Genomic DNA, 42,040 nt, shown 5'->3' on the forward strand with positions numbered 1-42,040 from the left:
ACAGGACGTGGCGCTTTGCCCGATGGACGGATACTCTTCAGAGCGATGCTTGTAGAGGAAGAGGCACTGCCCTACGCTCGTGACCATAGGCGCTTACGCTTTTCTTAAAAGGTAAGAAAGTATAAGTTTTTGCACCTTCGGGCAAGTTGTCTAGCTCCAGCGCCTACTCGCTACGGGGCACTTCGGAAATGACAACCGAAGTCAAAGATCGGACTTCTGTTGTCATTCCTCCACTGCCCTACGTTCGTGATCATAGGCGCTTGCGCTTTTCTTATTAGTTAGCGAAAGTCAATTCACCAATTGCTGATGCAATGGTTTCTAACGTACTAACATCAGTAACATCGAAAGCAATCGCTTCACGGGTGCGAACAATCATAATTCCTAAACTTTCATTATCGGATGATGTAATAGGAAATTTAAGTTCTCCGTTAGATTCCCACTGCAAATCATCTTCTTCATTGGAAGCGGCCATGAGACGAACTTCTGATTCGTTCTCGTAAAAGTAAATGCCGACCCAGTCAATATACGGCACTTGTTCCACTAGACTATGTACCGTTTTCTCAAGGATTTGGTGCAAGTTTTTCTTCTTAAATACTTCAGCCATAATTTGCAATGAAGCTACATCTGTTGGTATAGACAAATTAATCTCTCCCTTTAAACAGTTTCGCAAGTATATTCTAACAGAGGATTGGGCATTATGGTGCTGCCAACTTAAGGAAGCACGGCATTTGTGATAACATTTGAGGCAAGAAAGGTGGTGTACGTATGGTTGAACAAGTAGTGATTCAAGGTCCATATAATTTTTTCCAAGCGTTAAAACGTCTTACCATCGATCCTCTGAATGATATAGATTTGAAAAAACAAAGTGTCAAGATTCCTATCCAAATCGGGGAGACAATGGCTGCTGTGGAGGTTAAACAAACAGGATCTTTTGAATTCCCATGTTTTCAAGTGTCTGTTTCAGAGGGGAGACTGGATTGGGATTTACTTTTAGAGAGGTTGACGGATATTTTTCACTGGGATACTCCATTGCAGAAGATTAATGACCATTTTAAAGGAACTGAACTTGAACCTCTTTTTGACAATTACCGAGGAACTCCTTTTGTATGTGACTTTAATTTATACGGCTCCTTAATGAAGACGATTATTCATCAGCAATTAAATCTGACCTTTGCTTACCGCCTGACAGAACGTTTTGTAAAGAAGTTTGGTATGGAAAAAGATGGCGCATGGTTTTACCCGGAACCTGATGTAATCAGTAACTTAAAGGTAGAGGACCTTCGTGAACTTCAATTCAGTCAAAGGAAGAGTGAATATGTAATTGACACTTCCAGGTTAATCAAAGATGGATTATTGGATTTGCACAGTTTAAAGGATGTGGCTAATGAGGATGTTGTAAAACAACTGACAGCTATTCGTGGTGTAGGACGCTGGACGGCAGAGTGTTTCCTCATGTTCGGCTTAGGACGTCTCGACCTTTTTCCAGTCCAGGATATAGGAATCCAAAACGGCTTAAAGCATTTTTTTCAGATGGACCGTAAACCTACGCTAGAGGAGATGCATCATTGGTCAGAGATGTGGAAGCCCTATCGTACATACGCTTCCCTTTACTTGTGGGAGTCTTTAGAGACGGATTAATGTGGAAAAAGAAATTATTACTAATGGATAATTAATTTCCAGTTAGCTCACTCTAATAAAAAACGGTGAACTGAGTGAGATGGATGGTTAGAGAAGATACTGCAAATAAGAATATACGTTACAAGAAGGGGATTGTATCCTCTACAAATACGAGTATTGCTCAGCTTCGACATCCAACAGTGGTCATGTGGTGGGCAGCTGCTATTCCAGGCTATGGACATGTGATGTTATCCAAGTACGTAAAAGGCTTCCTACTAATTTTTTGGGAATTCGTTGTAAATGTAAATTCCAAGTTAAATACTGCAATCATGTATACATTCACTGGTCGTATTGAAGAAGCAGTGGAAGTACTGAATATTCACTGGATCCTCCTTTATGTTCCTGTTTATCTTTATAGTATATGGGATAGTAGAAGAACGACAATAGATATTAATAAATATGCCATTTTAGCTGATAAGAATTGGACGTCCTCAGAGATTAATCCCATTTCATTCTCAGCTTTGGAAAATAATTTTCTAGATAAGCGGAAAAATTGGTTGGCCATATTCTGGTCACTAATTACACCAGGGTTAGGCCACTTATATGTAAACAGGCTCCCATCAGGTTTCTATATATTAGTTTGGTTTATGGTAGTTCTTATTTTTTCAAATACATTACCGGCTATTCATTATACGTTTTTGGGGAATTTTGACAAGGCTTTGGAAGTGGTGAATGTGCAGTGGATAATATTTTTACCATCCATGTATTGCTTTGCCCCATATGATGCTTACTTGCAGTGTGATAGTTATAACAAACTTATGGCAAAACAACAAAGCTACTTTTTGATGAAAGAGTACCAAGATATGGGATTTAAACAAATTTGTCCTATTCTTACAGAAAGAGATGATAAGATGAACGTTGTGGCATCATTTGATCATACGGTGTATTTGGAATTGGCAATCAAGGAATTGGAAAATCATGGTCTTCCTAAAGAAGACATATTTGCCGTTCCCCTTACGGAAAAAAAGAAACCAAAGAAAAATAGTGAAATTATTCGCGGTTCTGGATTTTCCCTCATGGATGTGACGTTTGCCTTTGGAACAGTTTTTTCCCTCTTTGGTGTTATCTATGGATTTGTCCTCCCAGGTGGACCGGTTACCTGGGGGTTAATAGGTGTTTTTTTTGGTTGGGGATTAGGCTTTTTAATCGACCTTCTTGTTCGGAAAAAGGCATTTAAGTGGAAACGAAAAAAAGGGGAAGGCGGAGAAGTTATGCTGATGATCCATTGTAAAAAGGATCAGATTACGTTAGTAAAGGAAATACTCTTTGATCATTTTACACTGGGATTACAAGTGATTGAAGAAGATAGTAAGAACGGAGTATATTAAAATAACAATGGATTGAGGATGGGCTTCCACTGATGGAGCCCGTTTATTCTTAAAAGGTAAGAATTTATAAGTACCTTCGGGCATTGTCTAGCTCCAGCGCCTACTCGCTGCGGGGCACTTCGGAAGTGACAACTGAAGTCAAAGAGCGGACTTCTGTTGTCATTCCTCCACTGCCCTACGCTCGTGATCCTAGGCGCTTTTGCTTTTCTAATTATATTTGAATGGGATTGTAAGACAAATAAAGGAGCATAGCAGGTTGATGTCTTAATTTGCTGAAGTTGTATGGATCATCTACAATAAAGGCAATACAGACAGATACACACGGAAGGAATTCATATAGTTTGAGGTGGGAAATGTGAAACAACAAAGGGAAAAGGGGAAAAAACAAGGAAACGAAGGTGAACCTCCTAAAAGGACGGCATCAGTAAAGAAGGCTTCGGAGAAGAGAAAGAATGGGAAAGACACTTCATATGGTGCGAAAACGGAACTGAAAATAAAGGAGGGTCAACGGTTCCCGTTAACCATTAAACGAATGGGAATAGACGGAGAAGGAGTTGGTTTTTTTAAGCGGCAGGTTGTTTTTGTCCCAGGTGCTATTCCAGGAGAAGAGATTGTATGTGAAGTAACGAAGGTGAGAGGGAAATTTGCCGAGGGTCGTATCGTCAAACTGCGACAAAAGTCTCCAGATAGGGTTGCCCCGCCATGCCCGATTTATGAAGAATGCGGCGGCTGTCAGTTGCAGCATATGACCTATGGTGCACAGCTTCGGGAGAAAAAGGATATTGTAAGGCAGGCATTCGAACGCTATACGAAAATAAATTTGGAAAAACTGGACTTTAAAGATACTATTGGCATGGAGGAACCGTGGAAATACCGAAATAAAAGCCAAATGCAAGTGGGGCATCATCAAGGGAAAACCATTGCTGGGCTATATAGTTCAAACAGTCATAGGCTCATCGATTTAAAGGATTGTATTGTACAACACCCCCAAACAAATAAAGTAACAGGGGTGGTAAAACAACTTGCAGATGATTTGAAGATCCCAGCTTTTAATGAACGAAAAAGAACGGGAGTACTACGAACAATTGTCACTAGAGTGGGCTTTGAAACGGGAGAATATCAGCTAGTTCTCGTAACTGCGAAAAAGGAAATTCCAAGAGTGGAATTATTGATTGAGGAGATTCGCCGTCGACTACCGGATGTTACATCCATTGTTCAGAATGTTAATCCGAAAAAAACATCGTTGATTTTTGGGGATGAGACCTACACCTTATTTGGGAAAGAAAAAATCGAAGAGACGATGAGTTCCTTCAGATTTAATTTATCTCCACGGGCTTTCTTTCAGTTGAATCCCGTGCAGACGAAAAAATTGTACGATGAAGCAAAAGATGCCGCTAGTCTTACTGGAAAGGAAAAAGTGGTGGATGCATACTGTGGTGTTGGAACTATCGGCCTTTGGCTCGCGGACGGAGCTGCTGAACTTCGAGGTATGGATGTTATCGAAGAGTCTATCCAAGATGCAAAGAGAAATGCAGAGGCACATGGTGTGAAGAACGCATTATATGTTACCGGGAAAGCCGAGACATGGCTCCCTAAGTGGGAAAAAGAAGGCTGGCATCCCGATGTGGTTGTGGTCGATCCACCAAGAACAGGCTTAGACCAATCGTTTATAGAAACATTGTTGCGAGTGAAGCCAAATAGGATCGTTTACGTATCGTGCAATCCATCTACTTTAGCTAAGAATGTAAATGACTTAACAAACGGTGGCTACAGATTGAAATCCCTGCAGCCAGTGGACATGTTTCCACAGACAGCACAGGTTGAGTGTGTGGTGAGGATAGAGAAGAAATAGGCTGATATCAAAAGCTTTAATGGTTTTTAAGTGAATATCGAATTGTGTTTTATGTTCCCTCAGACTTGGTGTTTGAGGGGATTTTGATTTAGGTAGTCTAACTTTTACACCGAACTAGTGTCATGCGTTGGTGTATAGGTTTTGTGACATACGCCGTTTTTTGAAGAGAAATAGAGGCATGTATGAATAGATTATTGAGTAAATAGTCATATTATGATATGTTCTGACTATGAAGAAGTAACAGAAAGAGGTGATACTATGGGATCAGCAATCAGACCATCAGCAGATTTAAGAAATAATTATAATGAAATCTCTAAGCAGTGCAAAGAGTCAAGAGATGCAGTTATTATTACCGTGAATGGACGAGGTGATACAGCAGTTCTTGGATTGCAGGATTACTATCAGATGAAATCAGAGCTGGAACTACTTCGAACACTTGCAGAAGCTGAGGACGATGTGAAAAATGGGCGAGTCGCACCTATGCAGAATTCAATTGATGATCTTCGTGCATCTTTACTCGAAAGGAATAAGGGATGAGGTATAAAATATTACGAACGGATAAGGCAGAGGAACAACTCCGTGACATCATATTTTATATTGCAGATGATTCCAGTGATGTTAATATTGCACTTGGGTATCTGGAAAGAATAGAAACTGCAATTAATAGTCTTCAGGAGTTTCCTGAGTCAGGATGTATACCCAGATATTCGATTTTAAAAAAGCAGGGATATAGAGTAGTAATTGTTGAAAGGCATCTTGTCTTTTATAAGATAAATGAGTCAGATAAGACTGTTATTATATATGCTATCGTTGATGGTAGAAGAGAGTATCACAACTTAATATAATTCATCAAATGAAAGTAAGGACACTAGTAATCCGAATTATAACGGAGAGAAATCTAGCTACCTATTATAAAGAAAAGATAATATTCAATGTCCCACGATCAATAGTGCGATAAGAGAAGTAATAAGTGGTAGGATTAAGGGTTGCCCCACGGGGACTAGTATCACTAAAAGATTCTAATCTAAATATACTTTTTTTAATAGTATCATAGTTATATGGTGAACGAACGTTGAGTGTGTGGCGTTGATAGAGTTGAAATAGCTTGGTGGCAGTATGTAGCTTTGGTCACTTTAAATAAATATTTTCCCTCGGACTAATGGTTCGGGGGATTATTTTAGTTATGTGAATCTAATCTTTGCGCAATATGAAATGTTACATGTTATTTCTGGATAATGGTTGAAAAGATGACAGAGCCTTTCACTTTATGTCGTTATATGCAGCCTTTGAAAAAATTTATATTCCTTTTTTAAATCCTTTTGAAATTAATTTCGTTAATATTAGTAGAGGTGGTGAGAAACATGCAATCAGATGAATCATTAATAGAAGAAATAAAGAGCGGAAGTCAGGCAGCAATGGAAGTGCTAGTTAAAAAACACTATAAAAATATATTTGGCTTTACATATCGAAAGGTTGGGGATTATCACTTAGCTTATGATATGACCCAAGAAATATTTATCAAAATGATGAAGTCTATTGCAAGCTACAATGGACAAGGTAAATTTCAGAATTGGCTTCTAAAATTGCGGTGAACCACTGCCGTGATTATTACAGGAGCAGTGCTTATAGACGAAAGGATGAATTGAACGAGTTAGATCACCAGTTAAAGGATGAACGAGTGAATGTAGAGGATCTGCTGAGTAAAAAGCTAGAAAGCGTCAAAGTAAAGGTAGCGGTGGACCAGTTGCCAGACTTTCAACGTGAAGCAATTATACTAAAGTTTTACCAAGGCCTAAAGATAAGGCAGATTGCAGAGCTGACGGAAGCGAAGGAATCTACCGTGAAATCGAGGCTCAAGCAAGGTATCGATAAATTAAAACTTTTATTAAGAGGGGGGATGAGGTTGAACAAAGTCAACAGAGCCAACAAAACAAACAAAACAAACAAAACAAACAAAACCGACTTCGATGAGTTGGACGATATTATTGATGAAAAAGAATATGAAGTTCTTGAAGAAGAATTATCACATTATCTTGTGAAATTCCCAGATGAACATAAAATAGATGACTCGATAGAGACACTACGTCAATATGTTCCGGATCGCAAAATACAATCTCCCAACAAAGAGTAGAAAAATGGAGATTATCTTGAACTAACGGGAGCGAGAGTGAAACACGGAGTTGTCAAAGTGGCAGCTCCGTTTATTAATGGACTGATTAAATCACTTAACTTTAATGCGTAGTCGGTTACATTATTTCGAAATTCCACATTAGTTCATAGAGGTTTTTATAATTCTTGGAGGTTTTAAGCTAGGGCTACAACTTTTTTTGGAAAATTATACATATAAAGTTTCGACAGAAAATAGTTATCCGCAGTTGAGAACATAGTTTTATTCGGTACAAGACACCTGAAAACAGTTGCCTAAAGCAACTGTTTTCAGGTATAATTTGGATACAACATATAAATTAAGGGGTTATCCAAATGTTAAAACCAATTTCTACACATATTGAAGAGGTTAGAAGTTTCAATCGTTTCTATACAAATATACTTGGTTTATTAAATAACGCGGTTTTTGAAAGTCCATTTTCATTATCGGAAGTAAGGGTAATGTTTGAGATATATAGTCGAAACTATTGTACAGCTAGGTTATTGCAAGAAGAATTGAATCTTGATCGAGGGTATATCAGCAGAATAATTAACAAGTTAGAAAAACAAAAACTAATCTACAGGGAAAGGTGTAAGGAGGATAGCCGTAATCAATTGCTTCACCTCTCAGATGCTGGAATACAAACTTATCAAGAATTAGAAGCTAAATCTAATGAACAAATCAAATTACTTTTAGAAAGTTTAGATGAAGATAATCAAAAAACACTTGTGTACTCAATGAATACTATTAAATCGGTTTTATCAAATTCAGAGATAAAAAAGAGCCAAGATATTATTATTCGAGAAGACTACTCTCTAAGAGATATCGAGCTTATGAAGAAAAAGCAAGAAGACTATTACACGAAACAAGTTGGATTTGATGCATCTTTTATTAATTACCTACATCAAACATTTGATGGTGAAATTGAAAAAGTTTGGACAGCAGAAATGAACGGGGAATTTGCAGGTTGTATTGGTTTAGTCAAGGTTGATAGAAAAAAGACTCAGCTACGGTGGTTTTTTGTTGAATCGACTATACAAGGGAAGGGTGTCGGTTATAAGCTGTTACAATTGCTTATCGATTATTGTATTAGACAAAAGTATGAACAAATCGTTCTTATTACAGTCAATGAACAAATAGCAGCAAGAAACTTATACACAAAATTCGGTTTTCATATTATTGAGGAAAAAGAGGAACAAGTATTGTGGGGGAAAAGAGTAGTAGAAGAACATTGGGCATTGGATATATTAAGCGATTACAAACATGAAAACTAAGGGATGTATGGAGCAAATAGCCAAAATGATGCATGAACAAGGTGAAAGATTAAAAAAGTGCGCAAATGCGGCATTTTTAAAAGGTAAGAAAGCATAAGTTTTTGCACCTTCGGACATTGTCTAGCTCCATCGCCTACGGGCTCGGATCACTTCAGGCAGGCTACTACTTGAGCTACATCCTTGCTGCCTTGCGACGAGTAATCGCAGGAGCATAGGAAGCCAAAAAGCCGATTCTGTCAAAGTCCTTCCAGGTTCAGGTCTAACTTTTACGCAGAACTAGTGATATGCGTTGGAGTATAGGTTTTTGTGGCAGACCACGAACTGTCCCCGTTTTCCCAGTCTTGATACTGAGCAATTTCATAATACTGTGCAACAAGGAATTTCTTTTAAGATGACATTGTGAAAAAGTTAACGAGGAAGATTATTCTTCAACAAGAGTAGCACTTACATAAATTTGCCATAACTTACGCAACCTAAAAATAATTATTTTAGGGAGGGTTAATTGTGCCAGAAAAACCATCAATTACATCATCAGAATTAGGAACGTTATGGCTTACATATCAAGAAAAAACTATGATTTTACGAATGTTAGAGTATTTTATAGCGAAAGCAGATGATGAAAAGGCTAAGGATATTATGTCTAATTTGTATGAAGAACTTGAAATGTATGTTGGTAAAATAGTTCAGATATATGAAGAGGAGGGTGCTGTTATACCAGTTGGATATACAGCACAAGATGTAAATAAGGATGTCCCAAAGCTATATGATAATGGCTTTGACATTATGTTTGTACGCCTTTTAAAAGAAATCAGTATGGGATTACATTCATTAAATTTAACAATGACGTTTCGAGAAGATATAAATATGCTTTTTGAAGACCTCACTGCTCTGACACAAAAGTATTTCAGGATTTGCTCTCAATATTTGCTTGAAAAGGGGTTACTTGTTAGAACACCTTACGTTTCGATGCCAAAATCAGTTGAATTTGTTAAAGATAACAGTTATTTACGTGGAGTAGCTCTCAATCCATTTAGCCAAAAAAGAACATTGAATACAGTAGAGGTCTCTCACGTTCATAAAGCTATTGAATCCAACCTTACAGGTTTACAATTGATTTTAGGATTTGGTCAATGTGCAAATGATGGTGAGGTAAAAAAATACTTTAATGAGGGTGCAGAGCTTGCCAAAGGCATTATAAAAGAATTGAGTGAAGTTATGATTCAATCAAACCTTTCAATTCCTCAAACTCCAGGAGGGAATCCAACTCGTTCAACAGCAGCACCATTTTCCGATAAGTTAATGATGTATTGCACAAGTCTTTTTTGTAGTTTTTCTATGGGAAGCAATTCTCTCGGAACTGCTTTTAGTTTACGAAATGACTTGCCCGCAAAAAATACAATTTTTATTAAAGATATTTTTGAATATGCTCATAAGGGTGGGAAAATCATGATTAAAAATGGTTGGATGGAAGAGCCACCTCAAATGGAGGACCGTAAACAAAAGATGAATTGAGTGATATTGGGTGAACAGTTATAAGAAACCTAAAAAACATGAGGCTTTACTATGGAGCATAGCATTACCTGGTTTCGGTCAGTTCCTAAATAGAAGGTTATTTAAAGGGAGTATATTCATTTTTTTTAGAATTTCTTGTGAATGTACTAAGTAACTTCAACTTAACGATTATATATTCATTTACAGGAGAAATACAACAAGCCATTGATGTTACAAATTTTCAATGGCTTATGTTCTATCCTTGTTTGTATATGTTTGCCATGTGGGATGCATATAGGGATGCAGAAGGAGAAATCAATCCATATACGTATCTCCCCTTTGTATTTGGTGCATTTTTTAAAAGGAAAGTATAAGTTTTTGCACCTTCGGGCTTGTCTAGCTCCACCGCCTACTCGCATGGGAACTGAAAAAGTGGTGCTTTTCCACTTTTACAGTCCCTAAGCAATGAGCGTAGCCGTCGCAATCTTTAAAAGCCTGATAGGAGTGGTTTTCGCCTATCAGGCGAGCGACGAGCGCAGCCATTGCCATACAGATAAAAGGAACTGAAAAAGTGGTTTTAAACTTTTTCAGTTTCAACATATACGCTGCGGGGCACTTCGGAAGTGACAACTGAAGTCAAAGAGCGGACTTCAGGTTGTCATTCCTCCACTGCCCTACGCTCGTGACCATAGGCGCTTGCGCTTTTGTTATAACAATTGGGTTGATTTTTTCAACAAATCTAAAAATAATGGGTGTCGTATTTGGTCCAGTATTTCTACCAATGCTCTCTTTAGTTCCCGGTCTTGCGGTAGGTTTTATCATTTATTCTATTTTACTAACAATTAACTATAGAAAACACTAAAATGTTACTTCTGTTTTTCAACTAAGAGAGCTTTAGTTGAAGAAGGAATGATTTTAAGATGCTTCCTTTGCTTCGCAGTACAACGGATACTATTCTACAGGAGAAGGTAAACACCACTACACCTTTCTGTCTACGACCTCTTTTCAACGCAGGTGAATACAGAAAACACCAAAAAGTATAGCCAATTAAGGATTAAAATTATTGACCTGATAGGTAAATGTAAGTATGATGATATTGACCTAGTAGGTAAATATTTCGTCAGATCTTCAAGGGAGTATTGAATATGCCTATAAAATTATGGGATTTAGAACCTTTAAGGCGAAACGCTATCCTAAATGCCGCCTTAAAAGAATTTGCATTAAAAGGTTTTGACAAGGCATCCACGAATATAATTGCAAAAGAAGCTGGGATTTCTAAAGCTCTGATGTTTCATTATGTAAATAATAAACAGGATCTTTTTCTGTATATATATGACTACTTCAGCAAAATTCTTAATAAAGAATATTTTATGAAAATGGATTTTACTGAAAAAGATATTTTTGATAGGCTACGTCAATCGTATCTTCTTCAAATTGAATTGATAAAGCAACACCCGTGGATTTTTGAGTTTAACAAGCTATCTTTCGTAACAAACTCCGGTGAGTTAAACAAAGAACTTGAGGAAAGAGATAGCAATAAGCAATTTTCATGTGGTACTGAAATGTTTGACATGATAGATGAGTCTAAATTTAGAGCAGGATTGGATATTGAAAAGTGCAAACAAATTATCTTTTGGGCGAATGTAGGTTTTACTAATGAAATATTAGATGATATTAGAAATTCGGAAGCTTCAAATATGGATTATGAACGTATCGTTTTAACACTTGATGAATACTTTGACGAACTAAGGAAAATTTTCTATACGTCAAGCAATGAATAAGGGATTTGGGAATGTGAGTTTCAATGTGGAATGGTGTGTCTGCGCGTATTAGTGTCGTAATAGCACTTGTCTTTATAGCACTTGTTATGTTGAATAATGTAGGTAAAGAATCGATGGATGGGAGTATTGAGATGATTGAAGCGCGCGAGTCAATAATAGTAGAGTTTCCTTTGAGGGGAGAATGGCTCTCTCCTAACACACCAGGGACAAAAATTCCAAGCCACGGAACAGACCGGTTTGGAACAAGATATGCTTATGACTTTATACAGGTGGATTGGGAAAGAACGGGTTGGCCAGCCTATCGAGTTAGTTTGCCGAAATATCTTCTTTTCGGGGTTTCCTTAAGTGATTATTACTGTTGGGGGCAAGATGTATATGCACCTTGCGACGGGGTCGTTGTCCAAGCAAAGGATGGTTATGAAGAACTAGCCCGAACGAATTTACTTACAGATATGTCTAAAGCCTATAAAAATGCCCGTTATTTCGATCCGAAAAAAGACGACGTACAATCAGTTGCTGGCAACTACATCATTATGGAATGTGGCGACAGCGTATATGCTGCCTTAGTCCATCTTCAAACAGGATCTATCCAGGTTTCAGTCGGTCAAGGTGTAAAAAAAGGTGAAGTTATTGGTAAAGTCGGCCATTCAGGTAATTCTTTTGCTCCACATTTGCATTTTCAGCTTATGGATAACAGTGATATATCTATTGCAAACGGATTACCTTGTGCTTTTGAACAATATGAAGTGTTCCAAGATGGTGAGTGGCAAATAGTAGTTAATGGTATTCCCACAGATAAAGATAGGATAAGGTTTGGTTACTAACCTGGATAAATACAGGAGAGATGTTAATTTTATGGATGATACAAGCTGCTTTATATGGATAAAACCATATACCGGCACGAATCAGTATAGTACTTGGATTTCCCTTTGTGGTATTGTTTTTTTTCAGGTTTAGGCACTTATTCCAAAAGCGACGGAACGGTTAGCTTATATCACTATTCAAATCCTGTTGAGGGTGATATTTATAGCAGTGTTAGCATCAGTTGTATTTTAAGATGCTTTTAAAGTGGTGAGAGACGATTGATATAATCGCACGAACTGAATGATTAACTAACTTCAGTCGACATTTTACCACGAACGGACGGTTCTAAAAAAACATCAATTCTGTCCTCTCCAGACAGGTGGAGTGTGTGGTGGAGATAGTAAGGGAATCGAAGGTAGCCAAAGTCGGTAAAAGATTTCCGGTGTCCTATCAGCTTTATTTCTATATCCCTATACAAAGAGATGGATCATTCAGGATTTAGTTTATGAAACTATCATAAACTTTATGGTTCTCTTAAAAAATGGAAGAGAGGTGTTTCTTGTTGACAAACAGTAAAATGAATTCAAAGGATGGAAAGGGATTACATGATTGATTTTTTCATAATGACAGTAATTGGTTTTAGAGTATTTAACAATATAGCATCAACGTTGATTTTGGGATAGGTGTGAGTGGTTTATTTGATTCGTTATTTTTCACTTAAGAATCTAGAGAAGGAGTCTGATTTACGTGAGTAGTTCACGAAATGAAATGAAGCTAATCATTCCAAAAGGATGTGACAATGCTCCGAGGAAACAAATAGTAATTGAGTTTACAGTAGCTATTTTAAATCAGCCGAATGAAATAATTAAGGAATATGTACATGATTCAATCATCTGGTATCAGTTACGAGAAAATATAAAAATAGAAGGTCATTGCTCATTCATTACTAGTTTGCTGAATGAAAGTAAAGATATCGTTGACTGTCTGGAAATTTACCAAGTAATAACTCACGGGAAATTCGCTTCAATAAATGGAGTGATTTCGCTAGAAAATGGATCTAAAATTGATTTTTGCGATGTATATATGTTTAGTACCACTTCAAAGTCTGGAAAGGTAAAGGAAATAAAATCATATAGAGTATAGTCTTTTGAGTTCCAATTTACATAAATAGTTTCGATTCCATAATAGGCTCGTAGAAAGGTCTCATGAGCTAAGTCTTCCGCTTCTTGGTAATCATCGGTCATATACATATGTACTAAAAAACAGAATCACTATATAATTTGTGAATCTCTTCCAACTGATTTTTGCTGTAGCCTGACAAAAGTTCCCCACCTCTTTAGAAAAACTCGATATTCAGACGAAATAGAAAGTAAAAAGGTTACAAAAATAGTGGAGAATAAGAAAAGCGCAAGCGCCTTGGTCACGAGCGTAGGGCAGTGGAGGAATGACAACCTGAAGTCCGCTCTTTGACTTCGGTTGTCACTTCCGAAGTGCCCCGCAGCGAGTAGGCGCTGGAGCTAGACAATAAGAAAAGCGCAAGCGCCTTTGGTCACGAGCGTAGGGCAGTGGAGCTAGACAATGCCCGAAGGTGCAAAAACTTTCATATCTTTAAATAAAAACCGTCGTCAATGAACTGACGGCGGTTTCTCTATGAAACTATTTACCTGCTAATTGTGCTTTCTTAAGATCTTGTTTTTCAAGGTCAAAGCGGTCAGCATTCATTACTTTCACCCAAGCCGCTACAAAATCCCGTACGAACTTTTCTTTATTATCGTCTTGAGCATATACTTCTGCAAGGGCACGGAGTACGGAGTTGGATCCAAAGACGAGGTCCACTCTCGTTGCTGTACGTACTACTTCACCGGTATTACGGTCACGACCTACGTATTCATTTGCTCCCACCGGCTTCCACTCAATACCCATATCAAGCAAGTTAACAAAGAAGTCGTTTGTGAGTGCGCCTACACGATCTGTGAATACACCATGCTGTGTTCCGCTGTGGTTTGTACCAAGTACGCGCATACCACCGATAAGTGCCGTCATTTCCGGAGCTGTTAGACCAAGTAGTTGTGCTTTATCAATGAGAAGCTCTTCCGGACTTACGCTGTACTGTTTCTTTTGATAGTTACGGAATCCATCAGCAATTGGCTCTAGCACATCAAAGCCATCAGCGTCAGTTTGCTCTTCTGTTGCATCTCCACGACCAGGAGCGAAAGGAACCGTTATATCAAATCCTGCATCTTTTGCAGCTTTTTCTATTGCTGCACTACCAGCAAGTACAATTACATCTGCGAGGCTTACTTCCTTTTCGAAGTCATTTTGAATACCTTCAAATATATTTAGGACTTTTGCAAGTTGTTCAGGCTGATTTACTTCCCAGTCTTTTTGTGGAGTTAGACGGATTCGTGCTCCGTTTGCACCACCACGATGATCGGATCCGCGATAAGTACTAGCGGAAGCCCATGCAGTTGTTACGAGCTCGCTTACTGTTAATCCTGAATCTAGAATTTTTCCTTTAAGAGCTGCCACATCCGCATCAGTTAAATCATAATTACCAGCCGGTACAGGATCTTGCCAGATGAAGTCTTCTTCTGGTACTTCTGGGCCTAGATATCTAGCTTTTGGACCCATGTCACGGTGTAGTAGTTTAAACCAAGCGCGGCCGAATGCATCTGCAAACTCCTCTGGGTTCTGATGGAAACGGCGGGCAATTTTTTCATATTCTGGATCATGACGTAATGCCATATCTGCAGTTGTCATCATTGTATTAACTTTAACAGACGGGTCTTCTGCATCTGGTGCTAAGTGCTCTTCTGCAGGATCAACAATTTGCCATTGCCATGCACCTGCTGGGCTCTTCGTAAGCCACCATTCATATCCAAACAATAAATCAAAGTACCCATTATCCCACTGTGTTGGATTAGCCGTCCAAGCTCCTTCAATACCACTCGTAATGGTGTCACGCCCTTTTCCGCTACCGTAAGAGCTATGCCAACCTAAGCCTTGCGCTTCAATTCCAGCAGCCTCTGGCTCTGGTCCAACATGAGCAGCATCTCCAGCACCATGTGCTTTACCAAACGTATGTCCACCAGCGATAAGTGCTACTGTTTCTTCATCGTTCATTCCCATACGGGCAAAAGTTTCACGGATGTCACGGCCGCTTGCAACAGGATCTGGTTTGCCATTCGGTCCTTCTGGGTTTACGTAAATAAGTCCCATCTGAACAGCTGCAAGTGGATTTTCAAGGTCACGATCTCCCGAATAACGGTTATCACCTAGCCATTCCGTTTCTTTTCCCCAATATACGTCTTCTTCAGGATGCCAAACATCGGCGCGTCCTGCACCAAAGCCGATAATTGGTCCTCCCATATCTTCAATGGCAACGTTCCCTGCCATAACAAGTAAGTCTGCCCAAGAGATTTTGTTACCATATTTTTGCTTAATCGGCCAGAGGAGTCGACGTGCTTTATCCAGACTAGCATTGTCAGGCCAGCTGTTGAGTGGAGCGAAACGCTGATTACCTGTTCCACCACCTCCACGACCATCACCAGTACGATATGTACCTGCGGCGTGCCAAGACATACGGATAAAGAATGGTCCATAATGACCGTAGTCAGCAGGCCACCAATCCTGGCTGTCTGTCATTAGGTTACGAAGGTCTTCTTTTAGCGAAGCATAGTCCAGCTTTTTGAATTCTTCTGTGTATTCAAAGTCTTCATCCATCGGGTTTGTTTTACGATCATGCTGATGTAAAATATTCAGGTTTAATGCGTTTGGCCACCAGTCTCGGTTTGAAGTACCACTAGAACTGTGACTAGTAGCGCCGCCATGAAATGGGCAGCCGGCTACGTTATCATTAGTTTTGTTGTCCATTGTCATTCTCCCTTTCTTTGAAAAAGATATTAAATAATTATGAATCTAGTTGTAAGAATCTTACAAACTAGAAAATAATAAATAATTATTATTATGTAATCATTATAATAAACAGTTATTCAAATTGAAAGTAATATAGACTCTTAGACTTAATTTATTTTAGCAAGAGGTCCACTATGCTTGAAACATAGTTTTATATTACCAAAAAAGAGTAACAATAATAGGGCAAAATTAGTAAAGTGTCATAGAATGTTCAATTTTTTAATGCGATTGTATACATAAGAAAGGGGAATGATAGTAGCTATTTTTTTATCGTAAATTGTCGAAATCATTCTCAAGAACATGTGGATAAATGATAATTGTAGAAGTGATTTATCTTTCATTGTTTCTTGCCGTTTTCCTCGAGTCTCGGATTCAATTCAATTCCAAGTAATTTTTACTATAGTAACCTTAGATAATCGCCGAACACATTCAATAATGGAAAGTAATTGCGAAAAAACGCATGACATGACTGTATAAAAACATCGCTCAAACTTGTATATACAAAAAATAAAATAGTTCTTGATTTATTCTCGTGGGCTATGCTACTATTAGAACAGTTAGAAGCTTGTATATACAAGTTAAGTCTACAAGGAGTCTAAACACTCTAAAAAGGATAACTCCACATTTTTTGTGACATAAATGAAAGGGTTTTCTTTTTATGGAGAGGGAAAAGCAAATCTATTATTAGGGGGTAACAAGATGAAAGCAGTAAAACGATTATTAAAAGGAATTGCCTTGTGCTCAATTGTTTTTGCAGTAAGTGCGTGTGGAAGTGAAGAATCACAAAATGGATCAGATGACAGTTCAGACTCTGCCGATAAAATTACTATTTTCCAAGACAAGGTGGAAATATCCGAACAATTTGAAAAATTAGCAGCAGAGTATACAGCAGAGACAGGTGTCGAAGTGGAGGTTTGGGGAACAACGGGATCCGATTATTTTCAGCAACTTCAGGTTCGCCTGAACAGTAATCAAGGGCCAACTATTTTTAGTATTCAGCAATTTACGGAATTGGAAAGAATTCATAGTTATGTATACGATATGAGTAATGAATCCTATATTCAGCATATTGCAGATGGGATGGCACTGGAATATGAAGGTAATGTTTACGGGGTGCCATACGGACTTGAAGGATTTGGTCTCGTTTACAATAAAGATTTGGTTAGTCCAGAGGACATGACAGACTTAGATTCCTTTGTTGCTACACTAGAAAGATTAGATCAAGAAGGTGTTAATCCGATTAGTTTAGCGAGCAATTCATTCTTTATCATCGGACACTTAAGTAACTATCCGTTTTCCCTTCAAGAAAATAATTATGAGTTTGTTCAGCAGTTAAATAATGGTGAAGTGAGCATGGCTGAAACAGAAGAATTCTTGGAGTTTGGTAGGTTTATGGAAGCGATAAGAGAGTTTGCACCAAACCCATTAGAAGTATCTTATGATCAGCAAATTGGTGACTTTGCTACTGGTAGCACAGCAATTATTCATCAGGGAAATTGGGCAGCTCCAATGTTTGATGACTATGACGTAGATTTTGAGATTGGTATGATGCCATTTCCAATCATGAGTAATGATAGTCTTGCTGTTGGTGTAGCCAGCAGTTGGGCAATTAATAATGATAAAGATGATGCGGAAATTCAAGCGGCAAATGACTTTTTAGAATGGATGTTTACGAGTGAAACAGGTCACCGTTATATCGTGGAAGAGTTCGAGTTTATTCCTGCCTTAACTAATATAGAAGCAAATGATTTAGATCCATTGTCACAGGCTGTTCTTGATGCTTCAAACAACGGTAAAGTTATTCCTTGGTCGCACATCTATTATCCCGCTGATTCAGTACGAGGTGTCCTGTTACCTCCAACGGAAGAATTCTTTATGGATGATGATATTACAGGGGATCAATTGATTGAAAAGTTAGATGCAGCATGGCAGTCAAGATAAGTAGGACAACATTTATAGAAAGATCTTAATGGAATCACCTTAATCTCTTTCTCTTTCATGGGGGTTAAGGTGGTTCTTGTAAATTAGGTGAAATAAAGAGAGAGGTGAGTGCAGTGAAAAAGAAGAATAGGGTTGTCTACTCCATCTTCACTGGCCCGCTGGTTACCATATTTAGCATTGTCGTTCTTATTCCCTTTATTGTAGGTATTTACTACTCCTTCTTTGAGTGGGATGGGATTCGAACGAATCCAATGACATTTGTAGGACTGGATAACTATCTAAGATTAATCAGTGATCAACAATTTATCAATTCTGCAATCCTTACAATTAAGTTTACATTTATTGCCGTTATATCTGTAAATTTATTAGGTTTAGGTTTTGCCTTGCTGGTGACATCTAAGTTAAAAATGGTAAATCCCGCACGGACCATGTTTTTTATGCCAAACCTGATTGGCGGATTAATTTTGGGTTATATATGGCAATTTATTTTTTCGGATGCCTTTAGGTTAATAGGCGAAAATACAGGCTTTCAAGCTATCTTTCGTAACTGGCTTCTTGATTCTAGTCTTGCCTTATATGCAATGGTTATTGTTTTTTCCTGGCAAATGGCAGGTTATATGATGGTTATTTATATTGCTGGTATTCAAGGAATACCAGGAGAAACGTTAGAGGCTGCAAAAATCGATGGAGCAAGTGCATGGCAACGTTTGAAAAACATCACTCTACCACTCCTTATGCCATCGTTTACAATCTGTCTCTTTCTAACTCTTTCTTTCGGATTTAAAATTTATGATGTGAACTTGGCGTTGACAGAAGGTGGGCCTGCAGGCTCCACAGAATTGTTTGCACTTCATATTTATAATGAAATATTTGGAAGGTACAACTATGGCTATGGACAGGCGAAAGCGGTTGTCTTCTTCTTAATGGTAGCAGCTGTAACACTTACACAAGTATATATCACTAAGAAGAGGGAGGTAGAAATGTAATGAAAAAAGCAAATAAGCTTTTAAAAGAAATAGTAGTTCTCATATTTGCTCTCTTATTTTTATCTCCTATTTATATCGTATTTGCAAACTCCTTTAAGGACCGTGGTGAATTGTATGAGAGTGTTCTAGCACTTCCAAGCAGTTATAGTTTCCAATATTACCTTCAAGCAATGGAACGTATGAACTTTATTAGTGCATTTGGAAATTCTCTGGTTGTAACAGCGGTATCCATATTTTTCCTTGTTATTCTTTCTTCCATGACGGCGTGGATGTTAGCAAGAACCAATAATAAGCTGAGTAAAATCATTTTTATGAGTTTTATAGCAACAATGCTTATTCCTTTCCAGACAATAATGATGCCACTCATTCAATTTATGGATCAAATTATGCGTTTAACCAATATTCCTATGTTAAACACACATGGTGGTTTAATCTTCATGCATATTGGCTTTAACTCTGCCCTTTCTATTTTTCTATATCATGGATTTATTACAACGATTCCTAAATCATTAGAAGAAGCGGCGACGATTGACGGGTGTTCGAAGTTTATGCTTTTCTGGAAAATCGTATTGCCAATGTTAAAGCCAATTACCGTTACCGTAATTATATTGAACGTCATCCAGATCTGGAATGACTTTCTCTTGCCTTCCTTAGTACTTACAAGCCCGGGATTAAGGACTATCCCGTTGACTACATTTTACTTTTTTGGTCAATTTACCATTCAATGGAATCTTGCTATGGCTGGCTTAACATTAACATTAATTCCTATTGTTATTTTTTATCTTTTTGCCCAAAAGCATATCATAAAAGGGATTGGAGAAGGGGCGATTAAATAGAATGGAAATTAGCTGAAAGTTGGAGAGAATACAAATCCGGCCTTCACAATTCTAATGAAAGGGGGATGTCCATGCATTACTCAGGATTTGTAGGTTTATTTTACACAGGAGCAGAGTGGATCATGCGTTTTGCCATAATGAACCTCTTGTGGGTATTTATTAACAGTCCGCTCATTTTACTTGCATTATTCATTGTATTGGCGCCGGAAGGAAAAACAATGATTGCTTATGCGATCCCCCTATTCATTCTTTCTCCATTTTTGTTATTTCCAAGCACGTCAGCGCTGTTTGCGACTGTCCGAGACTGGATCACCCAAGATTATATAGGCTATCTGGGGAAAGAATATTTCAAGTATTTTAGAACTAACTATAAAAAGAGCGTGATGGCAGGCTTTATATTAGCATTTATTTGGTTTGTCTGGGTATTTGACCTATTTTTTCTCCAAGCCGTCCATGTCTTTCTCGGAGTGTTATTATTATTTTTCGGTACCCTTTTATATGCTTTTACCATCGTCTATTTTTGTCTGAACGCCCACTATCATTTGAATATAAAAAGTACATTGAGAAATGCGTTCCTACTGACACTTGGAAAACCATTCATGCTGTTTTTAATATTGATAATCCATATTAGTATCTATTACATCAGTTTTCGATTTCTATTTGTCTTTTTTCTTTTTTCTTTTTCCATTTCATCTTATTTATCGTTTTATGTGTTCTACCGATTTATCTTAAAAGTAGAAAGTAACATTACAAGGTAAGTAGTAATATATTCCAATCTTTTCCTTCTGAAATTAGTACTTTCACTAGTTTTCTAATAAGCTCGTTTTGTCCACCAGTTTTCCTAAATCGAATCGCTTTGGAAAACTGGATAGTGAAAACCAGTTCTTTTGACTTGGCATAAGCCAAGTTTTTCTAATAAAAAAGGGGGGTTCCACTTGAATAATAAATTCATGACCTTTATTAGTGAAATACAAGTAATTGAAAAGAATTTACTGGAAATGGGAGAATTAGTGCAACAAGAATGGTTGATAGCGGCTACATCTGTTTTTTCTAAAACCGGAAAATTCGTGAATGACATTTATCAATTGGACCAAAAGGTCGATAAAATGGACTCAAATACAGAGCATTCTGTCCTGCAGTTAATCATGATGCAACCACCACTTCCCAACGAACTGGAAGCATTGACCGCTATGCTTAGAATGTCTAGAGAACTGGAAAGGGTAGGGGATTATGCCGTGAATATTTTGGAGCTAGGAGATGGGATAAGTAACAGAGGTTCATTTCAGAAAGAAATGACAGAAATGAGTGACTTTGTCGGTAGAATGATCTGTGATTGTATGGAAGCTTTAGAGAATAAAAATTTAGAGAGTGCCTCAAGGATAGAAAGACTTGATGACACGGTAGATCATTTCTATGAACAACTCCAAAGAAAGATTATTAGGGAAATGCAAAGGAATTCGATAAGTGTAGCCGAATTGGCTAATCTGTATCTTATCAACAGATATATGGAAAGAAGTGCGGATCATGTGGTTAATTTCAGCAGATTAGTGAAGAAAATGATTTATTAAAGGAGTTACCTACATGAATATATTCTTGCACACTGCAATGGGGATGTTAGGTGGTTTGGGGATTTTTCTTTATGGGATGTATATAGCCAGTGAGGGATTAAAAAAGTCCTCATCAAAACATTTAAAAGAGTTCTTAAAAAAAGTAACAACAAATCAATTGTTTGGTGCATTTGCAGGAGTTGTACTTGCTGCAGTCATGCAATCCTCCAGTGCTGCAACGGTTATGGTTGTCGGGTTTGTCAATGCAGGACTTATGACATTGAGGCAGGCAATGGGCGTAATGCTTGGTACCGCAATTGGAACGACTATTACGGTTCAGTTAATTGCATTTAAAATGACGGATTATTCCCTCCTCTTTATTGCCATCGGTTCCTTCCTTTTTATTATCGGAAGTAGTACAAAAGTGAAGTCAATAGCCAGTATATTCTTAGGGTTTGGGTTTGTATTCTTTGGAATGGGGATCATTACGGATGCAATGGCTCCCCTTCAGACGAATCCAGAATTTATGAATGCCTTTGTTTATTTATCCGATCATCTCATTCTGATGGTGCTAGCTTCTTTATTGTTTACAGCAATTATTCAAAATAGTGCTGCAACCATTGCTCTTGCAATGTCTTTGGGGGCGAGTGGAACACTGCAGCTTGAAACAGCCATTGCTATTGTCTATGGAGCAAATGCGGGGACAGTAGTAACAGCATTGATCTCTAGTATAAATACCACAAAGGATGCAAAGAGAACGGCTGTTGCTCATGCTTTTTTTAAGCTAATTGGTGTGCTGATATTCCTTCCACTCACAGAATATTTTGCCGTTTTTATGGAGTCTATCGGAAGTGATATTGAGAGACAGATTGCCAATGCCCATTCCATCTTCAATATTGTCAATCTTCTAATTCTACTACCGTTCTGTAATAAATTTGCTGACTGGATGCTCAAGCTTATTCCCGAAAAAAAGGAAACAATTAAGGAAGTTAAGTATATTGATCCGGAAAGTCTTGAAGTACCTACAGTAGCTTTAATGAAGACTAAAAAAGAGCTGGAGAGAATGGCAAAGATCATAGATGACAATATGTTTATAGGAATAGATCGTTTGCTTAGAAACAAGGATTCAAGCAAGCACGATACAATCATTAAAAACGAAAGTAAAATTGATGTTTTATATAAAAGCATTTATCATTATCTGCAAAAAATTACAAAAAAGGATATCTCTGATGATGAGTCTGTGGAAAGTTTAAAATATCTTTATATAAATAGTGATTTAGAAGAAATAGCAGACTCGTTGCAGCAGATTACGTACACGCTAATGAAGTTAGATGAAAGAAATATTAAACTCAATGATAAGGAATTATCGGGAATAACCAATTTTTACAAGGAGGTTCGAATCAACTATATCGAGGCAATCAAAGGTTTTGAAGGAGAAGATAAGGAGATGGCTATCAAGATGATCCAACAAAGCCCAGGCGTGCTTAGAATTGAAAAAAAACTAAGGTACGAGCATTTTCATAACAGTGACAGTGAAAGCAGCAGATTAAGCTCCACTTATATCAGAATAATCAATGAATTACTAAAAATCAATCAGCGAACCGTCAGTATTTCCCACACCACAATTGGATTGATTTAAAAATTATTATGTGGGTTTGAATGAGGAAATGAGTGATACTTCATGTTAATTACTGGGGTCATTTTATCCTTATTCCCTATATCTGATAAACCCCACCTACTATTGACAAATTTGTATATACAGATTATATTAAAAACACCAAAGTAACTTGTATATACAAATTTATATAATAAAATAGATGGATTAACTTCGCCCTGGTTAGTTACAACAAAGGGTAGTATACATTTACCCTAGAATAAATGTTCGGAGTTGAATTGGAATGAAAAAAGAAGAATGGTGGAGAAAGGCTGTGGTCTACCAAATATATCCCAAGAGTTTTAATGATACAACAGGTACTGGTTCAGGTGACCTTCAGGGGATTATTAATAGGCTTGATTACTTAAAAACACTAGGTATTGATGTGATTTGGTTAACACCAATATATTCCTCGCCGCAAAGGGATAATGGGTATGATATAAGAGATTACTATTCTGTTCATGAAGAATATGGAACAATGGAGGATTTTGACAGACTTCTAGAGGAGTCCCACAAACGTGATATTAAAGTTATCATGGATATTGTAGTAAACCATACTTCCACAGAACATCCGTGGTTCCAAGAGGCCTCAAAGTCTAAGGATAACCCGTATCGTGACTTCTATATTTGGAAGGATCCTGTAGATGGGGAAGAGCCTACAAACTGGATTTCAAAGTTTGGAGGTTCTGCTTGGGAGTTTGATGATAAAACTGGTCAATACTATCTTCATTTATTTGATGTTACGCAAGCAGATTTGAATTGGGAAAAGGAAGAGGTTCGTGAGCGGGTTTATGAAATGATGGAATTTTGGTTTGATAAGGGGGTGGATGGTTTCCGGTTAGATGTCATTAACCTCATATCCAAAGACCAAAACTTTCCTAATGATGATGGAAGGGTTCCTCCTGGAGATGGTCGTAAATTTTATACCGATGGACCAAGAATACATGAATACATGCAGGAGATGAACGAAAAAATTTTTTCCAAATATCATGCCGTGACCGTGGGTGAGATGTCGTCAACAACCATTGATCATTGTATAAAATACACTAATCCTGACCGGAATGAGTTGAGTATGATCTTCACATTTCATCACCTGAAAGTGGATTATCCAAATGGAGAAAAGTGGGCCATAGGGGCGGTTGACTTCCAAGCCTTGAAAGATATCCTTTCTAAATGGCAAGTGGAGATGTATAAAGGTGGCGGATGGAATGCATTATTCTGGTGTAATCATGATCAACCACGTGTTGTTACCCGATACGGAAATGATGGAAAGTATCACCAAGAATCTGCAAAGATGCTAGCAACTCTCATTCATATGATGCAAGGAACTCCTTATATTTATCAAGGAGAAGAATTTGGAATGACGGACCCCAAGTTTGATTCTATTTCCCAGTATCGAGATGTAGAAACCTTTAATTACTATGAGATCATGAAAAAGCAAGGGGTTTCAGAAAAAGATATTATGGATATTATTAAACGAAAGTCCCGTGATAACTCACGAACGCCAGTGCAGTGGGATGATACAATAAACGCAGGGTTCACGACAGGAACACCGTGGATTGATATTTCAGATAACTATCCCACGATCAATGCCAAGTCGGCTTTAAACGATAAAAATTCTGTTTTTTATCATTACCAAAAATTAATAAAGCTTCGTAAAAAATACGATATAATTACTTATGGAGATTTCGAGCTGATTTATTATAATCATAAACAGCTATTTACTTATATTAGAAGGTATAATAATGAAGTTCTACTTGTTGTCAATAATTTTTATGCCGATGAAGTTAGTTTTGAAATTCCAAAAGCGTTTATTAATAAGGAAAGGGAAGTTTTACTTTCTAATTATGATAATCCAAATACTTCAACAACGTCCTTCTTGTTAAGACCATATGAATCGGTTGTCTATTACTTTGTGGAAAGGTAGGTGGGCTTGATGACTAGTAAGTATGAAAAGATATACAATGAAATAGTTCTCCTAATTCAAAATGGAACACTCAGAGCAAATGCGAAATTACCTTCTGAAAACGATCTATCAGAGCAATATCAAGTCACGAGAGAAACGATCCGGAAGGCATTAAAACTCCTGTCGGAACATGGATATATACAAAAGATACAAGGAAAGGGCTCAATCGTTCTTGATGTCAATAAATATGAATTCCCCATTTCAGGGTTAGTTAGCTTTAAAGAATTAGCGGCAAAAATGGGGCAGCGGACAAGGACCGAATTAGTGAAGTTGGGCCTTCAGGTCCCTTCTGATTTCATTAAAAAGCAATTAAAACTTGAACAGTCTGAAAAAGTCTGGGAAGTTATCCGTGTCAGGAAAATAGATGATGAAAAAGTGATTCTAGATAAAGATTACCTAAATGAGAACTTAATTCCAGGTGTAACAGTAAAAGTAGCGCAGAATTCAATTTATGAATTTATTGAATTAGAACTTGGGCTTGTAATTAGTTTTGCTAAAAAGGAAATTACTGTGGAAGAAGCAACAATGGAGGATAGGAATCTCTTGGATTTAGAAGGTTATTCCAGTATTGTTGTGGTCAAAAGTCATGTTTATTTAGAAGATACAAGCTTATTTCAGTATACAGAATCCCGACATCGGCCAGATAAGTTTCGTTTTGTAGATTTTGCTAGAAGACATTGATTGTTCTAGATCATAAGGTTTCAATAGGAGAATCTCTGAATCTCTACACCTTATACTAAAAATAGTGTTGAAGTCCGCTGAACAATAAAGCTTTCGTTTGATTGTATACTATACGACAGGAGAATCTACATTTATCCATGTAGATTCTCCTGGTTCTTTACTGACGGAATTATCTATATTATTATGTTATCTTAGTTTCATTGATTAAATAATTTTATCACATAATCGGATACTCTCTAAATCACATCTCTTTGCCTAAAAATAGATTTTGTACGATAAAATATTTTTTGAGCAATGACCTTTAGGGAGGAAGAATCTTGGAACGCAAAAGTAAATAATTTTTTCGTCTCTACAAAACGTTCATCCGTTGTGGGGCTACCCATAACGACAGATATGAACCTCTTTCCATCTTTCTCTGCGGTACCGGCAAAACAGTAATTTGCTTCATTTGTAAAACCTGTTTTCAGACCGTCCAATCCTTCCACATGAAAGAAGGGGTATGCAGGAGAAAGCATTAAATTGGTGGTATGTACTGGAATGTCATTAAAATCTAACTGTTCAAAAGATGTGCTGCTGAATTCCAGAATTTCAGGGTAATCGTTTACGAGCTGACTTGCCAGCCTTGCAGCATCCATTGGGGACATGGAATTATAACTACCGTTAAATTCCTCTGTTAGGCCGGTTGCATTTACGAATAACGAATAGTCTGATAATCCCATTTGTTTCCCTTTCTTGTTCATAAGCTTCACAAACTCTACTTCACTCCCAGAAAGGTGCTCCGCCAGTGAAACTGTGGCGTTATTCGCGGAGGAAACAGCCATTGCCATAAATAAATCTCGTAGACTTAGTTGGTCGCCACTTTCAATGGGAATCGATACGCCCCCGGTTTGTGCGGCCGTTTTACTAATAGTTACTTTATCCTCCCATGAAAGTCTCCCATAATGTATTTCTTCTAATATAATATACTCCGTCATCATTTTAGACATGCTGGCCACAGGGTATGGGATGTCCTTATTTTTTTCAAATAGGACTTCACCAGTTTCAACATCCATGAGGACAGCTGCGGTCGCCTCTATGTTTGGTTTATTGGAATGGGAAGTCCAACCTAAGAAGACGAAGATAATAGTGATAAATGTGAAAACTAGGAGTAATGTCTTTTTAATCATTTTTTGCATCAGTTCTTTTCTCCAATCCATTTTGTAGTAGTATCATTGTAAACAAATGGATTAAAGACTTTATAAATGTAATCTTAAGAAACATAGTAGAATTTCTTAAGATTCCATAAAATGATAGGAAGAGAAAAAACATACAAACAACATAATTATAGTAAATAAATATTTTAATCTATTAAATATTCTGATAAACTATAAGTTAGTTAATTATTGAGCAAATCAGTCTAGTGTGGCTTCGGATAAACTTTAACTATAGTAAACACTGAAACACTTAATAAAATATCGGGTTGTGAGGATGGTAAAAATGACCAGCAACGAAACGAAAACAGATGTTATCTTAATTGGTGCAGGAATTATGAGTGCAACTTTAGGTACACTTTTGAAGGAGTTAGTACCTGACTGGGAAATATCGGTATTTGAAAAACTCGGGAAACCTGGGGAAGAAAGTTCTAATGAATGGAATAATGCGGGAACAGGTCATGCAGCATTATGTGAATTAAATTACACAAACGAAAAACCGGATGGATCTATCGATATTAGTAAAGCGATAACAATAAATGAGCAATTTCAAATTTCCATGCAGTTTTGGTCTTATTTAGTTAACCACAAGCGGTTGCATCATCCTCAGGAATTTATCAGACAACTGCCCCATATGAGTTTTGTTCAGGGAGATCAAAATGTCTTATTTTTAAAGAAACGGTTTGAAGCGCTATCAAATAATCCCCTATTTCAAGGAATGGAGTTTTCTGATGATCCGAATCGTATAAAGGAATGGATTCCATTAATCATGGAAGGCCGTACATCAAAGGACCCCATAGCTGCAACGAAAATTGACACAGGTACGGATGTGAACTTTGGTGCTTTAACGCGTAGGATGTTTGATTATCTAACCGATACTGGTGTTCATGTTCATTACAATCAAAGTGTTAAAGATATGAAACGTACAAGTGATGGATTGTGGGAAGTGAAAGTGAAGAATCTGGAAAGTGGTGCTATTGAAAGCCATACTGCGAAATTCGTCTTTATCGGTGGTGGAGGAGGCAGCCTACATTTATTGCAAAAAACAGGTATACCTGAATCCAAACATATTGGGGGATTCCCGGTAAGTGGATTATTTATGGTATGTAATAATCCATTTGTTGTGGAGCAGCATCACGCCAAAGTGTATGGAAAAGCAAAGGTGGGTGCTCCGCCAATGTCTGTTCCACATCTTGACACTAGATATATTGATAACAAAAAGTCTCTGTTATTTGGACCGTTCGCCGGATTTACACCTAAGTTTTTAAAAACAGGTTCCATGTTCGATTTAGTGACTTCCATCAAACCGAATAATGTCTTAACCATGTTAGCTGCAGGGGCGAAAGAGATGGCTTTAACCAAATATTTGATTCAGCAAGTGATGTTAAATAAAGATCAGCGGATGGAAGAGTTGCGGGAGTTTATTCCAAAAGCCAAAAGTGAAGATTGGGACTTAGTTGTAGCGGGTCAGCGTGTTCAGGTGATTAAAGATACGGTGGAAGGGGGCAAAGGGACCCTTCAATTTGGTACAGAAGTAATCACGGCTGAAGATGGATCAATAGCAGCATTGCTAGGTGCATCCCCTGGAGCATCCACTGCCGTTCAAGTGATGCTTGAGGTGATTGAAAAATGCTTTCCGCAATATAGAAAAGAGTGGGAATCGAAAATTAAAGAAATGGTCCCATCTCATGGTTCATCCTTAATGCAAAACCGTGAGCTATTGCGTTTTATACACCATACTACTGCGAAGACATTAGGTTTTGAAGATGAAGGACAAGAAAATAAGAAGAGCAAGGATCCTATATTACAAGAGGTATAATTGCCATTCTGGCAATATACTTCCTCTATGTATAAGAAATAACAAAAGAATTATGAAAAGGCTGCCCCCCTTTGGGATCAGCCTTTTCATAAACTTTCTTTTATGCTCGTCCCCCCATTTGCTGTTCTGCCATTTGCACGAGGCGTTTTGTAATTTCTCCTCCAACAGAACCATTTGCACGTGACGTCGTATCAGGACCTAAAGTTACTCCGAATTCTTGAGCGATCTCCTGTTTCATTTGTTGTACTGCCTGTTCAAATCCAGATACTAATAATTGGTTAGAATTGTTTGATCGTGCCATTACAAAAAACTCCTTTCAATTTTGGTATTTAATGTAACTTTGTAACTATAGTTTCTAAAGAAATATCAAAATTATGATAGGGAAATAAATCCAATTTAAAAGTTCACAAATTTTTCACGTCATATCTGTTGCTATTTTAATAAAACAATTTTATAATAAACTTCGAAAGCGGTTTCCGAAAGCGGTACCGGAACAACTTGCTAGAAAATAACAGGAGAGATATCTTTATTCCTCTGTATATTAATCCATTTACAGTAGATCTATTAAAACATAGATAGATTACATAGTTTTAGTTTTCGCAAGGAAAATCGAAAGCGCTTTTGTAGTGGAATTACCATAATATACAAGTAATGAAACTAGTAAATATTCCAAAACTAAACAAGAATAAAAATGAAAGGGGTTTTACTGTGGCGATTATTCAATTTCCGAAAGACATGAAATGGGGAGTTGCAACTGCCTCATATCAAATAGAAGGAGCAGTAAATGAAGGTGGCCGTGGGCCTTCCATTTGGGATACGTTTTCAAAAACTCCAGGTAAAATAGTGAATGGGGATAACGGTGATGTGGCTTGTGACAGTTACCATCGTTATGAAGAAGATATTCAATTAATGAAAGAACTTGGTATTAATTTCTACCGTTTTTCTGTGGCATGGCCAAGAATTTTTCCGGAGGGCACTGGTGAAGTTAATCGAGAGGGGTTAGATTTTTACCACAGATTTGTTGATACGTTAATCGAAAATGGCATTGAACCAATGTGTACTTTATACCACTGGGACTTACCGCAAGCTTTACAAGATAAAGGTGGTTGGGATAACCGGGAGACGATTGACGCATTTGTAAACTATGCAGAAGTAATGTTTAAAGAGTTCAAAGGTAAAATAAAACATTGGATTACATTTAATGAACCTTGGTGTGTATCGTTCTTATCTAATTATGTTGGTGCCCATGCCCCTGGATACCAGGATCTTCAATTGGCCGTTAATGTGTCACACCATCTTTTAGTGGCACATGGAAAGACCGTTATTAAGTTTAGGGAGTTAGGACTGGAAGGTCAGATTGGTTATGCTCCAAATGTGGAGTGGAATGAACCATATAGTGATAATCAAGAAGATATTGATGCATGCCGAAGAGCGGGAGGATTTTTTATTGAATGGTTCTTTGATCCTGTATTTAAGGGATCCTACCCACAATTTATGATCGATATCTTCGAGAAAAATGGAGCAGTATTGAAGATGCAAGATGGGGATCTGGAAGTTATTTCACAGCCAATAGATTTCATTGGTATCAACTATTACACCGGAAGTGTTGGCAGATATGCAGAAGGGAAAAGTATCTTTGATCATGAAAGAGTGGATACAGGATATTTAAAAACAGATATTGGTTGGAATATCTACCCTGAAGGGTTCTACAAAGTCTTAAAATACATTAGTGAACAATACGGCAATATTCCCATATATATCACTGAAAACGGTTCTTGTTATAATGATGAACCAATTAACGGTGTCGTTAAAGATGAAGGTAGAATTAACTATTTACAACAGCATTTAGTCTCTCTTCAGCGCAGTATGGAATCAGGTGTGAACATTAAAGGGTATACTTCATGGTCATTATTAGATAATTTTGAATGGGCAGAAGGGTATACAATGAGATTTGGATTAGTTCATGTTAATTACAGAACGTTAGAAAGAACGAAGAAAGAAAGTTACTATTGGTATAAACAAGTGATTGAAAACCACTTCTTTGAAGTGTGAATCTAATGACGTTCCTTCATTGTGATAGCATTCATTCGGCTCGAAAGCGCTTTTGATGTTATAACTTGAATAATTTGTTGATTTAATTAGCAAAAAATATGTAACACACACATATTTGCATATTTTGTTGGAAGTATATTATATAGAACACTGAAACAATTCTGTAATTATTCCGGATCCCTGCAGAGGACAGGCCTTTATTACTTTTAGGAGGTGAGGAATCGGAAAAACAGATATTATTTTTAAATCATTACAAAACACCTATAAGGGGGATAAAAAAGATGTCAAAATTCATTAAATTAATAGCTATTTCATTTTTAGCAGTTGTGTTCCTAGCTGCATGTGGCGGAGGAACTGATGGTGATACTGATACTGATACTGGTACCGATGGTGACACTACACAAGAACAAATTGGTGAAGGTGATATCGAGCTTGTATTTTGGGAATTTGGTAACACTGGATATGATGTGTTAATTGAAGAATATGTAGCTGAAAATCCACATGTAAGTATTAATCTTCAAAATAGTGATATGAATGACTTGCACGATAACTTGTTTACATCTATTTCTGCAGGTTCTGGTGCTCCTGACATTACGATGATTGAAGAAGCACAAATTGAAAGGTTTAAAACAGCACCACAGGCTTTTGAAAACCTTTATGATTATGGTGCATCTGATGTGGAAGGGGATTTCCTTGATTGGGTTTGGAATAACGGAAGAAGCGCTGAAGGTGATTTCCAATTTGGGTTACCAACAGATATCGGTCCAACAGTAATGTTCTATCGTACAGACGTGTTCGAAGAAGCTGGTTTTGATTCTTCTCCGGAAGCAGTGTCAGATTTAGTTGCAACTTGGGACGATTTTGAGGAAGTTGGTCGACAAATTAAAGATAGCACCGGGAAATTAATGACGGATGCTGGTGAGTTAGTATATAACGCTAGACGTGACCAAGCTACTCAGCAATATTTTAATCCTGATGGAGATCTTATCATGGATGAACATAACCAAATTCGCGATGCATTTGATTATGTGGCAGGATTGTTTGAGCAAGATCTAGTTGGTGATATTCCACTATGGACGCCGGAATGGTTTGGCGGCATGGGAGACGGTACTTATGCAACAATGCTAGCACCAGCTTGGATGCAAGGTGTTATTAAAGACAATGAGCCAGAAGAAGGCGTTTGGTCTATTACAACAATGCCTGAAGGTGCAGGGAACTGGGGAGGATCATACTTAGCGATTCCTTCTGAAACGGAACATGCAGAAGAAGCATATGCATTTATTCAGTGGTTAACAGCTCCAGAGCAACAACTGAAAGCTTTTGAAGGATATGGATTGTTCCCATCCACTCCAGCAGTGTATGACATGCCAGAATTCTTAGAGTATGAAGATGACTATTTTGGTGGTATTGCTACGGCTCAAGTTTTCTCTGAAGCGGCTCAAGCAGTAGAAACAGTCTACAAAGGACGTAACTTCTATCCAGTAGATGACGAAGTGAAAGAGGCTTTAGATAATCTTTCTGCTGGTGCAGATCCAGAATCTGAGTGGGAAGCAGCGCTTGATAGAATTAACAGAATTTTAGAGCGTCAATAACATATATTCGAGGGTATGACCCAAGTTGGTCATACCCTTCTACAAAGCCATTTTAATTATTTGTTGATCTTGTTGGTCTAATAAAGTCATACCTTTTCGAGGATGGCTTATTAAAAAAGTTTTAGAATGAGCCATTCTCGAAAGTCAACAAGATTATATGGGATTGGACATGCCTTAACTAACAACGATACGGGATAAATTTCTGAAGGAGGTCAAAAATGGAGACCACTACAAAGGCAAGGGGATTATCAGAGAAGAAAAAAACAGCGTTATCTGCCTATTTATTTATTTCTCCATTCTTTATTTTATTTGCTATATTTGGCTTATTCCCAATGGTGTTTAGTTTTTATTTATCGTTTTTTCGTTGGGATGGATTGAGTCCAATGACTTATATAGGAGTCAGGAACTTTGAATTAATCTTTACTGATCCTGTATTCTTCTCATCCATATTAAATACTTTCATCATTGGTTTAATGGGGACACTGCCACAAATATTTATTGGAATATTACTGGCTTTTGCTTTAAATTCAACACTTATCCGTTATAGAAACACATTTAGAACATTCGTGTTCTTGCCATATATTACTTCGATTGTAGCAGTGGCAATTATCTTTGGGGTTGTATTTAACAATCAGCCTTTTGGTTTTGCTAACTATATACTATCCACCTTTGACATTGGCCCGATCCGCTGGAACGCAGAGTATTGGCCAGTAAAGTTTGCAATAGCAACAATGGTATTTTGGCGTTGGGTCGGTTATAACACCATTATTTTCTTAGCAGGGATGCAGAGCATTCCAAAAGAACTTTATGAAGCAGCAAAAATAGATGGTGCCACTGTCGGACAGCAAATTCGATTAATTACACTTCCAATGTTAAAACCAATTGTAATGTTCGTTGTATTTACTGCAACGATAGGAAGTTTTCAATTGTTCACTGAGCCATTGATATTCTTAGGGAGAGGTCTCCGTGAAGAGGGGATTACAATGGTTGCATACTTATGGAGAGATGCATTTGTGTACAACTCCTTCGGGACTGCCTCAGCAGCAGCAATTGTCTTGTTTTTCATTATCATTGCCATAACGGCAATTAACTTATTGATCACCAACAGACTCGGTCGTTCGAAGAAAATAGGTTAGGAGGAGATCCCATGGCAAAAGAAAGCAAAGAAGTCGGTAGCAGTAAATTCTCATATCAAAAGTTTTTCGTATATTTATTTTTAATATCGGGATCTTTAATTTCCCTTTTTCCTTTTTATTATATGTTCGTTATGGCCACTAGACTTAATAGAGAAATTAACCAAGTTCCCCCTCCGTTTGCTCCAGGAGCAAATTTAGTGGAGAACTTTCAAAAAGTCTTAAGTAGCATAGATTTCTTCGGTGCGATGTGGAATTCCTTTATTGTAGCCTCATCTGTAACGGTGGGTACTTTATTCTTGTGCTCCTTAGCAGGTTATACTTTTGCAAAATTGGACTTTAAGGGAAAAAATATTTTATTTGCCTTAATCTTAGTAACGATGATGGTTCCACCTCAATTAGGATTGATTCCTCAATACTACATCATTACAGCTTTAGGCTGGTTAAATGATTTTAGGGCAATTATTGTTCCGGGCTTAATTAATGCATTTGGAATATTTTGGATGCGACAATACATTAGTAGTAGTGTTCCCGATGAAATTATTGAAGCAGCCAGGATTGATGGATGTTCCCATTTCAGGATCTATTGGAATATTTCTGTACCAATGATACTTCCGGCCTTCGCAACTCTAGGTATTATTGTATTTATGCATGTGTGGAACGATTTCTTATGGCCACTTGTTGTATTACGTGACCCAACCATGCATACACTTCAAGTTGCTTTACGGGCACTAAATGATGCTAGGCAAATGGATTACGGCATGATCATGTCTGGAACGTTCTGGGCTACAGTACCATTAATCATTGTATTCCTGTTATTCAACCGTTTGTTCATTCAGTCCCTTTCTGAAGGTGCTGTGAAGAGCTAATCCGTTTCAAAATCTAGCTTGGAAAATTATTAGATATGAAAGAAATTCGTTAAACGTTTTTGTTATGAATACGAGACGCCTTGTTAATAATGATGATTGCCAATTGGCTAATCCGTATTAGCAGGGCGTTCCTTACTTTAATAACCAATTTGAGGTGCTTACATTGGGAAAAATTATTATCCAAATCGCTGAAGTGATTTATAAATTTGTGGCACTGAATATTCTTTGGCTCATTTTTTTTCTAGTGGGATTAGGAATTTTCGGATTTATGCCGTCGACTGTTGCCCTGTTCTCTATAGTTAGGGACTGGCTACGGGGAGATTTAGATACTTCTCTATTCTCCAGATATCTGAAGTATTACAAAGGAGAATTTGTGCGATCGAATATACTTGGGGTATTATTTATGATTTTGTTTTATATCATTTATGTCAACTTTTCGTTTGTTTCCTACTATTATGACGAATCTATTCAAATTTATATCTATATTATTATAGCAGGATTTGGTACTATATTATTGATGACATTTGTAAATTTATTTTCTGTCATTGCCCATTTCGAATATAAAATTTTTCAATATATAAAAGTAGCAGCAGGGTTAGTCTTTTTAAAGCCAATTAATACTCTATTTCAGCTTATTTGGCTTGTTGCTTACTTTATCATTGCCATTAATCATCCTACTATTTTTGTCGTTATTGGTGTTAGTGTGTTTGCTTTTGTGTTAATGAGTATAAATTATTCTACATTCAAAAAACTAGGTGCTGTTTAAATAGTTTATCTGTTTTATAGAAAAGGATTTCTTATACGGTGGCATGTGCCCTAACTGAAAAGGGGATATAAGATGACAACAATATATGACATTGCTAAAAAAACGGGTTTTTCCATCACAACTGTGTCAAAAGTTTTAAACAATTATTCAGATGTTGGTGCGAAAACAAGGAAGAAAATATTAGATGCAGTAAATGAAATGGATTATTATCCTAGCTCCAGTGCGAGAAGTTTAACGACGAAAAAGTCCTGGTCAATCGGTGTTGTTTATGTGGAACAGTTAGGTATGGAACACCCTTTTTTTAACGCTGTCATTGAAAGTTTTAAAAATAGTATGGAGAAAAGTGGTTATGATTTGCTCTTTGCTTCAAATAAAATAGGAAATGATATGAAAACCTATTTAGATCATTTCCAATATCGAGGTGTCGATGGGGTTGTCATTGTTTGTTCCGCATTGAAGGACAGCCATGTGGAGAGATTAATTCGTTCTACTATCCCTTCAGTAGTGATTGATTTTGACAGTAGGGAAACATGTGTCGTATATAGTGATAATGAATACGGGTGTGAACTTGCCGTTAATCATTTGTATTCATTGGGTCATCGTAAAATTGCTCATATATCAGGTGACCAAGAACTTTTCCCAGGTGTCACAAGGTTGGAAGGTTTTATTCGTGCAATGCAAAAACATAAACTGTCGATTTCTGATGGTTTTATTGCTGACGGTGGATACTTCTCCTATGAAGGTGGAAGGGCTGCGATGAGGAAACTTCTGTTACAAGATGAAAAACCTACAGCTGTTTTTGTTGCAGGTGATTTAATGGCATTAGGGGCAATTGCTGAAATTCGAGATCATGGTCTAAATGTACCGGACGACATCTCCGTTATTGGTTTCGATGATATTAAAATGATCCAATACACCGAACCTGCATTGACTACCATCCGTCAGGAAACTTCTATTTTAGGAAAAACAGCTGCAAACCTATTATTGGACCAAATAAATGATAAAGAGAAACAGTCTTTGGCTGTTAAAATACCTGTGAAGTTAATAGAGCGAAAATCCTGCAGACCAATATAGTATTGGTCTTTATTTTTGGAAAAGATAAGAGAAGGTAGAGTATAAATATTTATTGTTTAAAGTTCAGCATATTAGTTTTCTTACCTTTGTCTAGCTCCATCACCTACTGGCTCGGATTACTTCAGGCAGTTAATACTAACTGTGTAGCATCCTTGAAGCCTTGTACAAGTAATATAGGATTAAGTTTAGGAGGGAAAATCTATGTACACATTGAAACAGGATCAGAAATTTGAAATTGAAAATTATCAAAACTTAAAACCATTTTCTAGTTTTTTACCAGGAATTGCAGGAGTTAACGGAATTCCAATGTGGGCGTTTTATGTCAGTCGAGGACAAGGAATAGCCAGTTTTGGTGTGCAAGACAAGAATCATGCCATCATGGAATTTTTACCAGCAGATAAATCGTATCAAAATGTAGCTGTTCAAGGATTCCGTACTTTCATTAAGATTACACAAGGAGATAAAACCACATACGTGGAGCCATTTTCCCAAAGGGAGAAGAACTTAAAATACGTGACGGAAAAGATGAGCATTTCTGAAAATATGCTCGAACTAGAATATGAAAATAGGGAATTACAATTACATATGAAAGTGGAGTATGTTATTTTACCTGACTCCCCAATTGCGGGACTAGTTCGACATGTAACGGTGAAAAACCTTTCAGAAGAAGCGAAACAGATTGAACTATTGGACGGGTTACCTAGTGTTTTCCCAAGTGGAGTTCCTAACGCTGCCTATAAGGAGCTGGGGAATACAATTAAAAGCTGGTTTGATGTAACCAACTTAGATTCGAATATCCCCTTTTATCGTCTCCGAGGGAGTATTGAAGATTCCTCAGAAGTGAAGGAGATACAGCAAGGTAATTTTTACTTGAGTTATTCTAGTTTTCGTGGTGAAGTGACGCACCTCCAACCGATTATTGACAGGGATATTATATTCGGGTCAGATACAACATTGCAAGTGCCGGATATTTTCTTGGAAAAAAGTCTCTTCGAACTATTGGAAGAGCCTCAACAAACAACGAACAAAATATCCTCGGGCTTCTCTCCCGTCACAATAGAACTTGATGGTGGTGAAGAGGTAGAACTATTTACGGTAATAGGACATGCCAATCGGATAGAGACGATTCATACATATGTAACTCAAATCACTGTCACGAAATTACGATCCTTGATGGAAAAGGCAAAAACTATTACGGAAGATATTACAAAAGTAGTGAGCACCCGGACGGGACAAGCGACGTTTGATGCATATACCCGCCAATGTTATCTTGATAATGGTTTAAGAGGTGGATTTCCAATTACATTTGAAAAGGATGGAAAAAATAAGCTGTTTTACTTGTTCTCAAGGAAGCACGGTGATTTAGAGAGAGATTATAACTTCTTTTCCATCAGTCCAACGTATTATTCACAAGGAAACGGGAACTATCGTGACATTAATCAAAATCGCCGTTGTGATATCTTTTTTGAACCTAAAGTGGGAGACTTTAATATAAATATGTTCATGGATTTCATCCAATTAGATGGCTATAATCCATTGGTAGTAAAAGGTGTCCGTTTTGCAGTACAAGAAAGAAGCATATTAAATCTGTCTCATCATCTAATAGAAGGAGAAGAGAAGGTTCGGAGTTTTTTAAATAAAAGCTTTACACCAGGGGAGTTGAAGCACTTCTTGGAGGATAGGAATATTCAACTTAGAACTTCGTTTGAGGAATTTCTAACTGATGTACTAGTCCAGTCAGAGGAATCTTTTCAAGGGGAATTCGGAGAAGGTTACTGGATGGATCATTGGACATATAACTTAGATTTAGTAGATAGTTATTTAGCAATATATCCAGATAAGGTGGAAGATCTTTATTTCACTCCAAAGTATAGATACTTCGAAAGCCCAGTTATGGTAAAGGGGCGAAAGGATAAATATTTTGTAAAGAATGGACAGATTCGCCAATATCATGCGATCGAAAAAAGGAAAGAGAAAGTAGCGGAAGCAGAAAAAAACGATGGCGTCCTTTGGATCCGCAAAAATTACGGTCAAGGAGAAATCTACCGAACCAATTTGTATTCCAAGTTGTTCCTCCTTTCTTTAGTGAAAGTATCAACTGTAGCGCCATTAGGTCTTGGTATTGAAATGGAAGGGGATAAACCAGGTTGGAATGACTCCTTAAATGGATTACCTGGAATGCTTGGTGCCAGTACGTCAGAGTTGTTTGAATTAAGTCGGTTAATCGAGCAACTTCTCCGTGTGAAAAAAGGTGGTATGGTGACGATTCCTGTAGAGGCTGCTGAATTTCTGGAAGAGGTCACCCATGTGATGAGTAATGTTTCATACAAAAATGAGGCCAGTGAATGGCGCTATTGGAACCAAGTTACCGCGCTCCGGGAAAGGTACCGCGAAAAAATTTACAAGGGAATTACTGGAGAAGAGAAGACATACTCCTTGGATGAAGTGAGGAACTTTCTCCTTTTGTTTCAAGAGCGGGTGAATAATGGGATAGAACAGGTTCAAAATTACGGAGAAGAATTAGTACCAACTTATTTCTACTTTGAGGCAAAAGAGGAAATGAAAGATGGGGAGTTAAACCTAGAGGAGTTGCAACTAGCGCCAAAAGCTGTTACCCCATTCTTAGAGGGTATCGTAAAACAGTTAAAAGTAACAACCGATTTATCTACTGCAAAAGAACTTTATGAGAGAGTAAAAAAGTCAAATATTTATGACAGTAAGCTTAATATGTATAAAACATCGATGAGTATACATGATGAACCTCTAGAATTAGGTCGTGCGAAATCCTTTACGCCAGGCTGGTTGGAAAACGAATCTGTCTTCCTTCATATGGAATATAAATATTTGTTGGAATTATTAAAAGTTGGACTAACAGAAGAGTTTTTTTCCGACATACAAAAGGCGCTCATTCCGTTTTTAGATCCAAAGATTTACGGAAGAAGTACTTTGGAAAACTCGTCTTTCATTGCCAGTAGTGCTAATCCAAATCCAGAATTACATGGTCGGGGCTTTGTTTCCCGATTAAGTGGATCAACCATCGAATTTTTAAATATGTGGGTTGTGATGATGGCAGGGAAGAATCCTTTTATCGTACGAAACGGGGAATTAACTTGTCAAATTTCCCCGACCCTACCAGGCTGGATGTTTGATGAGTCAGGAAAAGTTACTTTCACTTTCTTGGGTAGTACTGAAGTAACTTACGTTAACACTTCTAAGGTAAATACTTATGGGGAAGGGGCAGTAACCCCATCCACTGTGGAACTGATTTATTCCAATGGGAAGAAAAAAGAAACGGATTACTCCCAATTAACTGGAGAAATTGCGGAAGCCATTAGAAGTGGTGAAATGAAGGAAATGAGGATAATATTAGCGTAAATTTTCGTGAATGAAGTTAAAGTTGATGGGAATCCACCATAGGGAAAAATGGGGGATTCCCTTTTTTTACAGATGAAGTATAAGTTCTCTCAATATTTTCTAAATCAAGTCCCCATGGGCAATTTCGTAGCCAGCACGGGAGTGATGCTGACCATGCTTCGACTAGTGGTTGTGTCAAACAACAGGAAGTGGCGTTTTGCCCTCATGCTTGTAGAGGAGGAAGTGCTCCCCTATGCTGATGATTCATGCACTTATGCTTTTCTATTTTTAATCAGGCTATTATCCTAAAATCGCCAGTAATAATGTGATCGTAAATATGCTGATTAGAGTGGAAATCAAGGTGATACTCGAAACCAGTTTTGGTTCTGAATTAAATTCAATGGCGTACATGACAATGGTCGCTGCTGAAGGCGTTGCAGAGAGGACGATTAGGACTTTAGCCATTAACGGATCCATTGGAAATAATAGAGTAATTACGAACGCAACCATAGGAGAAAGGACGAGACGAACCATGACCCCATATGTTAATTTTCCCCATTCAAAATTTCCCCATTTAATATTGGCCAATTGCATGCCAAGGATAAGCATAACAGTAGGTATGGTAGCTTCTGCGATAATATCAAGAGGAGACATTAAATTGGAAGGAAAACGTAAACCTGTTCCTTTGAAAATCAGTGCAATAATGACCGCATAGGTTGCGGGCATCATAAAAACCAACTTTATAGAAGTCTTAATTCCTTCGAGTCCTTTGGCAGCGTAATATACCCCAAAAAAATTCATGATGATTGCTTGAAGCACCATAAAAATAATGGCATAGGCAAATCCAACTTCCCCGTAGGCAAAAAGAATGATCGGGGCACCGTAATTTCCAGAGTTCATAAATGCGGTGGAAAGGATTAACCCGCTTTCCACTCTAGTTGGATATTTCCTTATCCAAGCGTAAGCTTTGTTTATAAGAATCAACATAAATAAAAGAAGCAGACCAAATATGGTCATATAAAGGTATTGAATATTTAATTCTGCTTGATAAAAAGTCCGAAACACAAGGGCCGGAGTCATCACATAAATAGCAAGGGTTGAAATAGGTTTAATATCAACCTTCTTCCAAATCTGTATAATATATCCCGCGAAAAAAACGAGGAGTACTGGTAATACAACATTAAGAAAAATCGACAAAACACATCACCACCATGATAATCAATAGCATTATCATACCACTATCTGAAGTACTATGTCAGTGAACTATTAAAGTAAAAAACAAAAAAAGCCCACTGCAATGGGCTTTCATTAAAAAAATCGGATTCGCTGGTGTTGGTACATTTTATTTTTATGTTGTTGGATTTGTCTTTTTGTTTTAAATTCTTTTTCTAAATCAGTTTTAAGTCTTTCGGTTATTAAAATCACTAACATATTCATCTTTCAATGACCTCCCCGTTTTTTCTATACTCTTATTTTACTGGCTAGTAGGTGTTTGTTATACATCCCGAAGATTGGTTTCCTCTCATCCTAAAGACTGATTTTTATATGGAACAGGAGATGGAGTTTGGAGTGTTATTAATAATATAGAGAATGTGTAACAAAACCGATGATAAGTACGACTATAAGATATAACGGAAAATTTATGAAAAAGGGAGGCAAAAAGATGAAAAAATTAGTAGTACTTTTTATAACAGCATTATTTTTGACAGCGTGTGGCACCGGTACTCAGGACGGAGATGATGTTTCCACAGGTAGCGGGGGTAACAATGACAATGGAGATTCTCAAACGGATGGGGGAGGGGTTGCAGCAGGTGAAATGGTACCTGCGATCACAGAGAATGGAACCCTTCTATTTCAGTACATTGTAAAAAATCAAACAGAAAACGAAATAACACTTGAATTTTCCAGTGGTCAGCGTTTTGATTATTCTGTAGAGACACAAGATGGGGAAGAAATATATCTGTTTTCCAGTGTTGCCATGTTTATTCAAGAGATAGGGGAAGAAGTGATAGGGCCAGGAGAGGAACTCATTTATGACATTGACCTAAATGAATTATCTCTTGAACCGGAGGATTATGTGTTAACAGCGTGGATGACACCAATGGAAGGCAAAAAATTCGAAGCAACAAGTGACTTTACAGTAGAATAAATAAGAAAAGCGCAAGCGCCTATGAACACGAGCGTAGGGCAGTGGAGGAATGACAACTAGAAGTCCGGTCTTTGACTTCGGTTGTCACTTCCGAAGTGCCCCGCAGCGATTAAGAAGCAACTGAAAAAGTTTAAAACCACTTTTTCAGTTCCTTTTATTTGTA

34 protein-coding genes and 1 pseudogene are annotated in these 42,040 nt (G+C 37.5%); 30 read left to right on the top strand and 5 right to left on the bottom strand.

The features are described 5' to 3' along the window. Positions 1-274: 274 nt before the first annotated feature. Positions 275-640 carry a GAF domain-containing protein gene (locus KS419_RS14100; protein ID WP_217067036.1) on the bottom strand — a complete coding sequence of 122 codons (366 nt, stop codon included), beginning with the start codon at positions 638-640 and terminating at the stop codon, positions 275-277. A gap of 125 nt (positions 641-765) precedes the next feature. Between KS419_RS14100 and KS419_RS14105 the strand changes: the two genes are divergently transcribed. From KS419_RS14105 to KS419_RS14155, 13 genes and pseudogenes are all read left to right on the top strand, one after another. Then, complete coding sequence (locus KS419_RS14105; protein ID WP_217067037.1) at positions 766-1,638, top strand: DNA-3-methyladenine glycosylase family protein; 873 nt, start codon at positions 766-768, stop codon at positions 1,636-1,638. A gap of 74 nt (positions 1,639-1,712) precedes the next feature. After that, entirely contained in the window at positions 1,713-3,005 is a 1,293-nt protein-coding gene (locus tag KS419_RS14110) for a hypothetical protein (protein ID WP_217067038.1), read from the top strand. 487 nt (positions 3,006-3,492) lie between these two features. Continuing rightward, a complete protein-coding gene (gene rlmD, locus KS419_RS14115; RefSeq protein ID WP_281419812.1) occupies positions 3,493-4,857 on the top strand; it encodes a 23S rRNA (uracil(1939)-C(5))-methyltransferase RlmD in 1,365 nt (454 codons plus the stop codon). A gap of 258 nt (positions 4,858-5,115) precedes the next feature. Then, a complete protein-coding gene (locus tag KS419_RS14120) occupies positions 5,116-5,394 on the top strand; it encodes a type II toxin-antitoxin system Phd/YefM family antitoxin (protein ID WP_217067040.1) in 279 nt (92 codons plus the stop codon). Next, the gene (locus tag KS419_RS14125) at positions 5,391-5,702 is read left to right on the top strand and encodes a type II toxin-antitoxin system RelE/ParE family toxin (protein WP_217067041.1); all 312 of its coding nucleotides are present in this window, start codon (positions 5,391-5,393) and stop codon (positions 5,700-5,702) included. The genes KS419_RS14120 and KS419_RS14125 overlap by 4 nt, the downstream gene beginning before the upstream one ends. A gap of 516 nt (positions 5,703-6,218) precedes the next feature. Continuing rightward, positions 6,219-6,449, top strand: a complete 231-nt coding sequence (locus KS419_RS25525; RefSeq protein WP_343215065.1) for an RNA polymerase sigma factor — start codon at positions 6,219-6,221, stop codon at positions 6,447-6,449. Then, complete coding sequence (locus tag KS419_RS25530) at positions 6,428-6,988, top strand: RNA polymerase sigma factor (RefSeq protein ID WP_343215066.1); 561 nt, start codon at positions 6,428-6,430, stop codon at positions 6,986-6,988. Before KS419_RS25525 ends, KS419_RS25530 begins: the two co-directional genes overlap by 22 nt. A 350-nt stretch (positions 6,989-7,338) precedes the next feature. Continuing rightward, positions 7,339-8,277 (top strand): bifunctional helix-turn-helix transcriptional regulator/GNAT family N-acetyltransferase, encoded by a 939-nt coding sequence (locus KS419_RS14135; RefSeq protein ID WP_217067042.1) that lies wholly within the window; start codon positions 7,339-7,341, stop codon positions 8,275-8,277. Between the two features lie 504 nt (positions 8,278-8,781). Then, on the top strand, positions 8,782-9,789 hold the full coding sequence (locus KS419_RS14140) for a DUF3231 family protein (protein ID WP_217067043.1): 1,008 nt from the start codon (positions 8,782-8,784) through the stop codon (positions 9,787-9,789). Positions 9,790-9,799: 10 nt separating this feature from the next. Further along, positions 9,800-10,127: pseudogene (locus KS419_RS25650) on the top strand (hypothetical protein); the annotation flags it as partial. A gap of 786 nt (positions 10,128-10,913) precedes the next feature. Continuing rightward, a complete protein-coding gene (locus KS419_RS14145; protein WP_217067044.1) occupies positions 10,914-11,549 on the top strand; it encodes a TetR/AcrR family transcriptional regulator in 636 nt (211 codons plus the stop codon). A gap of 35 nt (positions 11,550-11,584) precedes the next feature. Then, positions 11,585-12,373, top strand: coding sequence for a M23 family metallopeptidase (locus KS419_RS14150; RefSeq protein WP_343215067.1), 789 nt, complete (start codon positions 11,585-11,587; stop codon positions 12,371-12,373). Positions 12,374-13,100: 727 nt separating this feature from the next. After that, positions 13,101-13,496: a hypothetical protein gene (locus KS419_RS14155; RefSeq protein ID WP_217067045.1), complete on the top strand. Its 396-nt coding sequence runs from the start codon at positions 13,101-13,103 to the stop codon at positions 13,494-13,496. 513 nt (positions 13,497-14,009) lie between these two features. Here the strand turns inward: KS419_RS14155 and katG are convergent. Then, entirely contained in the window at positions 14,010-16,226 is a 2,217-nt protein-coding gene (katG, locus tag KS419_RS14160; protein ID WP_217067046.1) for a catalase/peroxidase HPI, read from the bottom strand. Between the two features lie 741 nt (positions 16,227-16,967). Here katG and KS419_RS14165 point away from each other — a divergent pair. From KS419_RS14165 to treR, 8 genes are all read left to right on the top strand, one after another. Then, a complete protein-coding gene (locus tag KS419_RS14165; protein WP_217067047.1) occupies positions 16,968-18,209 on the top strand; it encodes a sugar ABC transporter substrate-binding protein in 1,242 nt (413 codons plus the stop codon). 113 nt (positions 18,210-18,322) lie between these two features. Continuing rightward, positions 18,323-19,195 carry a carbohydrate ABC transporter permease gene (locus KS419_RS14170; RefSeq protein WP_217067048.1) on the top strand — a complete coding sequence of 291 codons (873 nt, stop codon included), beginning with the start codon at positions 18,323-18,325 and terminating at the stop codon, positions 19,193-19,195. Then, complete coding sequence (locus KS419_RS14175; protein ID WP_217067049.1) at positions 19,195-20,031, top strand: carbohydrate ABC transporter permease; 837 nt, start codon at positions 19,195-19,197, stop codon at positions 20,029-20,031. The genes KS419_RS14170 and KS419_RS14175 overlap by 1 nt, the downstream gene beginning before the upstream one ends. A gap of 71 nt (positions 20,032-20,102) precedes the next feature. Continuing rightward, positions 20,103-20,789, top strand: a complete 687-nt coding sequence (locus KS419_RS14180; RefSeq protein ID WP_217067050.1) for a YesL family protein — start codon at positions 20,103-20,105, stop codon at positions 20,787-20,789. Between the two features lie 177 nt (positions 20,790-20,966). Further along, the gene (locus KS419_RS14185; RefSeq protein WP_217067051.1) at positions 20,967-21,599 is read left to right on the top strand and encodes a phosphate signaling complex PhoU family protein; all 633 of its coding nucleotides are present in this window, start codon (positions 20,967-20,969) and stop codon (positions 21,597-21,599) included. Between the two features lie 13 nt (positions 21,600-21,612). After that, a complete protein-coding gene (locus KS419_RS14190) occupies positions 21,613-23,217 on the top strand; it encodes a Na/Pi cotransporter family protein (RefSeq protein ID WP_217067052.1) in 1,605 nt (534 codons plus the stop codon). A gap of 259 nt (positions 23,218-23,476) precedes the next feature. Further along, complete coding sequence (gene treC, locus KS419_RS14195) at positions 23,477-25,159, top strand: alpha,alpha-phosphotrehalase (RefSeq protein ID WP_217067053.1); 1,683 nt, start codon at positions 23,477-23,479, stop codon at positions 25,157-25,159. A gap of 9 nt (positions 25,160-25,168) precedes the next feature. Beyond that, the gene (gene treR, locus KS419_RS14200; protein ID WP_217067054.1) at positions 25,169-25,879 is read left to right on the top strand and encodes a trehalose operon repressor; all 711 of its coding nucleotides are present in this window, start codon (positions 25,169-25,171) and stop codon (positions 25,877-25,879) included. Between the two features lie 236 nt (positions 25,880-26,115). Here treR and KS419_RS14205 read toward each other — a convergent pair whose 3' ends face one another. Next, positions 26,116-27,054, bottom strand: coding sequence for a D-alanyl-D-alanine carboxypeptidase family protein (locus KS419_RS14205; RefSeq protein ID WP_217067055.1), 939 nt, complete (start codon positions 27,052-27,054; stop codon positions 26,116-26,118). A gap of 292 nt (positions 27,055-27,346) precedes the next feature. Here KS419_RS14205 and KS419_RS14210 point away from each other — a divergent pair, with 292 nt between their 5' ends. Continuing rightward, positions 27,347-28,888, top strand: a complete 1,542-nt coding sequence (locus tag KS419_RS14210) for a malate:quinone oxidoreductase (RefSeq protein ID WP_281419811.1) — start codon at positions 27,347-27,349, stop codon at positions 28,886-28,888. 100 nt (positions 28,889-28,988) lie between these two features. On the opposite strand, the gene KS419_RS14215 is transcribed toward KS419_RS14210, so the two are convergent. After that, positions 28,989-29,189 carry an alpha/beta-type small acid-soluble spore protein gene (locus tag KS419_RS14215; protein ID WP_217067057.1) on the bottom strand — a complete coding sequence of 67 codons (201 nt, stop codon included), beginning with the start codon at positions 29,187-29,189 and terminating at the stop codon, positions 28,989-28,991. Positions 29,190-29,596: 407 nt separating this feature from the next. On the opposite strand from KS419_RS14215, the gene KS419_RS14220 reads away from it, so the two are divergent. The 7 genes from KS419_RS14220 (at position 29,597) to KS419_RS14250 (ending at position 39,749) form a co-directional block, all read left to right on the top strand. Then, positions 29,597-30,940 (top strand): GH1 family beta-glucosidase, encoded by a 1,344-nt coding sequence (locus tag KS419_RS14220; RefSeq protein WP_217067058.1) that lies wholly within the window; start codon positions 29,597-29,599, stop codon positions 30,938-30,940. Between the two features lie 281 nt (positions 30,941-31,221). Then, positions 31,222-32,532: an extracellular solute-binding protein gene (locus KS419_RS14225; protein WP_217067059.1), complete on the top strand. Its 1,311-nt coding sequence runs from the start codon at positions 31,222-31,224 to the stop codon at positions 32,530-32,532. 218 nt (positions 32,533-32,750) lie between these two features. After that, positions 32,751-33,668, top strand: a complete 918-nt coding sequence (locus tag KS419_RS14230; RefSeq protein ID WP_217067060.1) for a carbohydrate ABC transporter permease — start codon at positions 32,751-32,753, stop codon at positions 33,666-33,668. An 11-nt stretch (positions 33,669-33,679) separates the two neighbouring features. Continuing rightward, positions 33,680-34,534 carry a carbohydrate ABC transporter permease gene (locus KS419_RS14235; protein WP_217067061.1) on the top strand — a complete coding sequence of 285 codons (855 nt, stop codon included), beginning with the start codon at positions 33,680-33,682 and terminating at the stop codon, positions 34,532-34,534. Between the two features lie 154 nt (positions 34,535-34,688). Next, entirely contained in the window at positions 34,689-35,300 is a 612-nt protein-coding gene (locus KS419_RS14240; RefSeq protein WP_343215068.1) for a YesL family protein, read from the top strand. A 72-nt stretch (positions 35,301-35,372) separates the two neighbouring features. After that, on the top strand, positions 35,373-36,374 hold the full coding sequence (locus tag KS419_RS14245) for a LacI family DNA-binding transcriptional regulator (protein WP_217067063.1): 1,002 nt from the start codon (positions 35,373-35,375) through the stop codon (positions 36,372-36,374). 201 nt (positions 36,375-36,575) lie between these two features. Continuing rightward, positions 36,576-39,749 (top strand): hypothetical protein, encoded by a 3,174-nt coding sequence (locus KS419_RS14250; RefSeq protein WP_217067064.1) that lies wholly within the window; start codon positions 36,576-36,578, stop codon positions 39,747-39,749. A 279-nt stretch (positions 39,750-40,028) separates the two neighbouring features. Here KS419_RS14250 and KS419_RS14255 read toward each other — a convergent pair whose 3' ends face one another. Next, the gene (locus KS419_RS14255; RefSeq protein ID WP_217067065.1) at positions 40,029-40,925 is read right to left on the bottom strand and encodes an AEC family transporter; all 897 of its coding nucleotides are present in this window, start codon (positions 40,923-40,925) and stop codon (positions 40,029-40,031) included. 466 nt (positions 40,926-41,391) lie between these two features. Here KS419_RS14255 and KS419_RS14260 point away from each other — a divergent pair, with 466 nt between their 5' ends. Next, positions 41,392-41,877 (top strand): BsuPI-related putative proteinase inhibitor, encoded by a 486-nt coding sequence (locus KS419_RS14260; protein ID WP_217067066.1) that lies wholly within the window; start codon positions 41,392-41,394, stop codon positions 41,875-41,877. The last annotated feature ends 163 nt before the right edge of the window (positions 41,878-42,040 follow it).

Origin of the sequence: Evansella tamaricis, from assembly GCF_019042215.1 — a bacterium.
In the GTDB taxonomy this organism is placed as follows: Bacteria; Bacillota; Bacilli; order Bacillales; family Salisediminibacteriaceae; genus Evansella; species Evansella tamaricis.

Excerpts from the sequence above, each read along its gene's own strand:
- KS419_RS14145 (WP_217067044.1), top strand. The coding sequence starts at position 10,914 with ATGCCTATAAAATTATGGGATTTAGAACCTTTAAGGCGAAACGCTATC.
- KS419_RS14190 (WP_217067052.1), top strand. The coding sequence starts at position 21,613 with ATGAATATATTCTTGCACACTGCAATGGGGATGTTAGGTGGTTTGGGG.
- katG (WP_217067046.1), bottom strand. The coding sequence starts at position 16,226 with ATGGACAACAAAACTAATGATAACGTAGCCGGCTGCCCATTTCATGGC.
- KS419_RS14175 (WP_217067049.1), top strand. The coding sequence starts at position 19,195 with ATGAAAAAAGCAAATAAGCTTTTAAAAGAAATAGTAGTTCTCATATTT.
- KS419_RS14120 (WP_217067040.1), top strand. The coding sequence starts at position 5,116 with ATGGGATCAGCAATCAGACCATCAGCAGATTTAAGAAATAATTATAAT.
- KS419_RS14180 (WP_217067050.1), top strand. The coding sequence starts at position 20,103 with ATGCATTACTCAGGATTTGTAGGTTTATTTTACACAGGAGCAGAGTGG.
- KS419_RS14250 (WP_217067064.1), top strand. The coding sequence starts at position 36,576 with ATGTACACATTGAAACAGGATCAGAAATTTGAAATTGAAAATTATCAA.
- KS419_RS14205 (WP_217067055.1), bottom strand. The coding sequence starts at position 27,054 with ATGCAAAAAATGATTAAAAAGACATTACTCCTAGTTTTCACATTTATC.
- KS419_RS14210 (WP_281419811.1), top strand. The coding sequence starts at position 27,347 with ATGGTAAAAATGACCAGCAACGAAACGAAAACAGATGTTATCTTAATT.
- treC (WP_217067053.1), top strand. The coding sequence starts at position 23,477 with ATGAAAAAAGAAGAATGGTGGAGAAAGGCTGTGGTCTACCAAATATAT.
- KS419_RS14235 (WP_217067061.1), top strand. The coding sequence starts at position 33,680 with ATGGCAAAAGAAAGCAAAGAAGTCGGTAGCAGTAAATTCTCATATCAA.
- KS419_RS14125 (WP_217067041.1), top strand. The coding sequence starts at position 5,391 with ATGAGGTATAAAATATTACGAACGGATAAGGCAGAGGAACAACTCCGT.
- KS419_RS14230 (WP_217067060.1), top strand. The coding sequence starts at position 32,751 with ATGGAGACCACTACAAAGGCAAGGGGATTATCAGAGAAGAAAAAAACA.
- KS419_RS14260 (WP_217067066.1), top strand. The coding sequence starts at position 41,392 with ATGAAAAAATTAGTAGTACTTTTTATAACAGCATTATTTTTGACAGCG.
- KS419_RS14215 (WP_217067057.1), bottom strand. The coding sequence starts at position 29,189 with ATGGCACGATCAAACAATTCTAACCAATTATTAGTATCTGGATTTGAA.
- KS419_RS14165 (WP_217067047.1), top strand. The coding sequence starts at position 16,968 with ATGAAAGCAGTAAAACGATTATTAAAAGGAATTGCCTTGTGCTCAATT.
- KS419_RS14245 (WP_217067063.1), top strand. The coding sequence starts at position 35,373 with ATGACAACAATATATGACATTGCTAAAAAAACGGGTTTTTCCATCACA.
- treR (WP_217067054.1), top strand. The coding sequence starts at position 25,169 with ATGACTAGTAAGTATGAAAAGATATACAATGAAATAGTTCTCCTAATT.
- KS419_RS14105 (WP_217067037.1), top strand. The coding sequence starts at position 766 with ATGGTTGAACAAGTAGTGATTCAAGGTCCATATAATTTTTTCCAAGCG.
- KS419_RS14135 (WP_217067042.1), top strand. The coding sequence starts at position 7,339 with ATGTTAAAACCAATTTCTACACATATTGAAGAGGTTAGAAGTTTCAAT.
- KS419_RS14225 (WP_217067059.1), top strand. The coding sequence starts at position 31,222 with ATGTCAAAATTCATTAAATTAATAGCTATTTCATTTTTAGCAGTTGTG.
- KS419_RS25525 (WP_343215065.1), top strand. The coding sequence starts at position 6,219 with ATGCAATCAGATGAATCATTAATAGAAGAAATAAAGAGCGGAAGTCAG.